The organism is Bradyrhizobium sp. 164 (assembly GCF_023073715.1).
Taxonomy (GTDB): Bacteria; Pseudomonadota; Alphaproteobacteria; order Rhizobiales; family Xanthobacteraceae; genus Bradyrhizobium.
In genome coordinates this window covers 278,346-336,016 of record NZ_JADPKA010000066.1, presented here as the reverse complement: position 1 = coordinate 336,016, position 57,671 = coordinate 278,346, and the positions used below count along the sequence as shown (strand labels likewise).

General features: G+C 57.7%; 39 protein-coding genes and 2 pseudogenes (2 of these 41 cut by a window edge). 25 read left to right on the top strand and 16 right to left on the bottom strand.

What is annotated here, in order from left to right; genetic code table 11:
• The 3 genes from IVB01_RS21700 to IVB01_RS21690 all read left to right on the top strand — a co-directional run.
• A protein-coding gene (locus IVB01_RS21700; protein ID WP_247494867.1) for an NAD-dependent epimerase/dehydratase family protein crosses the window boundary here: on the top strand, window positions 1–342 show its 3' end. Its footprint begins 657 nt before the window's first position; 342 of the gene's 999 nt are visible here — the last part of the coding sequence; the start codon falls outside the window, past its left edge; its stop codon occupies window positions 340–342.
• Window positions 343–511: 169 nt separating this feature from the next.
• A complete protein-coding gene (locus IVB01_RS21695) occupies window positions 512–1,564 on the top strand; it encodes an SDR family oxidoreductase (protein WP_247494866.1) in 1,053 nt (350 codons plus the stop codon).
• 333 nt (window positions 1,565–1,897) lie between these two features.
• Window positions 1,898–3,016, top strand: a complete 1,119-nt coding sequence (locus IVB01_RS21690; RefSeq protein ID WP_247494865.1) for an acyltransferase — start codon at window positions 1,898–1,900, stop codon at window positions 3,014–3,016.
• A 120-nt stretch (window positions 3,017–3,136) separates the two neighbouring features.
• Here the strand turns inward: IVB01_RS21690 and IVB01_RS21685 are convergent, their stop codons facing one another.
• Window positions 3,137–4,480: an NAD(P)-dependent oxidoreductase gene (locus IVB01_RS21685; RefSeq protein WP_247494864.1), complete on the bottom strand. Its 1,344-nt coding sequence runs from the start codon at window positions 4,478–4,480 to the stop codon at window positions 3,137–3,139.
• A gap of 57 nt (window positions 4,481–4,537) precedes the next feature.
• Window positions 4,538–5,158: a dTDP-4-dehydrorhamnose 3,5-epimerase gene (gene rfbC / locus IVB01_RS21680; protein ID WP_247494863.1), complete on the bottom strand. Its 621-nt coding sequence runs from the start codon at window positions 5,156–5,158 to the stop codon at window positions 4,538–4,540.
• Window positions 5,159–5,355: 197 nt separating this feature from the next.
• On the opposite strand from rfbC, the gene IVB01_RS21675 reads away from it, so the two are divergent.
• The 5 genes from IVB01_RS21675 (at window position 5,356) to IVB01_RS21655 (ending at window position 10,697) form a co-directional block, all read left to right on the top strand.
• Window positions 5,356–6,153: a sugar phosphate nucleotidyltransferase gene (locus tag IVB01_RS21675; protein WP_247298796.1), complete on the top strand. Its 798-nt coding sequence runs from the start codon at window positions 5,356–5,358 to the stop codon at window positions 6,151–6,153.
• Window positions 6,150–6,803, top strand: a complete 654-nt coding sequence (locus IVB01_RS21670) for a PIG-L deacetylase family protein (RefSeq protein WP_247494862.1) — start codon at window positions 6,150–6,152, stop codon at window positions 6,801–6,803. Before IVB01_RS21675 ends, IVB01_RS21670 begins: the two co-directional genes overlap by 4 nt.
• Window positions 6,804–6,867: 64 nt before the next feature.
• Window positions 6,868–8,346 (top strand): lipopolysaccharide biosynthesis protein, encoded by a 1,479-nt coding sequence (locus tag IVB01_RS21665; RefSeq protein ID WP_247494861.1) that lies wholly within the window; start codon window positions 6,868–6,870, stop codon window positions 8,344–8,346.
• A gap of 39 nt (window positions 8,347–8,385) precedes the next feature.
• The gene (locus tag IVB01_RS21660) at window positions 8,386–9,546 is read left to right on the top strand and encodes a hypothetical protein (protein ID WP_247494860.1); all 1,161 of its coding nucleotides are present in this window, start codon (window positions 8,386–8,388) and stop codon (window positions 9,544–9,546) included.
• A gap of 53 nt (window positions 9,547–9,599) precedes the next feature.
• Window positions 9,600–10,697: a glycosyltransferase family A protein gene (locus tag IVB01_RS21655; protein ID WP_247494859.1), complete on the top strand. Its 1,098-nt coding sequence runs from the start codon at window positions 9,600–9,602 to the stop codon at window positions 10,695–10,697.
• A gap of 239 nt (window positions 10,698–10,936) precedes the next feature.
• On the opposite strand, the gene IVB01_RS21650 is transcribed toward IVB01_RS21655, so the two are convergent.
• Together IVB01_RS21650 and IVB01_RS21645 are read right to left on the bottom strand one after the other, a co-directional pair.
• Window positions 10,937–11,809, bottom strand: coding sequence for an FkbM family methyltransferase (locus IVB01_RS21650; protein ID WP_247494858.1), 873 nt, complete (start codon window positions 11,807–11,809; stop codon window positions 10,937–10,939).
• 138 nt (window positions 11,810–11,947) lie between these two features.
• Window positions 11,948–12,805: a 2OG-Fe(II) oxygenase gene (locus IVB01_RS21645; RefSeq protein ID WP_247494857.1), complete on the bottom strand. Its 858-nt coding sequence runs from the start codon at window positions 12,803–12,805 to the stop codon at window positions 11,948–11,950.
• A gap of 503 nt (window positions 12,806–13,308) precedes the next feature.
• Here IVB01_RS21645 and IVB01_RS21640 point away from each other — a divergent pair.
• Window positions 13,309–13,992, top strand: a complete 684-nt coding sequence (locus IVB01_RS21640; protein WP_247494856.1) for a hypothetical protein — start codon at window positions 13,309–13,311, stop codon at window positions 13,990–13,992.
• A gap of 382 nt (window positions 13,993–14,374) precedes the next feature.
• On the opposite strand, the gene IVB01_RS21635 is transcribed toward IVB01_RS21640, so the two are convergent.
• Window positions 14,375–15,211, bottom strand: coding sequence for a hypothetical protein (locus IVB01_RS21635; protein WP_247494855.1), 837 nt, complete (start codon window positions 15,209–15,211; stop codon window positions 14,375–14,377).
• A 284-nt stretch (window positions 15,212–15,495) separates the two neighbouring features.
• Window positions 15,496–16,851: a hypothetical protein gene (locus IVB01_RS21630; RefSeq protein ID WP_247494854.1), complete on the bottom strand. Its 1,356-nt coding sequence runs from the start codon at window positions 16,849–16,851 to the stop codon at window positions 15,496–15,498.
• Window positions 16,852–17,022: 171 nt separating this feature from the next.
• Here IVB01_RS21630 and IVB01_RS21625 point away from each other — a divergent pair, with 171 nt between their 5' ends.
• From IVB01_RS21625 to IVB01_RS21590, 8 genes are all read left to right on the top strand, one after another.
• Entirely contained in the window at window positions 17,023–17,817 is a 795-nt protein-coding gene (locus tag IVB01_RS21625; protein ID WP_247494853.1) for a hypothetical protein, read from the top strand.
• Entirely contained in the window at window positions 17,814–18,872 is a 1,059-nt protein-coding gene (locus tag IVB01_RS21620) for a hypothetical protein (protein WP_247494852.1), read from the top strand. Before IVB01_RS21625 ends, IVB01_RS21620 begins: the two co-directional genes overlap by 4 nt.
• Before the next feature lie 111 nt (window positions 18,873–18,983).
• Window positions 18,984–19,952, top strand: a complete 969-nt coding sequence (locus IVB01_RS21615) for a class I SAM-dependent methyltransferase (protein ID WP_247494851.1) — start codon at window positions 18,984–18,986, stop codon at window positions 19,950–19,952.
• A gap of 105 nt (window positions 19,953–20,057) precedes the next feature.
• On the top strand, window positions 20,058–20,813 hold the full coding sequence (locus tag IVB01_RS21610) for a class I SAM-dependent methyltransferase (RefSeq protein ID WP_247494850.1): 756 nt from the start codon (window positions 20,058–20,060) through the stop codon (window positions 20,811–20,813).
• 114 nt (window positions 20,814–20,927) lie between these two features.
• Complete coding sequence (locus IVB01_RS21605; RefSeq protein ID WP_247494849.1) at window positions 20,928–21,863, top strand: class I SAM-dependent methyltransferase; 936 nt, start codon at window positions 20,928–20,930, stop codon at window positions 21,861–21,863.
• 64 nt (window positions 21,864–21,927) lie between these two features.
• Complete coding sequence (locus IVB01_RS21600) at window positions 21,928–22,743, top strand: FkbM family methyltransferase (RefSeq protein WP_247494848.1); 816 nt, start codon at window positions 21,928–21,930, stop codon at window positions 22,741–22,743.
• Window positions 22,707–23,915: a glycosyltransferase family 4 protein gene (locus tag IVB01_RS21595; RefSeq protein ID WP_247494847.1), complete on the top strand. Its 1,209-nt coding sequence runs from the start codon at window positions 22,707–22,709 to the stop codon at window positions 23,913–23,915. Before IVB01_RS21600 ends, IVB01_RS21595 begins: the two co-directional genes overlap by 37 nt.
• Entirely contained in the window at window positions 23,905–24,942 is a 1,038-nt protein-coding gene (locus tag IVB01_RS21590) for a glycosyltransferase family 2 protein (protein WP_247494846.1), read from the top strand. The genes IVB01_RS21595 and IVB01_RS21590 overlap by 11 nt, the downstream gene beginning before the upstream one ends.
• A 254-nt stretch (window positions 24,943–25,196) precedes the next feature.
• On the opposite strand, the gene IVB01_RS21585 is transcribed toward IVB01_RS21590, so the two are convergent.
• Window positions 25,197–26,066 (bottom strand): phosphatase PAP2 family protein, encoded by an 870-nt coding sequence (locus tag IVB01_RS21585; protein WP_247494845.1) that lies wholly within the window; start codon window positions 26,064–26,066, stop codon window positions 25,197–25,199.
• 1,483 nt (window positions 26,067–27,549) lie between these two features.
• Window positions 27,550–28,503 (bottom strand): annotated as a pseudogene (locus IVB01_RS21580) (IS481 family transposase).
• A gap of 268 nt (window positions 28,504–28,771) precedes the next feature.
• On the opposite strand from IVB01_RS21580, the gene IVB01_RS21575 reads away from it, so the two are divergent.
• The 5 genes and pseudogenes from IVB01_RS21575 to IVB01_RS21555 all read left to right on the top strand — a co-directional run bounded on the left by IVB01_RS21575 (window position 28,772) and on the right by IVB01_RS21555 (window position 37,485).
• Window positions 28,772–29,290, top strand: coding sequence for a tyrosine-type recombinase/integrase (locus IVB01_RS21575; protein ID WP_247494844.1), 519 nt, complete (start codon window positions 28,772–28,774; stop codon window positions 29,288–29,290).
• Between the two features lie 268 nt (window positions 29,291–29,558).
• Window positions 29,559–29,816 (top strand): annotated as a pseudogene (locus IVB01_RS21570) (tyrosine-type recombinase/integrase); the annotation flags it as partial.
• Window positions 29,817–30,551: 735 nt separating this feature from the next.
• Window positions 30,552–33,356 (top strand): Ig-like domain-containing protein, encoded by a 2,805-nt coding sequence (locus IVB01_RS21565; RefSeq protein WP_247494843.1) that lies wholly within the window; start codon window positions 30,552–30,554, stop codon window positions 33,354–33,356.
• Between the two features lie 1,115 nt (window positions 33,357–34,471).
• Window positions 34,472–36,175, top strand: a complete 1,704-nt coding sequence (locus tag IVB01_RS21560; protein WP_247494881.1) for a type I secretion system permease/ATPase — start codon at window positions 34,472–34,474, stop codon at window positions 36,173–36,175.
• Window positions 36,172–37,485, top strand: a complete 1,314-nt coding sequence (locus IVB01_RS21555) for an HlyD family type I secretion periplasmic adaptor subunit (protein WP_247335781.1) — start codon at window positions 36,172–36,174, stop codon at window positions 37,483–37,485. The genes IVB01_RS21560 and IVB01_RS21555 overlap by 4 nt, the downstream gene beginning before the upstream one ends.
• 670 nt (window positions 37,486–38,155) lie before the next feature.
• Here IVB01_RS21555 and IVB01_RS21550 read toward each other — a convergent pair.
• From IVB01_RS21550 to IVB01_RS21525, 6 genes are all read right to left on the bottom strand, one after another.
• Window positions 38,156–38,386 carry a hypothetical protein gene (locus tag IVB01_RS21550; protein WP_247335783.1) on the bottom strand — a complete coding sequence of 77 codons (231 nt, stop codon included), beginning with the start codon at window positions 38,384–38,386 and terminating at the stop codon, window positions 38,156–38,158.
• Between the two features lie 643 nt (window positions 38,387–39,029).
• On the bottom strand, window positions 39,030–39,884 hold the full coding sequence (locus IVB01_RS21545; RefSeq protein WP_247335785.1) for a hypothetical protein: 855 nt from the start codon (window positions 39,882–39,884) through the stop codon (window positions 39,030–39,032).
• Window positions 39,885–40,143: 259 nt separating this feature from the next.
• Entirely contained in the window at window positions 40,144–45,840 is a 5,697-nt protein-coding gene (locus IVB01_RS21540; protein WP_247494842.1) for a LamG-like jellyroll fold domain-containing protein, read from the bottom strand.
• 163 nt (window positions 45,841–46,003) lie between these two features.
• Complete coding sequence (locus IVB01_RS21535) at window positions 46,004–48,022, bottom strand: DEAD/DEAH box helicase (RefSeq protein ID WP_247494841.1); 2,019 nt, start codon at window positions 48,020–48,022, stop codon at window positions 46,004–46,006.
• A 10-nt stretch (window positions 48,023–48,032) separates the two neighbouring features.
• Window positions 48,033–50,186 carry a peptidase M50 gene (locus IVB01_RS21530; RefSeq protein WP_247459862.1) on the bottom strand — a complete coding sequence of 718 codons (2,154 nt, stop codon included), beginning with the start codon at window positions 50,184–50,186 and terminating at the stop codon, window positions 48,033–48,035.
• Window positions 50,187–50,196: 10 nt separating this feature from the next.
• Complete coding sequence (locus IVB01_RS21525) at window positions 50,197–52,113, bottom strand: HlyD family efflux transporter periplasmic adaptor subunit (protein WP_247494840.1); 1,917 nt, start codon at window positions 52,111–52,113, stop codon at window positions 50,197–50,199.
• A 171-nt stretch (window positions 52,114–52,284) separates the two neighbouring features.
• Here IVB01_RS21525 and IVB01_RS21520 point away from each other — a divergent pair, with 171 nt between their 5' ends.
• Window positions 52,285–53,214: an efflux RND transporter periplasmic adaptor subunit gene (locus IVB01_RS21520; protein WP_247459866.1), complete on the top strand. Its 930-nt coding sequence runs from the start codon at window positions 52,285–52,287 to the stop codon at window positions 53,212–53,214.
• Window positions 53,215–54,254: 1,040 nt separating this feature from the next.
• A complete protein-coding gene (locus IVB01_RS21515) occupies window positions 54,255–54,869 on the top strand; it encodes a transglutaminase-like cysteine peptidase (RefSeq protein ID WP_346659342.1) in 615 nt (204 codons plus the stop codon).
• A 771-nt stretch (window positions 54,870–55,640) separates the two neighbouring features.
• On the opposite strand, the gene IVB01_RS21510 is transcribed toward IVB01_RS21515, so the two are convergent.
• A complete protein-coding gene (locus IVB01_RS21510; protein WP_247494839.1) occupies window positions 55,641–56,072 on the bottom strand; it encodes a hypothetical protein in 432 nt (143 codons plus the stop codon).
• 218 nt (window positions 56,073–56,290) lie between these two features.
• The gene (locus tag IVB01_RS21505) at window positions 56,291–56,635 is read right to left on the bottom strand and encodes an H-NS histone family protein (protein ID WP_247280405.1); all 345 of its coding nucleotides are present in this window, start codon (window positions 56,633–56,635) and stop codon (window positions 56,291–56,293) included.
• Window positions 56,636–57,586: 951 nt separating this feature from the next.
• On the opposite strand from IVB01_RS21505, the gene IVB01_RS21500 reads away from it, so the two are divergent.
• Window positions 57,587–57,671, top strand: partial view of a response regulator transcription factor gene (locus IVB01_RS21500; RefSeq protein ID WP_247494838.1) — the 5' end (the start) only. It continues 608 nt past the right edge of the window; 85 of the gene's 693 nt are visible here — the first part of the coding sequence; the start codon lies at window positions 57,587–57,589; its stop codon lies off the right edge, out of view.

The window sequence follows — 57,671 nt, the reverse complement described above, 5'->3', positions numbered from 1 at the left end:
TTAGTGCATGTCCGTGACGCAGCACGAGCAACAATCCTTGCTGCGAGGGCAAAGGTCAGCGACGAGGTATTCAACGTGGGGAGCGGTGTCGAGACAAGCTTGGTGCAGCTCGCTTCGGCCTTGGCTTCCGTTACGGGCAATGACGGCGTGCTCCCGCAGATCGCGCCCGAGCACTCGATCAATCCTGTACCGCGGCGGGTGGCGTCGACTGGCAAAGCGGAACGGCTGCTGGGCTTCCAAGCCACAGTGCCGCTCGAACTCGGACTGACGGAGTTTGTGAAGTGGTGGCGCTCCGAACGAGGACTTGCAACAGCGCACCAACGGCAGGCTCTGGCTTCATGAGTCCCTTGCTGTGCCAAAACATCCTGCGAAGGAGCCGAAGCCCTGCGTGCAGCCGTCCTGCATTGCACTTTGCGTGCTCCAGGCGGGGCCGCAATTTGCCAGAACGCTGGCCGAAACACGGAAACAGGGCAAGCTTCGTTCATGAAATTGAGTGCGATGGAGAATGGCAATGCGAGTTCTTGTAACGGGTCATCTTGGCTACATCGGCACGGTCTTGACGCCAATGCTGATCGGTGCCGGTCACGAGGTGACTGGAATGGACAGCGATATCTACTCCCGGTGTACATACGCTGCTGGCGGTAGCATTCTCGAGGTCCCGACGATTTGGAAGGACGTCAGAGACGCGGAGGTCGCGGATCTCGTTGGCTTCGACGCTGTGCTGCATCTAGCAGCGCTCTCCAACGATCCGCTCGGCAATCTGAGGCCTCAGCTGACCGACGAGATCAATCATCGCGCAAGCGTTCGCATCGCCGAGATAGCCAAACATGCCGGCGTACGTCGTTTCTTGTTCGCCTCGTCCTGCAGCAACTATGGAAAAGCCGGCGAAGAAATGATCGATGAGACCGCCGCGCTCAATCCGGTGACCGCCTACGGGGAATCCAAGGTTGCCTCCGAACGTGATATTTCGACGTTGGCCAGCGACGGGTTTTGCCCGGTGTATCTGAGGCCAGCGACAGCGTACGGAGTCTCACCGCGGCTGCGCTTCGATATTGTCCTGAATAACCTTGTTGCATGGGCGTTTACAACAGGAAGAATTCATCTGAAATCGGATGGCTCGCCCTGGCGGCCGATCGTCCACATCGAGGATATTTCTAGAGCTTTCATCGCCGCATTGGAGGCGCCTGCCGAATCCGTCTTCAATGAGGCATTCAATGTCGGTCAGACTGCTCACAATTATCGAATTCGGGATCTAGCCGAGATCGTCGCGAGTGTGGTGCCGAATTCTACGGTGGAGTTCGCCGAGGATGCGAGTCCAGATGAGCGATCCTACCGAGTGAGCTTCGAGAAGATCCGCTGTAAGCTGCCAGGGTTCCAGCCGCACTGGGACGCTCGGATGGGCGCGGAACAGCTCTATAGGGTCTACCGTTCGTCAAATTTGACGTTGGAAGAATTCGAAGGGCCGCGATATCAGCGGATCAGCCACATTCGGAAGTCGCTTGCGGAGGGAGTGCTTAATAGCGATTTGCGCCACTCGAAACTGCAGCTTCAAGCCGCGTCATGAATGCCAGCTGATCGGTGCGGCAAAACTCGACGAGCTGGAGATCGCCGAGGAACCGTCAAGCTCAATCGTCAGAGTCGGCCTGACACGATCACAGATAGTGCACTGCCAGGTCGCGCTCCCTCGAAGAGTCGCCGACGGTAGGAATGGCCTGAGGGGACGCCGGCCGAATGTCGCGAGAACGATGGGACGAAGAGCGACCTGACATTTGGGGAGGTGTCGCGATGTCAGTCACGTTATTCAGATCATAGCCTGGGAAAACATACATCCGACAAACGAGAATAACATCTTCCGAACCGCTGCTAGAGACAGCCGCGATAGAGAAGGCGAGCACCGGTGAAGAGATTTCAGGCAATCGAGGGATTGCGAGGCTGGTTGGCGTGGACCGTGGTCTTGGCGCACCTCGCATACTGTTCGGGCTTCAATGCGGGAACGTTGGCGGCACAGTTCAGATCACTAGGCCTACCCGCTGTCCTCGTTTTCCTTATAGTCAGCGGCTTCGTGATCACGCACGTCGTTGTTGAAAAATCGGAGGCATATCCTGTCTATCTCGTCCAGCGTTTCGCACGATTGTTTCCGTTGTTCGCCGCCACCTGCATTGTTGGCTTCTTTACCAACGATCTGCTTGCCATTTCGTTAGCCTCTCCTGGCTTTAACGATTCCGAATTCGCAAAGGTTGTGAATGGTATCGCCGCAAGCAATCACAAGTACTTCTGGTCACACCTTCTCGCGCATGTCGCGATGCTGCACGGTGCCGTTTCCAATGCAGCGTTGCCGTACTCGGAGTACGCATTCAACATGCCAGCCTGGAGCATTTCGCTGGAATTCCAATTCTATCTTGTTGCACCGCTGATCATCTGCATCATCCGAAATGAAATATTCATCCCGGTACTCGCGATTACAGTTGCAGTTTGTGAATTTTGGTTCAAGAGCTTCGTCGGCACTGTCCAGCCCGGAGCGCTGCCGCTCGCAGCTAGCTACTTCGTGGTGGGAATTGTGAGCCGATTGACCTACCCGTATGTGGAAGGTCATAATTGGCTGGTCCCGGCAGTGGCTTTGGCAATCGTCCTTTTTCCGTTGCGCAGTGAACTGCGACCGTTCCTGATCTGGTTTATTGTATTTTTTGGTCTTCCGCAGAAGTGCCATGAACGGCCGGGACTTGCTGCCAATATATACTCCTGGGCGCTCACGAATCCCGCGGCGCAGTATTTTGGTTCGCGCTCCTACTCGATATTTCTGTGTCACTACCCTGTCATTTCAGCGATCGTTTGGTTCGTCTTCAGCTACTCTGGGGTTGCTCCTGGGATATTGCTGCTTTCGTGTCTGAGCATACCCGCGACGATAATGGTTTCAGAATTCACGTATCGATACATTGAACTGCCAGGGATCAAGATGGGAAGACGCGCCGCGGCTTGGATGCAGCCGCCGATCGCGTCAGGTGTGGCTTCCCAATGAATATTCATGCGAAGATTCGCTCGCTCAGGATCAACGAGTAAGGCGGGCGAGCGGATTTCTTGCGACGCGTACGCAAGCCTGCGTCACATGGCTCGGCAACGTTGTCATCATCCAGCCCTTTCAAGCCGTGAGAGCGAATGAAGCATCCGGGGTAATCCGTTGCTCAAGCCAAGTGTGTCCATTGAAGTGTTTGTATTGTTCTGCACGCAGCTTGTCGCCCAGGCGACCGGGCGGCAGATCAACATCCGCATAGGTCAGGACTGCATCCCTTTTTACTGCGTGCCGCAACTTGCAACCCTCTACAAGACCTTCGGGAAGGTATTGCATTTGGCTCATTTCCTCGGAGTTCACGGCTTCGCCATAGGTCATGTACATCCCATAGCCGTCGAGGACCTCGCCCGCCGCCAAATCACGCTTGGCGACGGCACAGACCTCGACAACAGGCCCCGCGATGGGAGGGGCGACCAAATCGTTGAAAAGAAACGCACGGGCAATCGAGTTCGGTACTTCGAAATGAACGAGGTGATATGGTGTGAAGAATGCGTACAAGGGACCTTCACCCATTTTGTACAAGCTCAAATACTTCTGCTGCTTTGGATCGGTGTGCTCGGCTAGCACGTAGACCTTGGTCAGAGGTGTGCCGACGAGATAATCGATGATTCCGCCGAGGGCGCGGACCTCGTCTATGTCATAGAGTGTGCCGATCTTCATGACGTCGCCGCGATATTCCAGCCCGCGCGACATGCCACGTGATCTTACCCTGAAGCCAGTAGCATTGGCCACGATCGTTTGCTCGAAGCTGATCTTGGACCCGTCGGCGAAGCTGGTGACCATGGCTGGGTTCTGGCCCCATTGCTCGGCAAATCCCTTCTGTGTGGTGGGGTTGCGATACGGGTCCTGAAGTCCCTTGATGTTGCCGACAACGCGTGGGATCAAGCCGAGCCCCTTTACCCATCGAACCAGGTTCATCTGCACCCCCGGTTCGTCGCCATCGCACGCAGACAGGGAGCCGCCGTACCTCTTTGCATAGACCTGCAAGATCGGTCCGATAGTCGCGTCAATCTCCGCGTTCATGAGCACGACGGTTTTCTGGTGTTTGAAGGCCTCCAGTGCGACGTGGGCGCCGAATTCAACCGATCCGGTTACGTCGACGATCACGTCGACCAGGTCCGATCTGGCGAGGAGGAACGCGTCCTCGGTGACCGCCGGAACGCCAGCGGCAATGGCTCTGTCCAGCTGCCCTTGGCTGTCCGCGTAAACCACGTCGGCTAGGCCGGAATAGTTGAATACGTCACGGCCACGCTGTGGCTTTCGGCTGTGTACGGCAACCACCCGCATTCCAGGAACACTGTTGTTTATCTGATTGGTAATCCCCTGAACCATGAAGCCTGCGCCGAGAAGGCCGACGCGGATTGGCTTTCCCGCCGCATGACGGGCTTTTAGGGCGTGGTCGATGAGTATCATCGTAGATTCTTTCAATTGGAGGGATCGGTAAGCGCCGCGAGCAACGTGCTTTCGGCGTCAACCCGCGACGCCGGCGAGTTCCATCCGCTCTTTCAGTTCGGATTCGACCTCGTTAAGCAACCGAAAGTTCTGATCCTTCTCCGAGATCACGGAAACCGGAAGCGGCCACGTCAGTCCGAGCCGAGAATCGTTATACATCAGCCCGCTCTCCGCCTCGGGGGTATAGAACTGTCCCACCTGGTAACTGGTATCGGTGTTGTCGACGAGAGTCTGATAACCGTGAGCAAAACGTTCCGGCACATAGAGCGACCGATGGCTGCTCTCGTTCAGTTCGACGGCGACATGTTGCAGGTAGGTCGGGCTTTCAGGGCGCAGGTCGACTATAATGTCGAGGATGGCGCCACGTGTGCAACGAACCAGTTTCGTTTCCGATGCCGGCGGAAACTGAAAGTGCATACCGCGCAAGGTTCCCCGCCGGGTATTTGACGCGATATTGGTCTGCGCGATGACCGGATTGAGGCCGAGGGTCCTAAATTCCCTCTGGCAAAAGGCTCGCCCAAAAAAGCCGCGGGAATCTTCGCGGCGTTCAATATCGATAATGTAGGCTCCTTTAAGTGCGGTCTCGGTTATAATCACCCCAATTCCTCCATAACTGCCCGCGCCGGCATTCAAATGCATCGAAATGTCAACGATGATAATGCTTAAGAACGGAATCTCAAAATAGTTTTCAAAAAAATATTGATTAATTCAGTCTGCTATATAAAATGCGACATTCAATAGTGGATTTTATTTTATTTAAATCGAGGCCTGTAGGACCCGCTCTTGGCGATCTGTGGCGACCGAAACGGCCGGCAAAAACATGGGAAGCGCTAGCCATGAAAGTTGTGCTGTTCTGTGGGGGGCTCGGGACCCGTATCCGAGAATATTCTGAAAGCATTCCGAAGCCCATGGTGCCCGTCGGCCAACACCCGATGCTGTGGCATGTTATGCAATACTACAGCCAATATGGTCACCGCGATTTCATATTGTGCCTGGGTTATAAAGCCAATGTGATCAAGGAGTACTTCCTGAACTCGGATCGCTGGGCCCACAGCGATTGCGTTGTTTCCAACTTCGGCAGGAAGGTTGAGGTTATCGGCGAGCAGCCACCGGATTGGCAGGTTTCGTTAGTTGACACCGGCATTTGGCGAAATATCGGTCAGCGCTTGATGGCGGTGCGCTCCCTCGTAGAGAACGAGGAGGTCTTTCTCGCAAACTACAGCGATGGTCTGACCGACGCGCCGTTGCCGGAAATAGTCGAGCGGTTCAAGAAGAGTGAAATGGTTGGATGCTTTGTTGCCGTGCATCCCCCGTTCAATTTTCACCTTGCTGAATTCAACGGCGGAGACACCGTCAAGCGTTTCCGCTCCAGTCAGCAGGCCGAGATCTGGATCAATGGGGGCTACTTCATCTTCCGGAGAGAGATCTTCGACTACATACGCGAGGGCGAAGAGCTTGTGCTCGAGCCATTCAATCGCCTGATCGAGGCCGGAAAACTCATGGCCTACAAGTACGAAGGTTTCTGGCGCGCGATGGATACGCTGCGAGACCGGCAGGTTCTCGAGGAGATGATTGAGCGCGGCGAAATGCCCTGGAAGGTTGTTCCGGAAGTGCGCACGCAGGCTGCTTCATGAAGGGGTTTCAGCTTGCCGCGCCCGGAGAACGTCTCTCGATCCTTTGTCTCGGTGCGCACTCGGATGACATCGAAATAGGTGCCGGTGCGACGATTCTGAATTTGACGGCGCGTGGCGTTCGGCTTGACGTGCATTGGTGTGTACTTAGCGCGCCAGGTGAACGTGAGAGTGAGGCGAGGGCGTCTGCGGCTGAATTCGTGTTCGACGCAGCCCGTTCTCAAATTGAAGCAATGTCCTTTCGAGACGGCTTCTTTCCAGAGCAGGGTGACGAGATCAAGAAGTGGTTCGAAGCGTTGAAACGACGCGTTGAGCCGGATCTGATCCTTACGCACCGCGGAGACGACGCCCATCAGGATCACCGTCAGGTGTCGCGTTTAACGTGGAATACATTCAGAGATCATTCCATTCTCGAGTATGAGATTCCCAAATGGGATGGAGACATCGGTCGACCGAATGTGTATGCGCCCGTTTCAGCGGGAGCGTTGCAACGAAAGATCGACCTGCTGATGTCGCACTTTGGCAGCCAGCGTTCCAAACAATGGTTCGATCCGGAGGTGTTCCGGGGCTTAGCGCGGCTGCGGGGCATGGAATGCCGCGCGCCGGATAGGTACGCTGAAGCATTTGTAGCGAACAAACTCGCACTGTCGTGACAGGGCGTTGGTGAAGCGTGCCCAAAAGCGAGCCGTTGCCGAACTCTCTTCTACAGGAATTGGAATGGACAATCTCAAGGGGATGATAATTCGCGGCAGCGTGGTCCGGCTTGGCGGTCAGGCGGCGAATTTCGCTCTTCGACTTAGTGTCATGGCCGCCCTCGCGCGCTTGCTTGATCCGCAGGATTTCGGATTGGTGGCGATGACGACCGTCGTTACTGGAGTCTTTCAGCTTTTCACTACGGCGGGATTGTCTTCCGCCACAGTTCAGAAGGACACCATCACCGACGAACAGATATCGACATTGTTCTGGGTCAATTTGCTGGTCGGAATGGTGCTCGGGCTGCTTTGTGCGGCCACTGCGCCCGCTCTCGTAGAATTCTACCATGAACCTCGTCTGTTCTGGCTGACGATCGTGGCGGGCATGGGGTTTTTCCTGAGCGCGGTAGCGGTTCAGCACTCAGCGCTGCTTCAGCGTCAGCTACGGTACACGACTTTGACTATCATTGAACTGCTGTCGCAGGTGGTGAGCTTTGCTGCCGGAGTCGGCATGGCGTTTGCCGGCATGGGATATTGGGCCATCCTGGGAATGACACTGGTTTCCACTGTGGTCTATACCGTCTGTGTATGGGCAACCACGGGTTGGGTTCCGGGGCCGCCGCGTCGGGCTGCTGGTGTCCGCGGCATGCTAGGCTTTGGCGGAACAGTTACGCTGAACAGTCTTGTCGTTTACGTTGCCTATAACTTCGAAAAGCTGCTCCTGGGTCGATACTGGGGCGCCGATGCCCTTGGAATCTATGAACGGGGATACCGGCTCGTGAACCTTCCGACATCAGAACTAAATGCAGCAATTGGGGGCGTTGCGTTTTCCGGACTGTCACGGCTCCAGAACGATCCGTCTCGACTGAAGAGCTACTTCCTGAAGGGTTACTCTCTCGTCCTGTCAATGACACTGCCCATTACGGTGTTCTGTGCGGTGTTCGTTGATGACATCGTCGGGGTTGTACTCGGGCCGAAGTGGGAAGATGTGGCAGTCATCTTCCGCTTGTTGACACCGACAATTCTAATATTCGGTATAATCAACCCCCTTGCATGGCTGCTGTATTCTGCTGGACTGCAAGCACGAAGCCTGAAGGTTGCCCTGGTGATCGCTCCTCTGGTTATCACGGCCTACCTCATCGGATTGCCTTACGGTCCGACGGGTGTCGCGTTCGCCTATTCCGCGGCGATGATACTGTGGCTTATCCCACACGTTCTGTGGTGTTTGCATGGGACGTTAATTTCTCCGCGAGATCTGCTTTTGGCAGCAGGCCGGCCATTGGTCGCAGGTGCGGCGGCGGCAGCAGTGGCTCTCGGAGTCCAAGTCTGTGTCGGAAAGTCGGATTCGCATTTCTGGAGGCTGCTGATTGGAGGCGGTGTTATCGCCGCGATCTATCCCTGCGTGCTGCTGTTTCTCATGGGACAGAAGACGTTCTATTTCGGTCTATTCAAGGAATTGCAAATCTCTCTTTCCATGAAGGCACATGAAAAACGAGCGGGCTAGCCTGGCATTGGACCGCGGCCACCGCGTTTGGAGGACAAGATGACAAAGCTGCGAGCAGGCGACTGGGTGGAAGTCCGAACGAAGGAGGAGATTCTGAGCACACTCGACAAGAACGGTCGCCTGGATGAGCTCCCTTTCATGCCGCAAATGTTCAAGTATTGTGGCAAGCGATTCAAGGTCTACAAGCGTTCGCACAAGACCTGTGACACCGTCACAAATACGGGCGGTAGATGGCTCCCGAATGGTATCCATCTTGATCTCCGTTGCGATGGGGAGGCGTATGGTGGCTGTCAAGCCGCGTGCCTCATCTTCTGGAAGGAGGCGTGGCTCAGGCCCGTCACCGGAAGCGCGAATCCGGCGGAGAGTTCATCAGGACGTCAGTACGGACGGAGCAAACATTGCGCTGATGCACGCCGGTGTACAGAGGAAGACATCGATCGGGGGACACGCGTCCTTGATGGCGACGCGGGTGGAGAAATCCGCTACTCGTGCCAAGCAACCGAATTGCCCCGCTTTACGACGTTGCTTCGGTGGTGGGACGCTAGACAGTATGTAGAGGACTACACCTCGGGTAATGCCAGTTTGGGGCGCCTCGCGCGTGGATTCATATACCTGGCATATTGGCATCTCGCGCTGGCAAAGAGAGCACGGTTGGGTCACGTTTCCCGCCTGGTTTACGATTTCTTTCAGGAGTTGCGGGGCGGCGTTCCCTTTCCGAGATGGAAGGGAACAATACCGCATAGGCATGAGACGCCCACAGTCAGCTTGAATCTCCAGCCGGGCGAATTGGTGAGAGTGAAGACCTACAAGGAAATTCTCGCGACCGTGGACTCGGAGAACATAAACCGAGGTATGGCGTTCGACGCAGAATTGGTCCCGTATTGCGGCGGCGTCTACAAGGTCAAGACGCAGGTGACGAAATTCATCGACGAGAAAACCGGCAAGATGAGATCACTCAAGACGCCGGCGGTGATCTTGGAAGACGTGTGGTGCAGATCTCGGTACAGCAATTGTAAAATGTTCTGTCCGAGAAGCATCTATTCCTGGTGGCGTGAAGTGTGGCTTGAAAGGATCTCTGACGGCGCGGACGCGCCGAGACTCGCGACTGATCCTTGCTCAAGGGAGAGATTGCGATTGAAGCGTGGGGAGTCGCCCCATGCGAGCTCTGATATCGGAAAAGTCAAGGCGATGGAACATTGACCCATCGTCGCTTACCGCGGACCAGTGGGACGGCGCAGGCTCTCGAGTTCTGCATGCGAGCTTCAAGTGAGATCGAGAAGTCGGCCGAGCCTGCAAATCTGCGACGGTCGGGAGTTAAAGACATCATGCCGGGGCCCGATCGTATCGCGCCCACGCCCGGGACCGACCCTCTGGTGACCATTGCCATTCCGACATTCAATCGCGCTGCGTGGTTGCAGGACTGTGTTCGCCTGGCGCTAGCGCAATCCTATCCACGGTTCGAAGTGCTGGTATCGGACAATGCGTCGACCGATGAAACGGCTTTGGTCCTGAGTCAATTCAAGGACGAAAGATTACGTGTCGTGCATCAACCGAATAACATAGGTGCGACAGAAAACTGGAACGTTTGCGTGGCACAGGCAAGGGGCGAATACATCGTATTTGTTCCGGACGACGACAGAATAGCGCCATGGCTGCTGGAACGCTGCATCGCTGTGATCAGAGGAGAGCCCCAGGTGCCGATCGTGATGGCATTGGGTGAAGCCCGGGTCGTCGCTTCAGGCCGCACATTGCCGCCACAGGCGAGTCGAAACCTCAAGACCGGAATTTGGGACGGTGTGGACATCCTCGACGAGTATCTAGAGCGGCGAATAACCGTGCAGGGATGCACCACAATGCTTCGTACCGAGACACTGCGCGTCTGGGGAGGATTCCCGGGAGGATGGCCGTTCGCAAGTGATCTTGCGAGACATCTCCCATTGCTCTTGGAAGGCAAAGCAGGCTTCATCAACGAATGCTGCGGCTGCTATTCTCTTCACAACGCCACGCAGACATCTCGTCTTGCGCTCGAGAACCACCTAGACGACGTTCACAAGCTCGTTGATCTCATCACTCACACTGCCGAGGAGAGGATCAAGGATGAGCAAAGGCGCCGCGGGCTGCAACTGCGGGCCAACCGCTTTCTGGCGCGCGAGGCCGTTGGCATTATTATTTCGTATCGCAAGCGTGGCGCCGAGCTAAGCGAGCTGCGTCCGATATTATGGAACTGGCGGCGGCACTTTATCAGCCTGCGGGGGCGAGACATATTCAGCGCGACAACACTGATTGGCTGGCTGCTTCTTCCTGCACCGCTGATCGGCTGGCTCCGCAATATCAAGCGCAAGCTCATGTGAAGACGTACTAACCGCATTGAGCTTCTGGCTTCCTAGGGTAACATTCCGGAGAGTCGTGGGCGTGAGCGGGGCGGCATCGACATTGCCACAGCCCTTCCTGGACCAGCTTCATAAGTCCGGAGTCTTCACCTTGATCCACCGCGGCTTGGCAGGCAGCGATTTTTCCGCTTCGACACGATGCCCCTCAAGTTCAATCTTGCAGGCCTGCTCGCACGGTCGGGGCCGATCTAGCCGGCTAGCTATTTGCCGTACACAAATATCAACTCCGCCCCGGGAGGTCGGCAATTGGTTATGTCAAGTTTGACCGGAAGCTCGACAGTAGATCTTCGCAAGGCGCGCAAATAGCCTGCGAGGGTGTAGTCATTTGATAAGTAGTAGCATTCAAAACCAGCAGCGCGGAAATGCTCAACGACGTCCAAATGTTCATCCTCAATTTCAGTGACGACGGTAAGCGGCTTAGCAAATCGGTCCCTGTTCTCGATGATCTCGTTCAGGATGGGTCTTTCCGCGCCTTCGATATCGATCTTGATGAACGAAATCCTTTTGGCGGCCGCTCCAAGCACATCCAAAAGCGTGTTGCTGTTAACCACTGTATAGTCGGGCCCACCCCAGCTTTTGAGCAACGTTGACGTGCCGCTGTTCTTGTAACCGAACCTGGGCTCGTAAAGTTTGATCTGCCCCTGCTGCTCCGCAAGTGCCAGATTAAAGGTGCAGATATTGGTGCAGCTGTTTAGAGCAATGTTCTGCTGCAGCCGCTGGAAGACCGAAGGTGCCGCCTCAATTGAGACAACCCTGCCGCTGTTTCCTACAAGGTGGGACATGAGCAGCGTGTAATATCCAATGTTCGATCCGGCATCAACTACCCAATCGTCCTTCTGAATTGTTCGAAGCATAAAGCCGGTTAGATTAGGCTCCCAAAATCCGAAGAAGAATATTCGCTTCGGCACAAAGTCGCCTATCCTATCTCGGATCTTGCTGCCAAAAAATGTCTCGAAGGTCCGCTCGTTCTTGATAAGCGTACAAAGCCTGATGTAGATCCTCTGAGCCAACGTTAACCAATGCGCAAGTGGCTCCCGAAACATATGGCCGTTGCATCGCGTGAATAAATCCATTTTTGAACATCACCCCTGTGAAACTGAATCAACTGGCTGCGCCGCCAGTTCACCGCTCCACTTGTGCGACCACCAGATCGGATGTCCGCTCGTGGTCTCGACGCAAGCGCATTATCAGAAGTTTTCAGGCGATAACCCTTACTTCCTGAATAATCGAGGAAGTTGCCAGACAATTGGAGGAACGAACGGCTTCACCGCATCCAGTGCGTTTCGCCGGCGGACTTCATTCGGGCGCATCTTAAATATCGTGGAATGATCGGCCGACTTCTCTTCCTCCGGACGACCATTTGTATAGTAATATAAGGCAATCGACCGTCGATACTTTCCCTTTGGACTTCTCAGGGGATCAGGATGGCCGTGATATGCTGTGTCGGTCGTTGAAAAGACGACGATGCGGTTCGCGATCGGCAAATATGCCCTCTCTTTTGTCCGGACATCCCTATCCCAGAGTTCGAGTGCTCCGCCCCACTCCTCCTGCCAGCCATAGTTCAGATACAGCAACAGATTAAGCCGACGATCGAGTCTCAGCTTCTTGTGAGTATTGAAATCCGCGTGGATGGCAAGACGCCCCCCTCGGGGGATCATGTGTAGACCGCCGCCTAGGAGATACGGATCTGGTATTAGGGCCTCCACACCCGTCAGTTGCTCAAGAAATCCGAGAAACAGGCGTGAATTCAGTGCGTTGATGAATTGTTGAATGTAAGGTGGAAAATCCTCAAACCGATCCAAACCGAGCTTTTGCTCTTCATAAGCCCCGGCATCGAGAAATGTCCGGTTCCAGGATGCATCAAACTCGCCTGGATAGCTCGCTATTAGCCTCGAGATGATGCCTTGATCAAAAAAATCATCGATGCCGATGTGTGGAAAAGGCCGATTTGTGCGATATTGATCGGCCCATGTTTCGGCGTGCCGATTCATTTTCTCGAGTGGAAGAAACGACCTGACGCCGAAATGCTCTTCAGTATCGGACGCCAACTGTCGGGCGGGGTCAACCATAGGCTTTCCTCCATCAATGATGCCCAAGCGTACAGGATGCAGAAAATTTCACCGTTAATACATTAAATTATCATCGGTAAACTTAAATGTAAATTGGAGCTGTTACCTCGGCGCGGATTCTGCTTAAGATTGGCTGATCCGAAAAATATAGGCCTCTCGAGCCACATCCAAATGAATAAGTCGCATCATGGATGCTTTCGCAATATTTTTAATATATATTATTTGAAAGCATTGGAGCGACTGCCATTGTCCAAGTATGGACCACCACGCTTTCGAAAGAGGATCTCCTGGCGATCCAGCCAGCGGGCGCTCCAATAAATCATCACTGATATTTAATCAAGGGACTCGTGGCAATGCGCGCCGTTATTACGAAGCTGGCGTTTCATAAGGGATCCATTCGGGCAAAGCTGTCGAGGGAGTTATCAAGAAGATTCAACCTTTTCTCGTATGAAAGTCGCATAGAGTATAGTGCGATTGATCGACCGCACTACGGGTACTGCGTCATGCACGCTGCCAAACTGGCTAAGAAGCTCGGTCATAACAGTGTGAGCGTGCTCGAATTCGGTGTTGCTGGGGGCAATGGACTGGTCAATCTGGAGATGCATGCCGCAGAGGTGAGTAAGCTCACGGGTATGGAAATACAGATCTTCGGATTCGACACTGGGCAAGGACTTCCTCCGCCCCATGATTATCGAGACTTGCCACATCAGTGGAAGCAAGGCTTTTATGCGATGGACGTCGATAAGCTCAGTGCGAAGCTAACGTGCTCGCAACTGGTAATCGGCAACATCGCTGAAAGCCTCCCTCATTTTGTGCGGAGCTACCATCCAGCGCCCATTGGCGCGATCATTTTGGATCTGGACTATTATTCGTCTACTAGGGACGCAATTAGATTGTTCGAATTGCACCGCCCAAATCTGCTTCCTCGGGCATTTATATACTTCGATGATATCATAGGAGACGATGTGGCTCTCTTCAGCGAGTATACCGGTCCACTGCTCGCCATCAACGAGTTCAACTCCGGGCATGACAGCCAGAAGATATGCAAGACGACGCACCTCACGAACATGCCGTACCCAGAGACTTGGCACCATCAGATATACATCTATCACGATTTTGAGAGTCCGGATTATTGCAGATTCGTTTCAGAGGAAACTCAGGAGCTGCCGCTCGCCACCGCGAGGTGAGAGAGAGAGACGTGACAAGCGTTCTTGCACGCGGCAAGTTAACGCAATCGAGCGGTGGATCAGAAGACAGCATTTCGTCTGCCATCCCATGGTTGCACTCTGACGCTACCAGGGCTGGCGCGCCCGATGCAAGCTTGCTGTTCTCCGCCGTCAACGTCTTAAGCGCCACCAGATTCAGTTGAATCGGGAAGTCCTGCGGCCGATGGGAAGTATGCCGCTACCTAAATTCTGCATCGGTCGTGCTGGTATCAACCCAATTGCGGCTCAGGGGGTTTTTTTATCTGGTCGCGACCAGGATCTTATAGGAGGGGCGGGCGTTTGAGTGGCTACTGTCGGTGCTGGCGCGGTTGCACAAGAGGCTCAAAGAACGTATCTCAAATGGTCACGGGCGCGAGCGCGACGGCGTCACCTTCAGGCGAGGAGAATCTTGCTCTATCCTGCCGGTCACCATGTTCACATTGTGCGTAAACACGGTCTTGGGGTAACGGTCGTTCGGCCCAACCGCAGGATAGTTGAAGCCAAATGCTTTGGTCACATCAAAATAATTGTCGTGCGTGTTGAACATACCGGTCAGGTTGGCAGGATCAGTGCCTGGACCGGATACGGACATCCAACAGCTGACAGTGCCGATTAGGGTGTTGCCGGCCAACTCGCCGTAGTTCGTATTGTCGGCGATGAACCCCTGGGTAATGCCGCCCTGCTGAACCGCTGTGTTGTGAAGGATGTTGGTCGCGTTAACGGTTGGCCCATAAACTTGGAGATAGTCGCCGTGGGTTTTCGGGCCGCCCATGCCGGCCTGTTGCAGCAGGTTGAATTGAATCGTGATGTCGCCGCCATCCCGACCGTGGCGGCCGACGATGTCGGAGTTGGAATTCTTCAGCCAGGAATATTCGATCGTGAGGCCGGGCCCCTCCATTTCGATCAAGAACTCGGCGTGCCCACCTCCGCTTAGGCCATCAATGGTAGAGTAGCCTACGTACAGGTTCGAGGATGATGGAGTGCCGGAAATGACGCTGCTTTGCGCACCCCCTGGATTCGTACCATTGAAGTTCGAGTTGATCAGTCTGGTGTTCGCTGCCGTTGTCACAAAGGACCAGCCGCTGAAATCGTAACCATCCAGCGTGACATTCGGACCATTCACCGTGATGCTCTTGTGCGCCACATCCACGGATACCTCTGCCGTCGAGATCGCCGCTGGATCCTTAAGGAGCGTATTCATTGGATAACCGACACAATAATCCACACCCGCCACCCTCCATTGGGGGCGAAGCTTGTATCCATTCAGTAGATATGGCTGCTGAACCGTACAAAGGGGGGCCTTCGTGGAGCCGTCATTTGAGGCATATTTGTCAGCCGCTTGACCTACATTGTCAGCCTTATGAACAACGCCAGGGCCTCCCGCATCGCGCTTATCCTCGACGGGACTGTGTTGAATCTGTGCGTGACTAGGCACTATCCACGAAGCTAGCACTGCTCCGAAGAGTGAACCGAAATATTGGGTGGTCACGATAGGAACCCTTCGGTTCCTTGCGAAGGATGACTTGCCATTTGAGGAAATCTCGGAGCTGTCTGGGCGAGAAGGCCACCGCTCTTTCGTCCGAGGCTCTCATTTGCCTTAAAATATTCCTCTTGAAGTGATGCCCGAATTCCGATGCACAATCCCCAAAAGATCCAAATGTTATTCCAATAGTGAACCGTGAAGCCCACGAACATGAGCATCGCAAGCGCCAGAGTAAATCCGGTTCGGACATTGTTCATGTAAGCTTCGTAGGAACGTCGGATACCGGCGGTAGGGCCAGAGCGGTAAAATGAAGCTATATTCGCCAGAGATATAAGCATGACCAATGGAACACCAAAGCGAAGCGACAGCGTCAGCCAAACGGCGTCGACTGAGGCATTGGCGAAGAAATCCTCGCTTGGGGCGTAACTGGTGAAGCCGTATCCAAGATAGGGAGAGAGATTGATATAGTAGAAGGCACTTTCCCATGTAGCCACACGAAAGTATCCGGTAGCAGGGTCGAGCGTCATATTTGCAACCAGCCACGAAACTGGTTTGTTAGCTACGGCAAATACAATGACGAGGAAGGCGGCCATGCCTGCCAGCATGAGCTGCCACCGCCAGTGGTATGCGGACATGACTCGGTCGTAATAATAAACAGCTATCACGATCGCGAACGCCATCAGCGGCGCGGTCGACATCGCAAGTAGACATCCAAACAGACATAGCCCGCCATACAGAATGCGGCCAGGCGAGCTGCTTTCCGAATATACAAAGATGGCACCTGCAACGGTGCAGAACGTGCCATATAGGATGGGATGAGGAAATGTTGAGGACGCTCGCAGCAAGCCGTACCGATATTCGTGGCCTGTGCTAGGCATGCCCAAAAGTGCTGCGGCGATGTTGTGCTTAGTGAGGTGTTCGAGGATCGCCAGCGCTATGATTGCGAAGGTGACGGGCTTGAGAACCTGAACGAATGTCTCCAGTTGCGGGCGCTCAAAGAAATATGCGCGCGCTAATATGTAGCCGCCGGCGAACTCGAGTACTACGGCGCCTGCGGAAGACCATGACTCATCCGTCTGAGCTATCGCCCCGAGCATCCAAGCCGATGCTGCGAAAACAAACAGATCAGGTGCGCCCATCCGCCGTTTTCGAAACAGCACAACCAAACCAGGAATGAGGAGCAAACATATTACGATTCGGGCCGGAATGAACTTTGCGCCCCCGATGAACACTGTCATGTTAGAAGGCAGGGTGATCCCGATTAATACGAGCCACGCCACTAAACGATTCGACTCCGCTGGCAGGTGAGCCGCTGGGCGGCGTGCAATTCCGCCCCTACCAAGGCCCTGTATCGACAATCCGAACTCCCAACCGACTGCGAGATCTTTGGCAAAATCAATTGATTTGGAATTAAATATACTATTTAATAGTGCTTGTAAATTAAAATATTTTTAGCCAGTTTAACGTCAGAGGCGACCGTGGTACGCCGCATCCAAAGCGGTCTCGGAGCTTTTAATTAAAGGAACGGAATGATGTGCTCAGTACAGGTATTCTGTGTCGCCAATGAGCGAAGGGTTCTTGCCCGTAATCTGCAACGATCCCCAGAGATCGCGGATGGCCGCATTCAGGTTTCGATAGTCTGGGGCGCAACGGCCGCATCTGCGGCCTATCACGATGCGATCACCACCGCTACGGCAGACATCGTCGTGTTCAGCCACCAGGACGTCTACTTTCCGGAGGGCTGGTTTTCGCGCCTGGAGGTCATTTGCGAGAAATTGCGCTTGACCGACCCCTCTTGGGCCGTCGCTGGTCTCTCCGGCATGACACCCGAAGGGGAATGGTTTGGACACATGTGGGATTCCGGACTTGGCATCGTCTGCGGCGGCCCATTTGACCCACCCCGCAACGTGGCGAGTCTCGATGAAGCCGTCTTGATCGTGCGCCGAGCTTCGGGCGCCCTGTTCGACCCCGCGTTGCCGTCATTCCACCTCTATGGAACAGATATTGTACTTGAAGCACAAAAAGCGGGCAAGAAATCCTATGTGATCAATCTGCCAGTCATTCACAACAGCAAGGCGACGGTTTGTCTCGACCGCACTTACGTCGCCGCCTACCGCTTCATGGTCCGGAAGTGGAAGGCAGTACTACCATGGCCAACGGTGATCGTTCGGCTGACCCGCAATCCTTTTCCGTTACTGCTTCGTCGCATGCGATTGAGATACAAGCGCATCCTGCGGTCGTCTACGTTGCATCCGAGGTTTGAACACCCTGAATTGAAAGCCAGAGAACTCGGATTTGTGAAAGCAAGTGAGGATGCCATTTGAGCGATCTTTTGGATAGTGCCGTTCAGGCGCAGGACAACAAGGCTGCCCGTACACCGCCTTCAATAACGGTTGTCGTCTGCATCGAGTCGGGGATGCTGGAGCCGCTTACCCTGCGGATGGTGGACAGCCTCCGACGTTTCGGCGGCCGCTTTGCAAACCTGGAAGTTATTGCCGTCACGCCTCGATTTACTCCGGCTCTCACGCGAGAGACGCATCGCCGAATGGAGGAGCTTGGGATTAAGCATCTGCGCGTCTTTCCCGATAATCCGTATGTCTGGCACCACTATATGAATAAGGCGGAGGCGATTGCCGCCGTCGAGAGCAGGGTCACGACAGAGGCGATTGCGTGGATCGACAGTGATATCCTGTTCTTGCGCGAGCCCAACGGCCTTGAACTTCCCCCTGGGGTCGATTTTCTTGCGAGCGCTCCGGATGCCGGGGTGATCGGGTCAAGGGGGGTAACCGATCCAAATGATCCATTCTGGGAACGCTCCGCTGCACTCATCGGAAGAGTTGCTGACGATCTTCCATGGCTCCGGACGGGCGATGGACACCGGATTAGGTTCTACTGGAATGCGGGCCTCTATGTATATCGGCGCAGCACGCGGTTCGGCAGAGAATTTCTCGCCGACTTCAAGACGTTTCTTGATCGGCAAGTGGCTAGAACACACTCGCAAGTGCACTTCATGGATCAAGTCGTGCTGGGTTTGACGGTGATCCGGCTTGGGCTGGCTTGGCAGCCACTCCCGGATTCAAGCAACTTCCCCCTATGTAGCTATCTGCCGAGAAACTATGACGGGGCAAAGATAACGGGAGTAAGTGTACTTCACTTTCACGATTCCATGGAGCCGAAGCTCTGGAACAAGCTTCTCGAGACGCTCGTACCCGGACATCCACAAATCCGTGAATGGCTCGAGCCTCAGGGTCCGGTCGCCGTGCCATCTTCGATTTCATCCTCGCTTGCGCGTGAAGGTCTCCGAATGGTTCGAGGCGCACGTAGACGCGTCTACTATGCTCGGTCCGGCTTTATCAAAGCTTGGAGTCCGGCACGATGATGTCGGCCGAATGCACCGATTTGGAAATTGAGAATTGGCAGTGGGCCGCGATAACGACGTGACCTCGCAAGAGGGGCCACGTCATGGTCCGGCGTCCAGAGGGAGAGAGTTGTGGGCATCGATCTGACGGGCCTCCGTGCGCTCAGCTTCGCAAACCGAGTCTATGGATTCGATTTTCGGAATACGGTCACTCTCGGAAGACATGAGATTCATTTCTGGAAGCAGGAATTTCATGCGGTTCAGAAGAGTTCAAACCTCGCGTACGACCAGTCGATTGCAGTTGGGCTCTACTGCGAGCCCCTCCTTCGCAAGCTTGGTGCCCAAAACATCGTCTCGATCGACGCCTCAGCTTTTGAAGGTGCATCGGTTATACATGATTTCAATCTTCCGATACCGAGCGATATGCACGAAAAGTTCGATACGTTCCTCGACTTCGGCTCGATCGAACACATCTTTGATGTCGCGCAGGCGGTCGACAATATAGTGAACCTGGTCAGGCCGGGCGGACACGTCCTTATAGCGACGAATGCAAACGGCTTTCCTGCGCACGGCCTTTACCAGTACTCGCCCGAATTCTTCTACAGTCTTTTCAGTAAACGAAATGGCTTCGAAGATACCGCTGTCTTCCTGATCAAGCCATCCCGCCCGATGAAGTGGCATCTGATTAAGCCGCCAGTGGCGCTCAACCGCAGGAATCAGATCCCCTTTGAGGAGCAGACGGTGATGATGGTATTCTCGAGAAAGGTCCGCAGCGTTTCCGACTTGCGCGTGCAACAGTCAGACTACGATGCGACGTGGACGAGCTTCGCTACCGGAAGCTGGGCCGCCTGGGATAGACGGAGTATTCCGAGGTGGAAGAGCATGCTTCATGAGTTCATAAGTCCATTCCTTTTTCGAAGCCTCTCGTATCACTTCAAATCGTCTCAGGCCCGGCGCAAATACCGGGCCGATCATGTTGTCATTGATCCGGATTCCGTGGACCTGGCCGACTTTGCGAGAATGATAGCGGATGCGGCATTGCCGAAACCGCCCTCAAGGAGCGAGATGAATCAGGCTGAACGGGCAACGCAACTGCATTGATTGGCCGGGCAGGCAGAGGCGTTACGCACTGGGCCACCAGCCGGAGTTCTCCGGGCGAAGGTTGGGCCGCTTTGGATGAACACGGCAACTGGAAGGGTTTGGAAGATGCGGAGTCTCGAACATGCGGTTGAAGGCCCCCGTGCTCCTCTGCTGAGCGATCTGAAGAAGCAACACGCCGTGGCTCCAGAAGCAAACATGAACTGCTACTTTCATCATGTACGTCACGAGATACGGCCGTTGCTGCCGAAGACCGCAACCAACGTCCTCGAGATTGGGGCTGCCTCCGGGCAGACGTTGCGCTGGATCAGGACGATCTACCCCGCCGCAGTGACGACAGGCGTCGAGATAAATGACGCGGTCGCAGAGGAACTGGCCCGCAATGCGGATGTGGCGATCTTGGGCAGCATTGATGAATGCCTACCTCGCCTCAAGAAATATGATCTTATACTGTTGCTCGACATCCTCGAGCATCTTGTCGACTCGAGAACTGTTCTGCAGAAGGTTCGAGGACTGCTCGAGCCTGGTGGTCATGTCGTGGTGTCCGTACCAAATGTCGCGCATCTCAGTGTTGCGATTCCGCTTCTGTTCAAGCGCCAGTTTGACTATCAGGATGCGGGCATTCTGGACCGCACACATCTCAGGTTCTTTGTGGAGGATACGGCGATCGGGCTCATGAACGCCGCGGGCCTGAACGTCTCCAAGGGTCTGATTTCCGGAATGCAGGGCTATAAGTCAAAGACACTCAATCGTCTTTCGTTGGGCCTCTTGCGACACCATTTGGCGAAGCAGTACATCATGCTTGGAGAACCGACTGAGGGTGAAGTTCGTCAACGGCCGGTTAAGTGGACGACTGCCAAGTGAGACGAACCGATGAACTTGCTCGCTGCCAAACACTGCTGGAGAACTCAGCACTTGGCCTGACGGGCCGCGCCAGGTGAGTGTTTTGTACATAACCATCAATACGGAGACTGCATCATGTCTGAGGCTAGCGGCTCCTTTTACGTCAGGCGCTCTCCTACCATCGAATTCGTCAAGAGCCTCTTGAAGCGCAGTGAGCTCGTCGTTGGCCTTACGACGTCTGCGAGGCAGGCGCACGAGAGATTACTGGGAGGCTTCATCACTAACCACGAACTCGTGAACCAGCTGGCGTTATTTGCTCCGAACTCTAGCGGCTCTCCGAAGGCCAAGGCCGATCTCACGATGCTTTCGGCCCAGACAGCATTTCCCTTGATTTGCGAATTGCTGGCACAGCAGGGTAGCCGCCCCGTACAAGCGAGGCCCCTGGAATCGTTTTGCTCCGCAGACGTTCCGAACAGCCAAGCAATTGAACTGGCCGGACTGTTCAATGCATATGGCAGTGATAAAGCGTCCAGTCACAACTACTATCTCGTCTATTGCGAAATTCTCGGCGCCTTGCGTCGGAATCATCTGAGGATTCTCGAGATCGGCCTCGGCTCCAATAACCCTGACGTCGTCTCGTCAATGGGGAAGTTTGGCCGGCCTGGTGCGTCGCTGCGTGCCTTTCGCGATTTCCTTCCGAATTCCGAGATCTTCGGCGCGGACGTCGACCGCAGGGTCCTTTTCGAGGAAGATCGTATAAGAACGTATTTCGTTGATCAGACGAGCTTGAGATCGCTCGACGAGCTTGCGGCTGTCCTGCCAGAGGCGCTGGATCTAATTATCGATGATGGCCTCCATTCACCCAGCGCGAACATTGCCACGCTGATCTTTGCGTTAAAGAAGCTCAAGTGCAACGGCTGGTTTGTCGTCGAGGATGTAGCTGAAAAGAGCGTACCGGTCTGGCAACTCGTCTCGGCAATTCTTCCCCAACAGTACACGTGCAGGATCCTGCAGGGCAGGTCCGGCTTTATGGTCATCGTGAAGAAAACATCGGGCGCGCGTCAACTCTGATTCGGAGCACAGAGGCATTGCTCCGGTTCTTGTTTCCATTCTCGAAGCATAGTGATCTAGCAATATGAACTTGAAGGCGGTGGCTCGCTATTTTTATGCCAACGTCCCCGGCGTTGCGGCGATGAGGTTTGCTGTCAAGGACGTTGTCGCGCCGTATTTTTTCAAGCGGGAGTTTCTTGGGGTCAAACTGCTCAAGATCGGAAGCGGCTTGATTGTGGACGTGGGCGCGAACCGAGGCCAAAGCACGGCGGCGTTCAAGAAGCTCGCACCGAATTCCCACATCGTGGCCTTTGAGCCCGAGCCGAGGTCGGCGAAGCGGCTCGCGTTTCGTCATCGTCGAGATGACGCTGTGACCGTTTTCGATTGCGCGCTTGGCTGCAGTCCCGGAGCAATTGATTTCTTTCTTCCAAGATACGGTCGATGGGAGTGCGACGGAATGGCTGCGACTTCCTACGGGGCGGCGACCGAGTGGTTGAAGAATCCAGGCAGGATGTACCGTTTTGACGCAAAGAAGCTAACGGTCCGGGAGCACCGGGTCACGTGCAAAGCTCTCGATTCTCTCGGCCTGGCTCCGGCTCTCATCAAGCTTCATGCCCAGGGGGCGGAACTGGATATCCTAAAGGGCGCGCAAGGAACGTTACAACAGCAGAGACCTGCATTGATGTGTGCGTTTGCCTCGCCGGCGGTGACTAAATTCCTGTCTGATCTCGGCTATCGCCCTTATGTCTACGATAGGGGATGCTTTAGGTCGGGAACCGCACCGCTATCCGTAACCTTCACTTGGTACCTGACAGAGGCACACGTGAAAGCATCCAATCGAGCTAGGCGCGGGATGTCTGCATTTTGGAAAACTATGCGCCGGGGATGGTACCCGATCTAGACGGTCAGACTACAGAGGTTGCATTGAGTTTCTCGATGGGCGTTTTGATGCCATTGCCGCTTACAGGCAAAGGAGTGGGGTACACCTGCGGCTCCCTCGCAGAGGCGATGGTCGATCAGAATTTTGGCGTGACGATCGTCACTCCGCGCAGCCGATGTCCTCTGCCCCTGGTGGAGGTGATCGAGGCCTTGCCCGTGTGGAAGCGGTACTTCCCATATGGCTGGGTGAAGAACAGCGCGAGCCGAAGCATGGAGGCTGCGTTCCTCTCATATCTGGATCGCTGTCGATCGCGCAAGTTGGCTGCCTATCTCTGGCCCAGCGCAAGCATGGAGTTGCTCCAGGAATTGAAACGACGTGACGTCACGGTGTTTCGAGAGCAGTTCAATTGCCATACCAAGACCGCCAAGACAATTCTCGACCGAGCGTACGGCAGGATTGGTCTGGCGCCGATGCATGGGATTACCGACGCGGCAGTTGATCGCGAGACCAAAGATCTTGAGGCCGTGGATTACATATTCTGCCCGAATGAACCGGTCGAAAGTTCGTTGCTCGAGAATGGTGTGTCGAAAACCAAATGTTTAGAAGCAGCATACGGCTGGGACCCAGTTCGCCTTTCGGGAAAGAATCGGCTTCTTCCCTCGAACCATGGTTTGACTGCGGTCTTCGTCGGGATCATTGGCATACGAAAAGGAGCCCATTTGATCCTCGATTATTGGGCGAAAAGCGGGGTGACGGGGAGGTTGGTGCTGGCTGGACGAATGGAGCCGGTCATCAAGGAAAGATACAGCGACTTGCTCGCACGGGACGACGTGACGGTGCTTGACTATGTCGAGGATATCGGGTCGCTTTATCGATCGGCGGACATCTTCGTTTTCCCTTCCTTGGAGGAGGGCGGACCTCAAGTCACCTACGAGGCGTGCGCTTGCGGTCTACCGGTCATAACGACCAGCATGGGCGCGGGACGCATTGTCCGAAATGAACGTGAGGGCCTTGTGCTGGGTCCGTATGATGCAGTTGGTTGGATTGCGGCTATTCGTCGGCTGGCTGAGGATACTGAACTTCGACAACGGATGTCGATTGCTGCGCTTGAACATGCGCAGCGTTTTACGTGGACCGCGGTCGCTAGTAGGCGCCGCGAGCAAATGATAAGGCGCCTAGGCTATGGCAACTGATCGCGCCAAACTTGCGGTGCTCATCGTCTCCTATCGCAATCCCGATGATGTTGATCGCTGTCTGAAGTCGTTGGTGCATTCTGATTGGAAGGATTTCGAGGTCTTCGTCTGTGAGAACGGTGGGAAGGAAGCGTTCCAGCGGTTGATGGCGGTAGTTGCCGGTCCGGAGCGAACGCTCCGGCAACTGCACGGCGGCTCGGATCTTCTAGATCAAGCGAGAGGAAGACTAGCCGTCGTCGAAAAATGTCAATTTCCGAGCAGGACAAATATCGTTCGGCTTGGACTTGCGGTGGATAATCTGGGCTATGGCGGTGGTGTTAACGCTTGGCTCGAGCAATTCCTTGAAAGCCCGGGTTGGGATGCGGTGCTCGTCCTCAATCCCGACACCGAAGTGGACAGTCATTGCTTGTCTGAACTAATGGCGAAGGGTGCCGCAGGATTTGGTATGGTTGGTGCGACCTTGGTGTTCGATCACGTGCCGGATAAGATTATCAACTACGGTCTTCATTGGTCTTCCACGACGGGTCGTGTCGTAGCAGTTGGTCGGAACGCTCCGGCGGGGAGTGCTCCGTCGCACGAACAGATGTCTGAGATTGACGCGATCAGCGGTGCTTGCGTTCTGGTCACGCGCGACTTCGTTGAAGAGGTCGGTCTGATGACGGAAGACTACTTCCTCTACATGGAGGATCTGGACTGGGGGCGTCGCCGTGGCAAGCATCGGATCGGCTTTGCAGAAAGAGCGATCGTACGGCACATCGGGGGCACGGCTATCGGCTCTGCCGTAGATCCGAGGAAACGCTCCTACTTGTCGGTGTATCTGTCTGCTCGCAATAGCATTGTCTACGCTCGCCGGGAGGCAGGATGGCGATGGGGCCTCCATTTTGCTTTCGGCTTGTTGTACGCGACCAGATACGTCGCCATGGGGTCTCCAACCGCCGCGAAGATCACGGTCAGGGGACTGATAGACGGAGTGCTGGGCAAGACTGGAAAGCCGGACGCTTCCCTGCGATTGCACGTGTTTGGCTAGGCGCTCTTGTGTACCACTGTTTTCTGAAGCGTCGGCCATCGTACCTCTGGGAATCCCGACCGAACAGGGATCGCGCGCGGCATCAGCTGTGAGGGGTCGTTCATGCTTAACGTCTCGCAGATCGCTCCAGCCGGGCTATGCAAGATGAGAGAAAGGCCAGCGCCGCTGGTTTCCTTGAGGCCGCAGTCGTATTGGCCCGAGGGTACCGATCAGCAGACTCGATATGACTGCGAACAAACTGTCGAATCTCCACACTAGTGCGGCCAGCCCAACAGCCGCACAAGATCTTTTCCGAGTTTCTGTAAACTAACGAACAACATGGACGCGTCACTCAGGAAGATGAACAGAAGTGCATGGACAATATACATGTGATCCCGAAGTCGGATCAGCATGCGCTCGAATAGCGCTCGCGGATATGGAGTTGCGTAGAAGAGTAAGACGCATGCCGGTCCTAACACCAGGGAGCCGGCTACGTCACTCGGATAGTGCCATCCGAAGATGACCCGCGGCACTGCGATAATGACAGCGACCCAGAGAAAGCAAAGTAGTCCGACCAATCGATTTTCTATGAGGATCAGTGTGGCTAGTGCAAAGAATAGTGTCGATGTGTCGCTGGGGAACGAGTCTCTGCGGTCCCAATCCAAGCTCCATCGTGGATCAGCTACATTCAAAGGAAGCGCTGGGTCCAGAAGCGGACGAATGTGAGTGGCAAAATGAAATTGCGTCCAGACGGAAAGAACGGTCGCAAGGCAAACCGCAACAAATCCTGTGAGCATCCGGCTCCGCCGTTCCCGGTCATCGCCAGCGAACCACAACGCGAGTATTGAGAAGAATATCGGAAATCCCCTGAACAAGGAATTGTTGGCAAGTTCCCACACGTATAGCGAGTCAGTTGCAGCGAACGAGTTGAGCCTGAGAAGGAGGTCCCGATCCCATGCGCCGCCTACCGTCTCGCTGAACCTTGCCGCAAAAAGCTGCAATCCGAGGATTGCAGCGACGAGCGCAATCACTGGTGCGGACAATGTGCTTCTCGACAGTTTATCCCAGCAGGAGCGCGCGCCCTCCGTGGGCACGATCGAGATCACAGATGAGCTCGTCTCGTTCTTCGCGAGCTGCCGTTTCATGCGTATAAGCTCCATCTATTCCAAGATTATATTAATCCGTTAGATAAATAAATTGGAAGATATTATTATAATTAAATCTAACGACGGGCCCGCGGCTACGATGGCTTCAGATGGCTTGGAGCGGCACCACCGAACCTGCTATCCACCCGGCTATCCCAGCGGGCTCCGTTAACCAGTCGTCGCCCGCCCATAAGGCAGTCCCCAAATTGCTAGATGTCGGCGGAGAAGTGGTTAACTGCCCACCCCAACGAGGGAGACGCGGCACTCGCTCTTTTAGGAGGTATCGTTCGGAGCGTGATCGCCAAGACAGCCCCAATGCAGGCACCGGCGCCGGCTAGGCCGATCGAAAGGGGGCCGACCGAGTCGACCGTCGCCTAGATCCTGGTCTCCGCGTCCGCCTGCCGCTCTACCGGCAGGCGCGAATTGTGCCCACTGAGCTCGGCCCAGCGTAGGCAGACCGAGGCAGGCAGCTTCAACCCCGTCCGTTGTATGAGCGCCTCCTTTTCAAGCATTGGCGGCGGCCCAAGCTATCCGCCGACGAGGCGATGATGCCGGTGTTCGAGCCGCCGTGGGGCACCTCAAGACTGGTCAGCTCTGGACCTAGGCGGCGGACGACCGGCCATGGAGCTAGGCCGATCCGCCGGGCCTCGCCTGTGTCTTTCAACTAGCGCTCCGTTAGTGGCGCACGCGGGGGTAACTTCTACGAACTTGCCACAGCGGTCCTGCTCCCGTTGTCGGCGAAGCGCTCAAACCCGTCGAAAAGGGCATCGGCGGCCGCAGCGCCGAAGAGCACTGTTCGCTCGGCAACAGAAGAGCCGGCCGCTTGAGAAAACCTGGAGGGCTGGCTCCGTGCAGAGCACGCGTTGATCAGCCAAAACAGCAAGCTGGCCGACGCCGCCGGAACGGTCTGACGCGCTTCACCGAAGATGCGGCATCGAGTTCGACAACAGCGCGGCCGAGCGCCGTTTATGCCGCCGGCCGAACTATGCCGGGTCGTGTCGTTTTCCCCAGATTTCTCGCTGACTGGCGTTTGGTCGGTTCGGCATAGTTCGTTCTGTGCCTCCGCTTTCAACAGCGGAGAACAGGAAGATGGAAGTTGAAGAGTACTTGGGCAGAAGCCGGCTGTACCGGCGTCTCAGAGGCGGGCTGCACGGACAGCTCGTCGAGCGCTATGCCGCTCGTCTCGTCGAAGAGAGGCTCGTTCGGCACGGCGCGTGGCGTTGGCTCGTGGTTGGCGGGCTCCTGAGTTGGATCGCAGGCCGTCGCTATGAGCTGGTCGATCTCGATGAGCAGGTCGTTGAGCGGTACCTCCGGACATCGAGGCGGGGGCAGTCTATCCAACACGGTGAGCGGGCCGCGCTCAAGCGATGGCTCTCGGTGCGGCGCGAGGAAGGGCGCGATCGCGCCGTTGGTCCTGCCGCCTCTCACCCCGCATGAACGGATCTTCAAGGAGTTCGATGCCTACCTGGGATCAGAGCGCGGCCTAGCTGTGGAGCCTCAAGAGGTTGTCCTCGGTCAACCCGAGCCTGCTGATTGGCGTTTGAGAGTTTATACCACCGTGGGGTCGGTGCCAGTTTGTATTGGTGCAGTCAGATCGGCAGCTTTGGGCACGCCGATCTGACGTGGGATAGGCCTGAGCGTAAGCCCATTCCCGAAGCGCGGTCTGAATGAAGCGCTCGGCCTTCCCGTTTGTTCGCGGCGTGTAGGGCTTGGTACGGATGTGCTTGATGCCGAGGTCCCGGCAAGCGTCGCGGAAGGCAAAGGACTGGTAGCAACTGCCATTGTCGGTCATGACGCGAGTGACGGTGACGCCGAGGCTTTTGTAATAAGCCACAGCTGCCTTGAGAAACGGAACGGCGCTGTCGGCCGTCTCGTCGGACTTGATCTCAGAGAAGGCAACGCGGGAATGGTCGTCAATGCAGACGTGGACGATCCCAGCTGGGCCCCGGCTCTTGTTTGGACCACTCCGATCGCCGGTGATGCGGTGGCCGACGCGCTCGAAACGCCTGAGCTTTTTGATGTGGATGTGAATGATCTCGCCCGGGTTCTCGCGCTCATAGCGGCGGTCCGGCTCGGCCGGCTCCAGATCCCCTATCCGGTTCAAGCTCAAACGGCGAAGAACACGGCTGACGGTGGCCGGTGACACCTCGACTTCGGCTGCGATCTGCCTGCCGGTGTGGCGCTGCCGGCGCAAGGTCTCGATGGCCGTGCATGTGGCTGGCGGAGTTTGGCTCGGCGATGAAACGGGCCTTGAGGAGCGATCACGCAACCCCGCCACACCATCTGCGCGGAACCGCTTGACCCACTTGGCGACCGTCTTCGGCGTCGTGTTGAACAGGTCAGCCGCGGCGGCCTAGCTCAACCCGCCTTCCACCACGCTTCGAACCATCGCCTCTCGACCTTTGGGCGTCAAAGGCGCATTCTTGTGCACGTTCATCTGGTCTCTCCTTGGAACACTGAAGCTTCGGAACCTCAGCTTCCTCGGTTCAGACCAGATGGACAACCTCCTGACAGACCACACCTAGCGCGATGTGCCGGTCGTTGCGCGCCTTTCTCCGTTACCTCCACCATCGGGGGCTGAACGCGCGCCCGTTGGCGGATTGAGTTCGATCGATGCGACGGTGGAAGCTTGCAAATCTGTCTACTTATCTGCCTGCCGCTCAGGCGCGGAAGGCTCTCTCGACGGTTGCGACCGAAAGACGGTGATGGGACGGCGCGACTACGCCATTCTGTTGTTGCTGGCCAAGCTCGGCCTGCGGGCCGACGAGGTCGCGACGCTCGCCCTCGATGATATCGACTGGCGCGCCAGCGAGATGCTCGTTCGCGCCAAGGGCCGACAGCGTGCACGGATGCCGATACCGCCAGACGTTGGCGCGGCCATCGTGCATATCTGCGCAATGGCCGCCCAAAGTCGTCCTGCCGGACAGGCGCGCGGCCTGCGACCCGCTCACACGAGCACCCTGCCAGCGACCGCGACGACGTTCGCGAAGACGCTCGGCAAGACGGTGACGGTCGGCGAGCCGCGTGCCACGCACCGGCGAACTCGTCGGCCCTATAAAACCAGAGTTCGCATGCCATCCAAGCTCGACCCGCATATTGCTGCGATCGAAGCCTGGCTCGCAGAGCAGCCGCAGCTGACGGCGCTCGCAATTGTCGGCCGGCTGAGCGAGAAATACCCCGAGGAGTTCGGAGAGAGACAGCATTCGATGTGCAACGTCTGCTGAGGGCGCTCAGACGGAGGGCTGCCGAACCGTTGGTCGCCCAGGGCCCGCTCCGTGACGCCACGACCGCTGCCCCATTGCCCGGGGTTATGGACGGCTCGGGCTATGTAGGGCCCGACCCGCCCACAGCCCCTCTCGTCGAGCAAGCCGGGAAAGCCATCTGGCACGGCCGATCAATCGACATCGGATCGTCATCGGCAATGGCGCCATCAGGGTAACATTCGCAGATGCGGCAATACGGGGGGCAATATTGCAAGCCGAAAGACATCGCCCGTCTTTGAAGGCCAAAAGCGTGTCACCGCACGTGCTGAGGCACAGCGCTGCGATGGAACAGCTGCAAGCCGGCGTCGACTGCTTCGTGATCGCGCTGTGGCTCGGTCATGAATCGGTCGAGACCACGCAGACGTACCTGTACGCCCACCTCGCGCTCAAGGAAGCTGCCCTGGCGAAGCTCAAGCCATACGAGCGCGGCGAGCGAACCCGCTTCCAGCCGAACGACCGCCTACTCGCCTTCCTCGAGGCGCTCTGAACGACCAGACTATGCCGAATGGAATGGGGTTGCCCTGCGCGCGATCGACGGTGCCGGCGTGATAACAGCGCGCTATACCAAATCCGTTCGGCATAGTTCGGCGGGCGGCATAAATCTGTAAGCTGAACGAGGTCGATCCATTTCTGGGATCGTCAACGGCCCGGCAGCGACATCGATGAGCTGCTTCGGTGGGCCTATTGTCGCAAACGCATCCAGCTGTGGTCTGAAAAACGCATAAAGCGCATTGAGACTGCGCGGTGTCGTTACGAAAAAGTGCGAGCCGTGCACCGCGTGTGATGAAGGTTCAGATTGGCTTTGCCACAATATTTATTGTGGCTTTGAATAAACCAAAGTATGCGAATGGAAATATTAACTGGCGGATTCTGCGCATCGCCGCGAGTGTCGGACCGCAACCAACGGCAACTATTCCACAGAAATCAATCGCGCCGGGCGATAATATTCTTTGTTTTGAATCGAGGACGATTCACAATGCGGTCCTCTACGCATTTCCACAACTTAATTTGTATTCGAGTGAGTGTGGCAGGTGCAAGCCAGAATCACCCCGGCGTAGCCTAGTTGTGGTCCCAAAAAAGCCCACGGCACCCAGCCAATAGTCGCCTCGACGATCATCACGTCATGGTTGGTCCAATAACTAAAGTGAATAGCATGTTGCTTGGGGAAGGCCCCTTCCGGGTCGAGCACATGCGGATGGACATCAAATCAGGAGAACAGGTAATGGCAGTTAACGACGGTTCAGTGAACGCGCCCGTTGGGTCGGCGCAGCTTCCGAGCTTGCTGGAGACCTATGGTGCGAACCGGCCGGCATGGAATGTCGCGGGGGTGGACTATCACGTCGGCGTACCGACGGGGCTGACGCTCAAGGATCCGGCAACGATCTCGATGGCAGGCGTGTCTGTTGACGCGGCTCAGAAGAGCATCACGGTAACGGGCAGCAACGTCACGCTCAACGGTTATGATTTCGGCGGCTGGGCCGTCGAGACCACGGCAGCGAACACCACCCTGACCAACTCGAACTTCAATGGTCTAAATCCAGGCGGTCCGCAGAGCAGCGTCATCAGCGGTACGTCGTCGTCCTCAAATCTGCATATCGCCAACTGCACCATTGATGGTCTGAGCGGCGGCGGGCATGCCGAATTCCTCGTCGAAATGGAAGGGCCCGGCCTCACGATCGAATATTCGTGGCTGAAGAATTCCAACTCCGACCTGATCGGCCGCCATGGCCAAGACGGTGGCGACATCACGATTCAATATAACCTGCTGCAGCAGGCTGGCATGGGTGGCTCAGGCACCCACGGCGACTATCTCCAAGTCTATGGTCCGACCATCGATTCGACCCACATTCTTTACAACACGGCGGTCCAGGATGGCGGTACGACCCAGGGCTTCATTGCCGACAACACAAAGTCAGGCGAGTTTGCCGGCAACACACTGATCGGCAGCGTCAGCTCCTGGATGTCCGTGTCCGGTCCAGGTACCGATCCGGCCAACCTGACCAGTCAATTCTCCACGCACGACAACTATTTTGATATAAGCAAGGCGTATTTCTTCAACTATCCGGCCGTCGGGCCGGACGATGCCTACTCCAACACCAGCTTTATTCACAACGTGAACATGGTGACCGGCCAGGTCGAGCAGGATGCCAATGCGCCTGCTTACACTGGGCCCACCTACACAGCGCCAAGCTCGCCTGCTCCGAGCGCCCCTGCTCCGAGCGCCCCTGCTCCGAGCGCCCCTGCGGCGCCCGTTGTCGCCTCTTTTTCGACCGACAGCGGCGTCGCCGGTGACGGGGTGACGAACGACAACACCATCGAGCTCAAAGGCGCCGCTGCGGCCAACAGTACGGTGACGGTCTATGATGGTTCAACCAAGATCGGTACGACCACTGCGAGCTCAACGGGCAGCTGGGACTACATCACTCAGGTCCTGAGTGACGCCAAGCACACGCTGACGGCGACCGCGACCAACGCGTCGGGCCAGACCAGCGTGGCCTCGGCTGCGGTGGCTGTCACCGTCGACACGAAGGCACCAGCTGCACCGACGATCGCGAAGGATACCGTGAACAGCAGCAATCAGACTGTCGTGTCAGGGAGCGCCGAAGCGAACAGCACGATCAAGGTATATGACGGCACGACGCAGGTCGGTACTGCGACGACCAATTCGAGCGGCGCGTGGAGTGTCACGACTTCCGCTCTGTCGGCCGGTTCGCACGTGCTGACGGCGAAAGCCACGGACCTTGCGGGCAACGTGAGTGCTGCGTCAGCCGGCGTGGATCCGGTGATTGGTTCTGGAACATCGGGCTCAACCGGCTCGGGCACGTCCGGTTCAGGTACCTCGGGTACAGGTACCTCCGGCTCCGGCACGTCGGGCACAGGCACGTCGGGCACCGGCACCACTGCGCCTGCCGCACCGAAAATCGCGTCTTTCTCGACGGACAGCGGTGTCGCCGGTGATCACATTACCAACGACAAGGCGCTGACCCTGGCGGGAACTGCGGCTGGCAACAGCACGGTCAAAGTGTTCGACGGCACGACCCAGCTCGGCACCGTCACGGCGGATGCGAACGGGGCGTGGCACTACTCGACTGCTGCGTTGCCTGACGGCAAGCACAGCCTCACTGCGACGGACACGGTTTCTGGCGTCACCAGCAAGGCATCGACTGCGGTGGATGTCACGGTGGATACCGCAGCTCCCGATGCTCCGGTTCTGCTCAGCGATGTGACTAGTCATCATCGTGCGACGGTGATCGGAACGGCCGAGGCGGGCAGCACCGTCAAGGTCTACGAGGGGACGACTCTGCTTGGCACGGCGCCGACAGGCGCCGATGGACATTTCAGTGTGACGACCTCTGGCCTCAAAACCGGATCTCACACGTTCGTCGCCTCGGCCACCGATGCAGCCGGCAACACCAGCGTCTTGTCGCAGCCGATTGATCCGCCAATTGGCTCGCACGGTGGCAACGGCACCTCGACCGTGGAACTCACCAACGTGCGTCCGCACTGGGATCACACCGCGACAATCAAGGGCACTGCCGATCCCAACAGCCAAATCAAGCTGTTTGACGGCACGACGTCGGTCGGTTCGGTCACGGCGAGCGACAACGGCAAGTGGAGCTTCCACACCTCCGATCTGTCAGGCAAGAGCCACGCCTTTACGGCGCAGCAGGTCGACGCGACCGGCCACGTGGCTGGGACCAGCTCGGGCGAGGCGATCATCGGCACGGGCCGCAGCAATACGCTGACCGGCACCACAGGCAATGACATCATGGTCGGAAAAAGGGGGGCGGATACCTTCGAGTTTGCGTCGAACTTCGGCCACGACGTCATCAAGGACTTCGCTGCCCGCGGGCCTGCTCACGACACGATCGCGTTCAGCAAGGGCGTGTTCGACAGTTTTGCGAGCGTTCTCTCCCACGCGGCCCAGTCAGGCCACGACGTCGTCATCGCGACGGGGAGCGACACGCTCACGCTAAAGAACACGCAGCTCGACAAGCTGAACAGCCATGACTTCCATTTCGCGTAGTCACGTGTTCGGCGACACGGTGTAGCCACCAATCTGCGGTGCAGATCATGGAAGGCGGGGAATAGTCCCCGCCTTCCTTTGTTCTGGCTGCCTCTATTGTGATCTACGCGTGAGCGGCTTCGCGGCGTTCGCGGGATCGACGCCCGGACAGATCGATACGCGCGGCTTTAGCCGGTGACGCTTCGCGCGATGGTCATTCTCGGACCTGCCGCGATAAGCAACCGAGCGCCTCGGGTCGCTACACTTTCTTCGCTCCGATCAGACAGTCTTGTTCGTCTCCAATCGCGATAAGGCCACGAATACGCGAAAATAAATAAATTAAATAGGGGTACAGGAGTCGGCCTCGCACTCAGATGGGCTCGCTGGGCGTTTAAGCAAACGATTTCTGTGGGCTGAGGCGGTGCCGCAATAGAAGCCTGTTGAGACTCGCTGTCCGGCATGACATCAGAGCAACTCGCGACGATTTAATCGACTGAAAATCGCGCGATTATTGCAGTACTGTGCCTTGATGTGCTGGTTAAAAAAAACCTCAGCCCGGCCCCCATCTGGTCCCAAAAAAGCCCATGGCGACCGGCACCTGAGACCAAGCTGATTAACCTTGAGGTAGTAGATACAGGTCGCCACGACATCGCCCTTCGCGAACGACTCCGTAGTGGCGTACGTGTCGAAGAAGCTGAGAGAGCAGATTAAATGGCGGGATGGCCATCATGTCACGCTGATACCGGCAGGCGACACGCTTAAGTTGGCCAGGGCTCGGTGCGTAAAATCGACCTGACTTCTACTTCGCGTAACAGTAGCTCGACGACAGGGAAATCAAACTCGGGACTGCCTTGGTGATCTTCTTGGGGATCGTCACATAAGGCGCGTTTTCAAGGGCGGGAGTCATGACAAACTTTGAACGGTGGGGGGTAATCCCTCTGCCAGCAAGCCGTTATCGGATCCAACTTTCGCATTTGACGAGGTTGGGGGTAGTCGCAAGACAGTGGGCGGAAGAGGCCGAACTGCGGACGCAAGGGCCGATCGCCTGGGCAAAGCACCTCGTCGAAGTCTTGCGGCTACGACTGTTCTCCGGTCTCCCGCGGCCGACTGGTGACTATGATGAGTCGCAGTCGGAGATGACGGTTTTCCTGCGGTCTTGCCGTCGGATATTCTGGGCTCTCGCGGCCTTCAGCGGCATGAGCAATCTCCTCATGCTCACCGGCTCGTTTTTCATGTTGCAAGTCTACGATCGGGTGCTGCCCGGGCGCAGCATACCGACGTTGATCGCCTTGATGGTTCTGGCTGCGGTGCTTTACCTGTTTCAGGGCGGGCTCGACCTCGTCAGGAACAGGATCAGCGCCCGGGTCGGCCGGTATTTCGATGAAAAGCTCGGCGTTCGCATATTCGACGCGCTCGTTCGCCTGCCCTTGAAGACCAGGGCCGATGGCGATGGCTTGCAGCCGGTGCGGGATCTTGATCAGGTCCGCAGCTTCCTGTCGAGCGGAGGGCCGACGGCGCTGTTCGATCTGCCCTGGATGCCGATTTATCTCGGCGTTTGTTTTCTGTTTCACTTTTGGATCGGAGTCACTGCGCTGGCCGGCGCGCTGGTGCTCGTCGGCATTACGATGCTCACGGAAACCCGGACGCGGGGGCCGGCCAAGGCGTCCTCGCGCCTCGCAGTCTCCCGAACGGCACTGGCGCTCGAGGGCCGACGAAATGCCGAGGTTCTGCAGGCCATGGGCATGCGGCAGCAGGCGGCGCTGCGTTGGCGGGATGTCAATGCGAAGTATCTCGCGGCCCATGAGCGGGCCAGCGATGTCGCAAACGGGCTCGGGGGCGCCTCCAAGATCTTCCGAGCGATCCTGCAATCGCTGGTTCTTGCCGTCGGCGCAGTCCTCGTCATCAACCAGGAATCGACGGCCGGCGTCATCATCGCCGGATCGATCCTCACCGCGCGAGCCTTGGCTCCTGTCGAAATGGCCATTGCGAACTGGAAAGGGTTCGTCGCTGCACGGCAATCGGGACAACGGCTCGATGCTTTGCTGAAGCTTCTGCCCGGCGAGGAGGAGCGGCTGGCATTGCCTCCTCCTGTTGAAACTCTCACCGTCGAGCATCTCTATGTTGGCGCGCCAAGCTCGGAGAGGCCCACCGTCAATGAAGTCTCGTTCCAACTACGGAGCGGGCAGGCGGTTGGAATCATTGGGCCGAGCGGATCTGGCAAATCGACGCTGGCGCGTGCGCTGGTGGGGGTATGGCCCAGCATTCGAGGCCGGATACGGCTGGACAACGCCGCACTCGATCACTGGTCTTCTGACGCCCTCGGCAAGCATATCGGTTACCTGCCTCAGGACGTCGAATTGTTCGACGGCAGCATCGCGATGAACATTGCGCGTTTCGATCCGCAGGCGACAGCCGCCGCTGTTCTGGAGGCCGCGCATGCGGCGGGCGCGCACAATCTCATCCTTTCGCTTCCGGACGGCTACAGCACCAAGATTGGCGAGGGGGGATTGGCGCTGTCCGCCGGACAGCGGCAGCGTATCGGACTCGCGCGTGCCTTCTACGGCAAACCCTTCCTGGTCGTGCTCGATGAGCCTTCCTCCAATCTCGATGCCGAGGGCGAGGAGGCCCTGACCGAGGCGATCCTGAACGTGCGCCGTCGTGGCGGGATTGTCGTCGTTGTCGCGCATCGTCCGAAGGCGCTCGAGGGCGTTGATCATGTCTTGTGCCTCGGGGAAGGCAGGGTTCAGTCCTTCGGCAAGAGAGAGGAAGTCCTGAAGAAAGTGTTGCGAACTCCTGTACCGCTCAAGGTGGTCGCGGAAGCTCACGGAGGCAGCCGATGAACGGCGAAGTGGCACCGGCGATGCAGTCCATCCAGCGTTACATGATCGTCGGTATGATCATGTTTGGTCTGGTGACATTTGGGATCGGTGGTTGGGCGACCACGAGCCAATTGTCGGGCGCCGTAATCGCCCAAGGGGTGGTCGTGGTGGATTCGAGCGTCAAGAAGGTTCAGCACGCCACTGGCGGGATCGTGGGGGAACTGCGCGTGCGCCAGGGGGATCGGGTCAATGCAGGCGACGTTTTGATTCGTCTCGACGAGACTCAGACGCTGGCGAATGCGACGATCGTCACGAACAGCATCGATGAGCTGCTCGCGCGACAGGCTCGCCTCGAGGCCGAGCGCGATGGTGCCGAGCAGGTCGTGTTTCCTAAGGTGCTGCTCGACCGGGCCAAGGAGAACAACTCCGAGGCGAGCCGAGCAATTACCGCGGAGCGGAAGCTGTTTGACCTGCGTCGCCAGGCGAGGAGCGGCCAAAAGGCACAGCTGCAGGAGAAAAGCGCGCAGCTGGAAAATGAGATCAAGGGCTATACGGGTCAGACTGAAGCCAAGCAGAAGGAGGTCGATTTTATTCGCCAGGAGTTGGAAGGCGTGCGCAGCCTTTGGCAAAAGAATCTGGTGCCGATCACGCGGCTCAATTCCCTTGAGCGCGATGCCGCCCGCCTCGAAGGCGAACGCAGCCAGCTGGCTGGCATGATTGCTCAATCAAAGGGCAAGATCTCCGAAATCGGACTCCAGATCATTCAGATCGATCAGGACCTGCGGACGGAGGTCGGCAAGGACCTGATCGACACGCGCTCGAAACTCTCCGAGCTGGGCGAGCGCAAAACTGCGGCGGTTGACCAGTTGAACCGAATCGATATCAGGGCTCCACAATCCGGACGTGTCCACGAGCTCAGCGTCCACACGGTCGGGGGGGTGATCTCTCCCGGCGAGCAGATCATGCTGATCGTACCTGATGCGGACTCGCTTGCGGTCGAGGTCAAGATCGCACCGAAGGATATCGACCAGGTCTATGTGGGGCAAACCGCGACAATGCGTTTCGCAGCGTTCAACCAGAAGACCACGCCCGAAATCGACGGAGAGGTCAGCATGGTCTCGGCAGATATCACTCAGGATCAACGCGCCGGCACGAGTTACTACACGGGCCGCGTCCTGCTGAAGCCGGAAGAGCTGGCGAAGCTCGGCTCGGCCAAGCTCCTGCCAGGCATGCCAGTGGAGGTCTTCATCAAGACGTCAGGTCGGACCGCGCTGTCCTACCTGCTCAAGCCGCTGCAGGATCAGGCGGGGCGGGCATTCAAGGAGCGCTGAGGCATTGCGGAAGATAGCAGCGCTCGGTTGCACGCAATCGGGGCCGATGCCTCCTATCCGTGGAGTCGGCGCTGGAGCCAGCCTCCGAAGGCACGGCCTGTCCGGATGCGTCCGCATTAGGCGGGCCCGGCCCACGAAAGCTCATCACGAGCCGAGACCAAATCTGCGGCCTGGTTTGAAGACCCAACCGCGGCGTTCCGGTGATGTCAGGTCGCCGCACGAGACTGAGCGGCGCGAACATGGTGAGGTCGCGCCAGCTCCAATCAAACGCAGTAGATCGCGCGATTTTCGACGGATCGATCGTGGCGGATGCCTGCTGCCCTTGAGCGAGACGACCGATTGCTCGACCGATCGTCCCCTCAGGACGTCCATTCGCTTGGCGTACAGGGTCATCGCCGCTATGCTGGCAAGTATTATGGTTTCAGCCCCCAGAATGACGAACAGCTCACCTGGCATTTTAAGTCATTCCTACCTGAGAAATGCCAGTTTGAACGTTTGTTTCGATGGAAAACTAAATTCGTAACCACGATTATACTTTAGATCAAGTTGCCGCGGCTCCGGATAGGCTAAGCGCGTTCCGTGTTGAAATTTAGAGGCGGAAGCTGACCGCCGCTCCCTCGGGCACGCCATGCGCCCCGAGCAGGACTATTGCGCTCCCGATCATGTCGGTTTAGTCGGGTTTACGTCGACGCCTGATTATCCAATAGGCCGCATAGGCAACGGCGGCGATCGATAGCCCCGCGCCCGCGACCGGTCCAGGGGCGCCCTGTGCTGTTCCCTGACCGACGTAGGTGTAGCTTTGGTCAGGAGGAAAGAACAGAGTAGCCGTGAAATAGACGCCGGCCGGCACCGCTGCGGCCATCGTGAGGAAAATCGCAAGGACCCACCCCGGTAACGTCATATCTATTCTCCTTCACTTTCGCAGTTAAATATAAATATTTTCGCGGTATTTAATAATCAAATTTAAATGGCGTCAATATAAATCTTAGATGGATGCTTGTAGATAATACGCGCGCGACGATTTGACGCCGATGCATCAAAGCCCCGATGTCCGAGCCGGAGGGTTGAGTGCCCAGGAGTCCGCTGTCAATCACGCGGGACGATCTTGAAGTTCAGTCCATGGGAGCCGTTCTGCATTGCAGCCCAAGCTCTCCGCCACGTCGATGACGGGGGTGATGTGTCGAACGAATCCAAGTTCGCGAAGAAATCTCGACCACAGATAATGAAACACCGTCCAAGCTATCGGTTGTTGTGTGTACACTTCGCCTCGAAACACGACGAACGAGCGATCGGTTCCTGTTGCCAGATGTCGAACGAGATTTCGGTTCGATCCGTCGGGAGTAAGCTTAGCGACCTGCAATTGACAGGACGCTCTGTTGGCTCGGATAATCAGAGTGCCAGTCGTAATTTCATTGGTCGCCACGACGCTGAAGTGATTTCGTTCGAGGAATCTAACAAGATCCTCCCTTAGCTGGCCTGGATTTTCAAATGGTATTGCAATCTTCCATCCAGTGGCCAGCAACAGGACGGCGGCGATAAACCACTTAAACCGGGCGGAGGAGATCACGCCTTACCCCCAGCATGCAGAAGCCGACCGTCAGGCCCAGAATGGTCGTGTTCGCGACCGCCCCTCCCCACCAACTATGGAACAGGGCGTAGTGCCATTGGCTCAACCCCATAAAGCTTATACGAGTGACATTCACCGCTACGACGGAGAAGCAAGCCATCAAACACCAGAATAGATCGTAAGCAGATTTCTTGTGGCTGACTAACTGGCTCACAGTTACCCAGCAAAGAAACGCAAGCGATACGTTCGCGAGCGAGGAACAGCCTGGCAGAATGACCAGAACGCCGGAAGCGTCGGCAAATTCGACGACGTCGCCGTTGCGAGGGGTGCGCAATATCCAACCAACGAGTGCGGCGTCGATCCGCAAAATTAGCTCAGCAAAGAAATGAAAGAACAGCCGGCTCCAAAGCATGGGCACGGTAACGGCCAGAAGGATAAGAGCGCCGCGCCGCGACGAGGAGGCATCGGACGTTTTGATGACGTAGAGACTGAGCGCGGTTACAGCCAGCCAGCTGGCTGGACCTACCGGTAGAATGGCGAGCAGCACAAAGGCCGCTCCCAAGACGAGTTCTGAAGAGCGAATCCCAACCGTTCGGTCTTGAAGAACGAAGGAAACTCCAGCGGCACATGATATCCAAACGATTACACTGATCTCGAACGTGCCGAGAAGCGCATCTAGCCATCCAAGTCCATGGACCGATTGAATGACGCGGGATGCGAGGCCACTGGCGCAGCCTAGAGCAAATAGTCCCGCGAAGAATCCACCACGAGTCAGGTCCTTCACCAGCGGCGATGCGCAACTACCAAGTATCGGTTCATCCGAAGCAGTCATAATGCAGTGCCTTGTGTCGCTTCAATCTAGCCGTGAAGGGCTCCGACGCCAACCGGAGTGCCATTGAGAACCCATGAGGTCTCTCCAAGAGCTTTGCGCAAGCCGCCGTCCAGCTCGGTCCGGCACTTCGGTGCGTCAGTTCGACCAACCAGCCGCCAAGCGACTGTGGCGTGGGCGCGTTGGCTATTCAGGGCACTGCTGCACACGAGGCTGCACGCAACGGCATTGCCGCATAAGCCTTGCCGCCGCGACATCCGGACTACCCCACTGCCTTGAAGGTCGCGACCTGCATCACCCATGCCGCAGAGCCCTGGAGAGATGCTGTCGCACTGTAGCTACCCGTTGCGGTTACGAACCGGTCCTGGGCAATATCAAGGTCAGGCGTTGTAATGACACGCGTGGTAAAGCCGCTGCCTGCCGCAGTGAACCCACCCGTCGTCGTTCCGGCACCAAAAATGAGCTCATGCGCGGTCGAGGTCGTTACCGCCCCGGTGCTGGCTGAGCTGCTGGTGCCGGCCGCCGAGGCTCCGATATCGAACGGATTGATGAGAGCGAGACCGCTGTACTCCAGAGCGCGAATGTCCACGTATTGAGTCGCAGTGTTGAAGGTCACTGCCACGGTGTTGGTGCCGGCGGCGGCTTGCTTGATATTCGGGGCGTAGTAGATGGCCTGGCTGATACCGCTGCCTCGCGCTGTCGGGACGGCGAGCTGATAGACATTGCCGGCCGAGTCCGTGACGGACGTGATATTCGACGTCGTGTTATTCCATCCGATCACGAGGATGTTCGTATTCCCTGTCGTCTGCGCGTTCGTGTAGGCGACCGATACCTGGGTCTGGTTGGTTTGCGGGGTGGCGGAAGTCACCTGGACGAATGCTAACGGTGCCGAGGTCGTGACGGCATTATAAGTCGCAGTATAGGTCGCACCACCGACGGGGGCTGTGATGATGTGATCTTGAGTGCCGCTATCCGACCACGATACGAAGTTGTAGGTCGTGCTTCCGACGGTCGCGTTGCGCGCTTCGATCTCATGATTGAAGCCGATCAACGTGTCATAGGTGAACGGCGTCGTGCGCGCGATGCCGTCCAGATACAGTGTTAATCCGGCAGGCGACGTGTTGAAATTGAGATTGACCTTATCGGGGAAGATCGTGACGGATTGGCTCGACTGCAGCCCGCTGGAATCGGTCACGGTCAGCGTTATTCGATACCGCGTGAATCCGCTGAAATCGTGCCCGGAGGTCGGGATCGTGAACGTGCCGCTGGTCACGCCGGTGATAGGAATACCCGGATGAACATGACCTTCGTGGAGGAAGTCGATATTCCAGGTATAGGCACTTGCGGGGAGTGTACCATCTTCGGCATCCGTCGCGGTGCCGCTGAATGTGATCACGTTGCCGGCCCTGAAGGTCGCGCCATCGGTCGGCGCAAGGAGGCTGACAACGGGACTATTACCGACGCTGATTGCGATCGGAGTCGACAGCGTGGAATTGACCCCGTCGGAGACCGTCAGCCGGGCCTGATACGGGCCCGCGACCGTATATGTGTGTGACGGGTTGGCCGCGGTGGAAGTCACGCCGTCACCGAAGTTCCACGAATAGGTGAGAGGCTTTCCTTCCGGATCGGATGAACCGTTGCTGGAGAAGTTGACGGTGAGCGGGCTTGGCCCTTTCGTTGGTGATGCCGAAGCCGTCGCTACCGGGGGCAGATCCGATTGAATGAATTCGATGCGGCGGATTTTGCTTACGCCGAACGTGCCGCTGATATCGGAATAGCCGAGGTCGACATAGTAAAGCGCACCATCGGGGCCTTCGGTCAAGTAGACAATGTCGCCGTAGGGGCCATCTACCGAGCCGTCGGCTGGCTCGAAGTTGAAGACGCCGGTGACGTTTCCGTTGGCATCGAAGGTGAGGCGCTTGATCCAGTTCTGAGTGTAATCCGCGAAAAAGAAGCTGCCCTGATAGCTGCTTGGGAATTGTGTGCCGTGATAGACAAATCCAGCGACGACTGCGGCGTCGCGTCCATTGTGCGGGTAGTAGTAAGCTGGTGCAGTGTAGGCGGGATTCCCGTTCGGAGTTTCTACGTTCGGCCAGCCGTAATTGGCACCCTTCGCTCCGATGTCGAGTTCCTCGATTGCGGTTGAATAGGCGTTTCCGCCGACATCGCCAATGATCAGCCGCCCCGTGGGCGCGTCGTAGTAGGCGCGGAAGGGATTCCGCAGACCAAGCGCCCATACCGCATCGTAGTTCGGTCCGCTGCCATCATAGAACGGATTATCGGTGGGAACGGTGCCGTCCATGTTATATCGCAGGATCTTGCCGCGCGGCTTCGTGAGGTCCTGCGATTCGCCGGCCTGAAAATGCTCCCCGGTCGTGAGCAGGATCTTGCCGTCGTTGCTGAAGTTGATAGCTCCACCGTGGTGTTCGGCATTGGCAATTTCCGTATCCTGATAGATGACGAACTCACTGCCGGGAACGGTGCCCGTCAGCGCTGCGTTCGCTGTGAAGCGCGAGAAGCGATCCACGTTCGGTGTGCCCAGCGTGTAGAAAATGTAGTAGTAATGATTGGTGTTGAAGTTGGGATCGAGTGCAATGTCATAGATGCCTTGCTGTACGCCCGCCGAGCCGATGTTGGTGAGTTGCAGGAAGGGCGTTGGATCTGGCGTGGTATAGGGCGGCGGCAATATCTTCACTGTGCCCGCAAGTTCCACCACCAGCATGCGGCCGTCGGGCAGGAATTTGATCGCGGTAGGTAGATTGAATCCCGTCGCCAGGATTTCGTTCTGGAAAAAGCTGCTGTTAGCGACGTTGACGGTTATCGGTGCTGACAACGTCGCATGTCCGTCTATGTCGGTCGCCATCGCAGCAATAGTGTGCGCGCCGTTGCTTGCCGTCCGCGTGTCCCATACAAGAGCGTATGGATCGGTCGCATCGGGGGAGCCGGTGGCCACATTGTCGATATAGAACTGCACATTGGCGATGCCGGTGTCGTCGGTTGCATCTGCAGTCACATTGACGATGCCGCTAACTTGCGCCCCATTGATTGGGGAATCTATCAAGACCTGCGGTGATCCGGTCGTCGGGTTACCGACGGGCGTCGTCATGTCCGATTGCACTTGGGCCAATGTCAGCGCGCGGTTGTAGATCCGCAGATCGTCGAGCGCTCCCTTGTAGAATTGCGCGGTCGAGGCATCCGCTCCGATGCGCATGGGATTTCCGCGCGCCGTGATCGTTGCCGACAGCGCCTGCGTGTTGACGAGGGTTCCGTTGACGTAGGTCTTGACCTGCGCACCATCGAAGGTGATGGCGAGGTGGGACCACTGGTTGAATGGCAAAGTGGTTCCTCCGGCGGCGACGAGCGCGCCGCTGGACGTCCCAATATAGAAATCGGTCTGATTGCCGCCGCGCAGTTCGAGTCCATATTGGTAGTAAGGCGACGACATAGTCGTATTCCAGAACTTCCCGATCACAACGGAGTCGCCGCTCGCGAGTGCCTGGGGATTGATCCACATCGACAGTGTAAGGGCATTACCGGAGATGTTCGTCGAAGCAGAGTTTGGAATGGAAATGAAGTCGTTGACTCCGTCAAAGCTCGCGGCGCGGCCGTTCTTGCCGGCTATCCAAGCAACGCCGTTGTTGAGTGTCGCTAGGTTCGACTGCCCTGAGGAGTCGCCCGCAGTCGTTCCGGATCCTTCATCGAACGAATAGGCAGCAACCAAACCCGGTGTTTGAGTGTTCGATACCGTGATGCTGACGGGTAGCGAAACGCCGGTGTTTCCGGAGTTATCCCGTGCGCGCGCCGTGATCGTGTGGACGCCATTGGCAAGCGTCGACGAGTCCCAGCTGATGCTGTAGGGCGACGTCGTGTCTTCCCCTCCGCCGACCGCGACATTGTCCACCAGGAAGGTCACGCCAGCCACTCCGACATTATCGGATGCATTGGCACTGATTGTAATCGTACCAGAGACGGTCGCAGATCCCGTCGGCGCGGTGATCGTGGCGGTGGGCAATGTCGTGTCGGGCGTCAGCGTCGTGGCACTGGCCGGCGCGGATTGTCCGGAGAGGTTCGATGCCGCGTCCCTCGCCCGCACGGTATAAGTGTAGGATGTGCCTGGCGACAGGCCGGTATCGCTGAACGTGGTCGTTGTCGGGGTACCAACTTGCGCACCATTGCGGAAGACCTGATAGCCGGTGACCGCAACGTTGTCGGTCGAGGCGTTCCACGAAAGATTGATCTGCGTTGTCGAAGCCGCGGTCGCCACCAGGCCTGTAGGAGTAGATGGCGGCGTAGCGTCCTGGCTGGCAGACGTCGTGAATGTGGCGTTTGAGCCGATCCTTTCGTTTCCGGCAGCGTCGATCGAACGGACGCGGTAATTGTAAGTAGTGTTGGGAGCAAGGCCGGTTAGCGCAACGCTGTGTGCCGTCACCAGGGCCGTATCTAGCGTCGTCGACGATCCGTAACCGGTCGTCAGCCCATACTCGACCCGCGAAGTCGCAGCTTCATTGGTCGTCCATGTGACTCGTGCGGTGCTGCCGGTAATATTCGTTGCCGTCTGCCCGGAGATCGTTGGTGCGGTTGTGTCGAGCACGATGGTATCTGTTGCCGCCGCGGACCAGTTGCCAGCGGCGTCCATGAACTGGACATAGACCGTCTTGGTGCCTCCCGTTGCGTTCGACAACGTCCAAGCCTTAGTCGGGGCGAAAGCTTCCGCCGTCGAATACGAACTCCCGCTGTTCGAGAAGCGCATCTGCTTGACGGAAGTCACTGCATCGGTCGCAGTGAGCGTAAGCGTGACTGAGGTGCTGTTGGTTGCCGCGGCGCCGCCGTTGATTGTCACCGTACCGGTCGGCGCTTGATTATCGACCGTAACGTTGACCGGCGTCGAAGTGGTTATGTTGTTGGCAGCATCGCGTGCCTGCGCGGTCAGCGCATGCGAGCCGTTCGATGCCGTGGTCGTGGTCCATGAGACGCCGTACGGCGAGGTGGTATCCTCCGTACCGACCAGGGTGTTGCCATCGAGCAAAAACTTGACTCCGGCAACGCCGATGTTGTCCGACGCGCTCGCTGCGAGACTCACGGTGCCGGATACGATCGAGGCGGGAGGCGTGAAGGACACGGTCGGGGCAATCGTGTCTGCCGTTCCGGCGAGGGGAGTTGCCATATCGGTTTGGATCTGATCGGGGGTGAGCGCATGATTGGCGATGCGCACGTCATCGATAAGGCCAGGAAACTCGAATCCTGCACGGCCCGGCCGACTTCCGATATTCACGTTGGCCATTGAATTCTGCTGGGAACTCGTGACCGTGCCGATCAACTGTCCGTTGTCGAGGACGCCATTGAGATAGACGTTCAAAGTTTGGCCAGCGGCGTCATAGACGCCGGCGACGTGATACCAAGTGTTGGGCTGCAACGCCGTCGCGCCGTAGCGGAACATCTGTCCGCCCGAGCTGTTGGTGAGCTTGAATCCGATCGTGCGAGGTCCAGTGTCCGCGGTGATGTCAAGCTGGTATCCGGATTCGCCCCAGGTTCGCTTGGATACAACGGGCGCATCGTCAGCGGGGAACGAGCGGACGTAAACCCACGCACTGAGAGTCATGCTGCCAGTCAGTTGCAGCGCAGTCGGATTCCCGAGATCGACGAAGTCGTTCACGCCGTCGAGTGCGACCGCATTGCCGTATCTTCCGGCTGTGAAGGTCGCACCGTTCGTGAGCGTGCCGACGATGCCGTGACCGGATGCATCTGCCGTTGTGGTGCCCGAGACCTCGTTGAAGGCGTAGCCTGCGGTGATGCCAAGAGGATCCGCGGCGAGCAGCATGCGCGGCTCGAGCGTCTCGATGATCAGCGGCGAATGACTAGCATCGCGTTTGCCATCGACGATCGTCTTGCGATCGCTCCTCGCGCTGCCGTGAATGCTCCGTCGCGCCAGATGGCCGAAAAAGCCCCAGGAACCCGACATCGTTGTCTCCGAATACCACAACCCGAAATCGTGCTAGATCATTTAATGTCTATTTAATGTCCATTTAAATAGTACCATAATGCATCGCCTTCGCTACAGATTTATAAACTTTTTACATAAATAAAATAATATTTACGTGTGCTTCGGGTGGATGCGGGGACCATCATTCAGTCCCGGCGAAGCTGAGAATTCTGTTGAAACGAAGATCTTCGGCGAGGGCGGTCCGTCTGGCTCGCCCGTGAAGACGCTCGGCCGCGTGTTGGCCATAGCTGCGTAATACGCGTCCTAATGCTCCTTGAATTGGCTGCGTTCGTTTCGATTGTTTGCCTAATAACCGAAGAAGCTTCGGATTCATAAAGCGTCTGAAAAGCTCATCATCGAGCGCGACAATCGTTTCGTAGCTACCGGGGTCACCCTGGCGGCCAGCGCGCCCAAAGAGTTGGCGGTCGATGCGGCGGGACTCGTGATATTCGGTTAGGATGACATGCAAGCCGCCTCGGGTCCGGACCGCAGGATGTAGTTGTATGTCGGTGCCCCGGCCCGCCATGTTGGTAGCGACGGTAATGCGGCCCGGTTGACCCGCGCCCGCAATGATCTCGGCTTCGGCGTGGTCCTGTCGCGCGTTAAGAACCACGGATTCGAGTCCCGATCTGCTAAGCAACAGCGAAATTTGCTCAGAGGCTTCAACCGAGCGGGTCCCGACGAGCACGGCGCGACCTTTGCGAACGATATCGTGAACTGAATCGACCACGGCGTCCCATTTGAGGTTGGCCGTCGGAAACAAGCGTGTGCCGGCGTTCGCTCGTCGCAATGGCCGGTTTGTTGGAATCCTTACAACGCGGAGGCCATAGACGCCGTATAGTTCCCCTGCCGGCTCGGTCGCCGTCCCGGACATGCCGCAAAGATGCATGTAGCGCCGAAAGAAGCGTTGATAGGTTATTTGCGCAAGGGTGGTGCGTCGCTCCGTGATGGTGCAATGTTCCTTGGCTTCGATGAGCTGGTGAATGCCGCCTTCCCACGACCGGTCCGGCATGATGCGCCCGGTATACTCGTCGACGATCTGCACCTTGCCATCAGCGACGATATACTGGACGTCCCGTCGGTAGAGATGAAGAGCGGCAAGCGCATGCTGCGCGAGTTCTTCGCGCGCGCGCCGGACCGCCCATAGTCCTGGTAGTCCTGCAGCGAGCTGAGCGATCCGGCTCTCGCCGCGGGCGGTCAGCCGCACCAACTTCTCGTTTTCGCGCGCATGAAAATCCTCGCCGGGCACCAGGCGTCGAGCGAGATCTAGTGCGGCCTCGTACAGGCCGCCGGCGTTCTCGGGCCCTTCTTGCGCCCCGGAGAGGATCAATGGCACGCGCGCCTCATCGATCAGGACGCTGTCAGCCTCGTCTACGATCGCGAAATGCAGACCGCGCAAAAGTGGTGATTGATGGTGGCTAGCAAGTCTGCTGTTGAATATTGTGTCGAGAGCAAGCCGAGAAAGGGCACGGCGGGGGCCGAGCGCGAGCCGATCGCGGAGATAGTCGAACACAAGCTCCTTGTTGGTACAATAGGTGACGTCACTTGCGTAGGCTCTTTGCCGCTCCTGCTGCGACTGCCCGTGCTCGACGAGCCCGACCGTGAGATCGAGCGCATTGCAGATGGGTGCGAGCTGTTCGGCGTCGCGGCGCGCGAGATAGTCGTTGACCGTGATGATATGAACCGGACGGCCCATGAGTGCGGCGGTGATCGCCGGCAGCAGCGCCGTCAAGGTCTTGCCTTCACCGGTTTCCATTTCGGCGACCGCGCCTCCCATCATGGCAGCGCCGCCGAGCAATTGTACCGGAAAGAGACGCATCCCGACGTGACGACGCGCCGCCTCGCGCGCAAGCGCAAACGAACGCGCCATTTGATGCGAGTAGAGGGGAGTTGACAGCAATGATGCGCGCAGCTCCTCCGCAGTATCGCGCAAACGCTGGTTCGTCAGAACAGCGAACTGCGGTTCCAGATCGCCGACCAACCGGGCAAAACGGACGAGGCGGTCACGCGCGATGGCCGGCTGCAGGAGGGGCAAGACCCGGCCCCAAGCGTCGAGCAGGGCAGCATCGAGTCCAATCTCTCGGCGAGCGGCTTGCTCCGCATAGGGTGCGTCCACCGCCACCGAGGCCAAACCGACGAAGTGTCCCTTGCGCTTGAGCATACGGATGCCCTCAGACCTGCAGCTGAGACAGCAGTAATTGTCGCAGACGGCGCCAGATCTGCTGGCCCGGCGGCTCCCAGTTGAAGTTGAAGCGGACGTAGGCGCGGCCGCCGAATGCGGTGGCCGCCGGTGCATTCTCGGGCAGTACAAGATCAATTTGGAAGACACGTTGCAGCGTCTTTATGCCTTCGGGATCGCCAGGGTCGACGGTGAAAGCGCCGCCGCCGGCGCCCCCTAAGGCCCTGCTGGGAAGGACGTCACGGCCTGCCGGTATTTCGCGAATGGACTCAACGGGCAACGTCTCATCAGGGCGCTCTGCGAGTTTAACTTCGGCGCTCTGCAACCGATGGCGAACGAGGTCGATGTCGTCCTGACGGATTGTTGCACGCACGATGCGTGAACCGGGAGTAAGTACGTAGCCGATCTGTTGCCCCTCGCGCAGGAAGCGTCCCGGCAGATCCTCTGGTTTCATAACGGCAAAGGTGCCCTCGCTGCGGCTGCGCACGATGAGGCGCGCGGCGCGATCCGTCGTGCTCGCGAGCTCGGCGCGTACCTGCCCCAATTCCGTCGTGGTGATCTCCGCGCTCGCACGGTCGGTAAAGCGCTCGATCTCAAGCCTCGCCTCGAGTTCGGCGACGCGTGCGCGGAGAATTGAGAGTTCAGCCTGGAGTGTTGATTCCTCGCTTTCGACCAGCGCTTCTCCGGCTGTGACGTTCATGCCCGGACGGACCAGAAACGCGCGCGCGAAGCCGTCGGTTCTCGCGCGTACGATTGCATTCTCCGGCAACCAGACGACGCCTTCCGTCGTGGTATAAGAAGGGACCGGAATTAGGATAAGCATCAACCCGGTGGCCAGAATCATGCCGAAGGTCGCCGCCACGACGCGGCCGCGATTGCGATGAAGGCTCGGGCTCGCTAGCACGAACCACAGGGCCTTGCCGATCGGCAGCGCAACACCTGTTAGCAGGCTCCAGACCGCGATCGAGACGCCGAGGGCGAGATACTGCGAGGCGAGGAACATAGCGATCGCGAGCATCACGACCTGCCGGTAAAGGAAAGCAGTCGGTGCGTATAAAAGGAGCCAGACTCGTTCACCAGCCGTGGCTACGAAATCCTTAGATCCATCCGCTCGAAACGCGTAGCGATTGACAATGTAGCTCCAGTACCGGGTAGCACGCTGCGCCAGGTTCGGGATTTCCAGCAGATCCGCGAGAATGTAGTAGCCGTCATATCGCAGGAGTGGATTGCCGTTGTATACCACGGTCGAGACACCGGCCACGGCCAGTGCGTCGAATGCGAGCGCGCGGACAAGTCCAGCCTCAACGGTAAGCCATACGTAAAGCGCGAGCGCAGCGAAGAACATTTCGAAAATCATTCCGGCCGCGCCGACAAGAGCGCGCCTCCACTTGCTGCGGAATGCCGATGCGGCAGAGGCGTCGACATAGGGCAACGGGGCGAACACCAGGATCATGACTCCTAATTCGGGTACTGTTCCCCCGAACGCCGTGACCGCAAATCCGTGCCCAAATTCATGCAAGGTCTTGAGCAGGAGATACACCAGCGCGAGCGACAGAAGGTTGTCGGTGGCTAGGATTCGGTCGGAGGCGTCGGCTGTTAATTCCTGCCAGTGTTGTGCCGCGAACAGAGGCGCCGGCAACACCACCAATAGCCACAGCAAGGCACCCGGCAACCCAAATAACCATTCTGCAAGCGGCCGGGTATGCTCGAAAAACCTGACCGGATGCCAGAGCGGAATCCGCAGGGCCAGCGGGTAGATCACGTTGCCGAGCCACCTGGAGCGTTTAGCTTTCGCGGCACGTGCGACCAGCGCATTTGCATCCGGAGTCACTTCGGTTTGTAACAGGTCAAAAGCGCTGAGTTCGGCCAACAATTGGATGGCGTCGCTCTGGCTCGGCGCCTCCTCTGCAAGAGCGGATCCGACCTCGTGCCAGATTTGGTCAACCGTTCGCACGCCGTCCATCGCAGCCACGATCATGTAGCCGGCGGGCGACAAGCGGTGCATGCGGCCGGTCGCGTGATCCTGCACGACGTACCAAATGCAGCCCCGATACCGATGTCGGTGCACCGAGGTGTGGTCGCGAAGCTTCGGCCTGCGTTGCGCGACGCGATACCAGGACGAGCTTAGAAACGGGGCTGCGGTCATATTGCCCCTCTCACGGCAGGTACTTCCACGCGGCAAGTCGCAGCCAATCGATGATAGGATGCAGCCAGATCCACGCAATCGGGCGTCGTCCGGAATTGATCTTTGCAACGCCTTCCATCCCGGGGCGCAATGCAAGGCCCGCTTCCGAGAGGCGAGCCTCAATCCGAAAAGCGTTACGCCCTTCCTCGGCGAGCGTAACCGGCGTGATCTTGTTCAGGGTCATCGGCACCGGTTCGCCGGGCCTGCCTGCGAGTGCAACGGTGCCGCTCTGCCCGACTGCCACGAAGCGAACGTCACGTTCGTCGACCTGAACGATCAAACGATAGGAATTGAGCGGCGCCACCTCGAACAGCGTTTTTCCCTTCTCGACGGGAGAACCGAGCATCTGGCTGAGGTCGCCCGAGACGACGACACCGTCGAATGGAGCGAGGATCCGGGTGCGCGCGAGCTTCTCTTCCGCGAGTGCCAACTGCGCCTCCGCCTGCCGGATCTGCGGTTCCAGTAACACGAGGCCGTTGCGATTGTGCTTGGCGAGCGCCTCGCGATCGCGTTGAAGCAGCTTGTCGAGTTCGGCGCGCCACTTCAACCGATCGAGAACGAGATCCCGGTCGTCAAGCTGGGCGAGAAGGTCGCCCTGCCGCACCGTGTCGCCAGCTCGTGCCGGGGCCGCTCGAACAAATCCGTCGAACGGAGCCACAGCTGCGCGCTGCACTTCGGCCTCAAGCACCGATTTCGCGGTGACGCGGTGCTCGCCTTTCGCAAAGGCCAAGGTTAGCGCAAGCACTATGACACTGCCGACGCAGAGCTTGAGGGTCGGCCGCCGTGGGCCGAACAGTGCCGCGCATCCGTCGCCGATACCGTCAACCACACGTCCGCCCAAGAGCCGGTTCGCCCGCACTTGCAAAGCGATCTGAGGTCCCAACAGCGCCGCGATCCCCTCTACCAACTTCAGCGTGTCGTCCGTAAAGGGGTCGGCGCGGTGACGTTCGAAAGTGAGAGCGCCGGCCGGTTCTCCATGGGGGCCGGCTAGTATAGCTGACATCGTCGACGAGCCGGACGCCTTTGCTTCCTCCGCCAGTGCCCGATGGGCGATGGCCACGACGCGTCCCATCGTCGGCAATGGCGGATAAACGACGCATCCACGCTGCTCGATCGCCTCTTCCATTGCGCTCTCGATCGCATTGACGAGGCGGCTCTCGCGTTTGAAGCTAGCCGAGAACGAAATCGCGCGCAGGCAGATTGTGCCATTCCGACCAACAATACCTAGCGATACGCGCTCGCACCGCAGGCGGGTTGTCAGCTCATTGACCACCGCGATTGCCATACCGCTCAGCCGCGGCTGCGCGTTCACTGTGACCAGGAGGTCGAGGCACGATGCCGCTCGCGTTACGTCAGACGAGAGATCCTTAGTGTGCCTGGCCCAAGGCAATGCCTCGAGCCAGCCCGCACCCCAGCGCAATTGCTCCGCGACGATCGCCGGGGTGACGAGGGGCTTGGCGGCCGTCGTCGTCAATGCGATGGCTACAGCCGCAATCGGCTCGTTCGTAGTGCCGAGCGGCAGGGCGACTATCAGGGCCACAGGTTGCGCGGGCCTGGAATCAGGACCGACGCGACCCGGAGCAATGACCAAGCGGCGTTCCGCGTAGGCGGTTTCGGCCAGGCGCATGAGATCGCTGGCATCCACATCCCGAGGCGGCCACGTTACCGATAGTAACGGAGCAGTTGAATCCAGCCGCCGCAGCAGCAACAGACCCGCTGACACGCCGGCAATACGGCTGCATTGCAGCGCCAACCAAGCCGAAACAAATGTCGCTTCGTTTCCCGCGTTCAGCAATCCTTGCCAGTGCGGCGATGTCGTCGCATCTGCGGGCACCTGCCGCAATTGCGGGGCGGGGCCCCCGCTTGCTCTCAAGTCGGGTTCAGACATGTGTTGTCCACAAGAGCGCCGACCAATGACTTTGGTGGTGTTGTCGGAGGGTGGCAGTCATCTTGCGCCAATCCATCGGCTATATTAATTTTTGAATATGCCATTTTAAGTTAATTAAATCCAATTAATATTATAGACAAATAGGGCAGAAGGAATTCGATGGGAACTCGCATGATGCGCCCGATTGAGGGAATTGCCCGCAGAGCTCAGCGGATGAACTACGTCGTTTTGTGCTTGTACCTACCGGTGGGGATCTTGCTTGCCGGTTCCGGTGCAAGGGCAGAGACCCCAGAAATCTCGACGGGGGAGCGGGAATTCAATTGCGTGATCGAGCCGCAACAAACCGTCAAGCTGGCGAGCCCCACAGTCGGCATGATCGCGCGCCTCGATGTTGATCGCGGCGATATCGTTCGGGAGGGCCAGATCATTGGCAAGATCGAAGATGGAGTCGAGGCCGCAACGCTGGCGCTCGCGCGGGCCCGCGCAACCAATGATGCTCCCGTGAAGTCGGCCGAAGCCCGCGCGCAGTTCCTGCGTCAAAAACATGAGCGTTTAAAGGAGCTTCATACAAGGTCCGTCAGTCCACTCGCTTCACTTCAGGAAGCCGAAGCGGAGGTGCAGGTTGCCGAGCAGCAACTCAAGGAGGCGCAACTCAACCGGGAGCTTGCTCGCTTGGAAGTCGCGCACGCCGAAGAGGTTGTGAATCAACGCGCGCTGCGCAGTCCGATCGACGGCGTGGTGGTCGAGCGGCTTCTCGTTCCGGGTGAATATCGAAATGACCAGAGCCCAGTCCTCACCCTCGCACAGATTGATCCGCTGAGGGTCGAAGTGTTCGTGCCCACCGCATATTTTGGTCAGATCCGTGCCGGCAGCAGAGCCAAGGTGCGACCGGAGCTGCCCATCGGGGGCGTCCATATTGCCTCTGTCATCGTTGTCGACCGCGTCCTCGACGCCGCCAGCGGAACGTTCGGGGTGCGTCTGGCCTTGCCAAACCCGCGTTTGGCGCTGCCTGGGGGAATTCGCTGCAAAGTCGCATTCGTGTTGGAGGGCGGCAATCCGGCTCTGATGGCTGGTGACGCGCCATCATCCTTTCAAAAATAGAGTGCGTCGATCATCGCGAGAGCCTGAGCGGTTGATTCTGGTGAGGCCGAAGTGCGGTTTACTAAGTCTCTGCAGGAAAAGGTTCACTTGTATTAATTTAATCGCGCCATTTATTGAATTTGAAATTTAATATGACGCTGAGTTCTGGCGGAAACATCGAGTTCGTCGGCGAGATCGAATGCGATGGCAAGCCCATCGTGGTCGGGGCAGCGGCCCCATTTGGACACGTGTCTTGTAGAATCCTCGTGAGATAATCCACGCGCTCCCGATCTACTCGGACGCCGTCGAACGCGAGAACCGATTGGAGCGGCACCTGATTCTGGAACGGCTCGCCCCCGCCCTACGCGCAAAGATTTCCCGTCGCGAGCGCATTACCCACTGATCAAGGGACGCCGGTAGATTGCCGGAGGCGATCGAAAAGGCGCAGCCGTCATGATCGGTCAGTGGGGTCAAATCGGCTGCCTTGACAAACAACGCGACCAACACTCGGCATCGCCGGACTTGAACGTCCAATCCGAGCGTCCGGATCGAACCCCGATTCCAAGGCTTCCATCGCAGGCTGGCGATTTCGACTCGCGTCCCCGCCCTGCGCACAAAATTCGGCGCACAACCGCGGACCGAGTGCGCGGCGCTTCTCTGTTGTAAAAAATATGTTTGCTCATTGCAGCCATTCGCTTGGGGGGCGAAGTCACCGCTACGATTGTCGTCTGACCTATGAGGGGGACGAAGTTGGGGCGAGCGCTCCTTCGGCGCCGTCCGCCCGATAACAGCGCGACGCTCGCGACGTGAACACAACCGTCGGTGATAGGATGGCATAACCGCGTAAGAGCAGCAGCGCTCCCGGAGAGAAGCAACCGACGCGCATTTGAACCTGCTTCTCCGCCGGCGGGCCGAGCGTTTTAGTCGGAGGCGCGATAATCGCGTCGTTATTTTTATTGCCAATTATATAAATTAAATATATTTAAAATGGGCGAATTAATCGCGCAGTTCTGCCCATAGCCTGGCTGCGACTGGATCCGAACCTCAATAGGGCTCGGCAGATGTATCGAGTCTCCGGCTCCGTCTTGGTTATAGCGATCGCCATGATGGCCGGAGGTACTCCATGGGCGGGGGCAGGACGCTTGGCGATGCCTACGCCTCCTCAAGCGGCACTAGGGCGCATCGAACTTGGACGGCCCACACTTCCGCCTCTGACGTACACGATGTTCTGCCTGCGCTACGAGGCCGAGTGCCGCTCGCGGCGGGGCTTCCGCGGCGGTCCAGTTCGGCTGACGGAGGAACGGTGGGCGGATCTCTTAGAGGTCAATGGTCTGGTCAACTTGTCCATTGTGCCTGCGCCCAACAATCTCGGCTTAGACGGCGAGGCGTGGAGCATCAATCCCGATCGCGGGGACTGCAATGATTACGCTGTAAGCAAACGTCACGAACTCCTTCAGCGTGGCTGGCCGGCGCGGGCCTTGCTCCTGAGCGAGGTCATCGTCAGTTCTGGAGAGCATCATTTGGTGCTGCTCGTGCGCACCCGGAGCGGCGATCTCGTGCTCGACAATCTTGCTTCAGAGATCAAGCTGTGGTCGCGGGTCCCCTATCGTTGGGTTCGTGTACAAATGCCGAGCAGCAATCAGCTGTGGTCGACGATCGACCGCAAAAAGGTATAAATTTGGCCGAGCCAGCACAACGCAATCACCATTTCCTTTCCACGACTAGTAACCTGTCGCGAAAGGCGCGGAACCTTTCGTCGGGACCGACCAGGAGCCCGATCAGGCACACGGCCGGGTGACCACTACGAACCGACCGTTCGATCGGCCAGTCCCATCGAGCGCCGGGTTGAGTGTGAGCTCGGTCGAGGCCTTCGGGTAGGAGGAGCGGGGGCGGCAAGCACCTCGAAGTCTCCCGGTATGGCGTTTGCCGAGAGGACTTGGGTCATATTGAAGGGGAAATTCATCTCAACGTTGCTCTTGTTCCAAGCTCCGAACAGCGAGCTTGATCGCGTCTGTCGACCTGCCCGCTGGCGTCGTTCCGGCTTCCAGCCCATAGCTCGTTCGCGACCGGTCGCGGTGAGATCTGGAGGTCCGCCCACCAAGGCGTCTTGTTACCATTGCGGTGCAGGTCTTCATCTTGACGATGCGTACGGTGAATTCGTCGCTGACCTTGCGGGCGAACTTGACCCGGCTAGCGTCGGACGGAAGCTGTTTGCAGACCAGGAAGGCCTGAGCGCGAAGGAAGAGCGATCGGCCTTGCTGTGCTTGCGCGATTCTTGGCGAAGGCGAGTCCAGCCTCAGCGCTCAAACTGGGTGGACGCTTTTCGCACCGGCCTGCCAAGGTTCAAGAGGAGGACTATTCTCGGTTGGCCATGAGTCTGAGCGGCAGCTTTTTTGACTTTGATCTGGTTGGCGACTGCGGGGCGCCGCCTCCTGAAGCGAGTTCTTTCAGTCGCAGGCGGAGACCCGCGCCCGTACCGCCGAGCTGCGCGTCCTAAGCTGCGTAGGGGCGTACGTTCCGGGCTTCTTCAAACCGCCGCGCATGGCCGAGAAGTCTAAGGTGGTGGGATGAAGGGTCTCGCCGGCCCGCCGACGGTGAACCTTGCCGCGGCCGATCTCAATTTCCTCGTCTTCCTCGGCGATCGCCGCCAGATCCAACAACGTCCCAGCCTTGCCGGTCTTGAGCAGGTAGCCGCTGAGATCTTTGAGGTGAACGCGTTGCATGACGACGGTGATGACGCCCTGTCGTCTAACGCGACCTGAGCGTGTTGGAGAACCACAGGTTGATGGCGTCCGGCTTTTGCGGATCATGAAAATATCGCCGCCTGGGCGCTGGTCGCATCGTTTGGTCCAGGAAGGATGCAATTCGGCGATTGTCATCTCGCCGGGCCCTTGAACGAATTCGCGGTGTTTTGATGTTGCCGCGACCGACTGTCTATTTGATCGAGACGTTGTACGGAGGATCCGCAAAACACCATCGCTACTTGTTCTCCGACCCTCAGCGCGGGCTAGATCGGCTTCAACGCGAGCGTCGCCACACAAACCGCCGTGAAACCGCGCGGGGTCGTCGGCGCGCGACGATAGCGCGGCGGCGCGCCTCAGCCGGTCCGGCGGCGCCTTTGCGCGGACGAGCGATCGATCAGGAGATCGTTTAGCTTCTTGCCGGCTCGAAGCTGCGCTTTCAGCCATCGGGGCTGCTTACCGCGACCAGACCAAGTTTCGGACGGATTCTTCGGGTTCCGGTATTTCGGCAGCACCGGCGGGTAGGGGCGGCGCGAACGTTCCTGGGTCTGAGTCGGACCGGCGGTCCCCTCAATCTTACGAAGCCGCTGTTCGAGCTTGGCTTTTTCCGCAGTCATCCTGCGACTGAGGACGGTCGTGACCTCATCGTAAAGCCGCCACAGCTCGGCTGTGGTCATGTTTGCCCAGTCGTCCTTCTCCATGGAAGCCGTCCCCAACTACTTCCGAACCGAAACAGGAGGGGGATTATCAGGTCAAGCCGGGGTCGGGCAAGCGCGATCCGAGCGCGCGGCGGCGCCTGTGTGCAACGCGGTACCTGGTGCTACCGATTGGGCTCGTGCCTCCGACCGAGCGGTCGCTTCCCTGGCGCCCTCCGCCCGTGGGCTCGTCGCCTGGGCGCAAGCAATCGCTGCTCGGCCTTCAACACGCGACTACGTAGGTTCTGCAATTCGGTGAATTGAACGATTAGGGCCTGATGTGTTTGACGCAAAATAGCGGAAGAATACATGTGACCACCTACTCATGCCAACGATGACCCCGCGACCGCTCATTGAAGTTGCTGAATTGACGAAATCAGCTCCAATTTGGGGACCGGGTTTTCATCGGTGCTACACGGGCTGCGATCAAACGCAGCCATATTTTGTCTTTGATTGCCAATCCTCGCTTTGATGAATAGTAATACTTTTTTGCCCTCCCTCCGGAAAGCGAGGCTTTTCGAATGGCCTCGCTTCAGTGAAACTTCGTCGAATGTTAGATTTGAATCGTGAATGACCCTATATATCGTTCGTAATAACCGGCCCTAGCGAAGTTAGATGGATGTCGACCATAATGACAACGCAACCGATCGGGTGCGCCGATGACATTCTTCGAGAGAACTTGTAGATCGAATCTACCAATCGTTGTGGAAAGAACGGCGCTTTCGTCGAGGAATTCGCGGTTTTTAACTTTCCTTGGAGCACCGCATTCTTACGGTGCTGCACGCATTCTCTGAGCGAGTTACGCTAGCGCGGCCATCGAGCGTTGCTGCTTCGTGCTGTCTCAAACCTAAGCCGTGCGACTTTATGGCCGAGCTGATGGGTCATGCCTCGCGCGTCTCAAAGGAGATGCCGGATTAAACGGCTGCACGGGGGTTGTTAGCAACAGGCAAGGGAAGCATGCGCCGCATCAGAGTTGTCATCGCGGATCGACACCCGATCGTCTTAGAGGGAATCAGGAGCGTTCTTGCGACGCAACGTGATT

What these genes read in the sequence shown, in the direction of transcription:
- IVB01_RS21695 (WP_247494866.1), top strand. Translation starts at nt 512, where the DNA reads ATGCGAGTTCTTGTAACGGGTCATCTTGGCTACATCGGCACGGTCTTG.
- IVB01_RS21685 (WP_247494864.1), bottom strand. Translation starts at nt 4,480, where the DNA reads ATGATACTCATCGACCACGCCCTAAAAGCCCGTCATGCGGCGGGAAAG.
- rfbC (WP_247494863.1), bottom strand. Translation starts at nt 5,158, where the DNA reads ATGCATTTGAATGCCGGCGCGGGCAGTTATGGAGGAATTGGGGTGATT.
- IVB01_RS21675 (WP_247298796.1), top strand. Translation starts at nt 5,356, where the DNA reads ATGAAAGTTGTGCTGTTCTGTGGGGGGCTCGGGACCCGTATCCGAGAA.
- IVB01_RS21670 (WP_247494862.1), top strand. Translation starts at nt 6,150, where the DNA reads ATGAAGGGGTTTCAGCTTGCCGCGCCCGGAGAACGTCTCTCGATCCTT.
- IVB01_RS21665 (WP_247494861.1), top strand. Translation starts at nt 6,868, where the DNA reads ATGGACAATCTCAAGGGGATGATAATTCGCGGCAGCGTGGTCCGGCTT.
- IVB01_RS21660 (WP_247494860.1), top strand. Translation starts at nt 8,386, where the DNA reads ATGACAAAGCTGCGAGCAGGCGACTGGGTGGAAGTCCGAACGAAGGAG.
- IVB01_RS21655 (WP_247494859.1), top strand. Translation starts at nt 9,600, where the DNA reads ATGCGAGCTTCAAGTGAGATCGAGAAGTCGGCCGAGCCTGCAAATCTG.
- IVB01_RS21650 (WP_247494858.1), bottom strand. Translation starts at nt 11,809, where the DNA reads ATGGATTTATTCACGCGATGCAACGGCCATATGTTTCGGGAGCCACTT.
- IVB01_RS21645 (WP_247494857.1), bottom strand. Translation starts at nt 12,805, where the DNA reads ATGGTTGACCCCGCCCGACAGTTGGCGTCCGATACTGAAGAGCATTTC.
- IVB01_RS21640 (WP_247494856.1), top strand. Translation starts at nt 13,309, where the DNA reads ATGCACGCTGCCAAACTGGCTAAGAAGCTCGGTCATAACAGTGTGAGC.
- IVB01_RS21635 (WP_247494855.1), bottom strand. Translation starts at nt 15,211, where the DNA reads ATGAATACGCTCCTTAAGGATCCAGCGGCGATCTCGACGGCAGAGGTA.
- IVB01_RS21625 (WP_247494853.1), top strand. Translation starts at nt 17,023, where the DNA reads ATGATGTGCTCAGTACAGGTATTCTGTGTCGCCAATGAGCGAAGGGTT.
- IVB01_RS21610 (WP_247494850.1), top strand. Translation starts at nt 20,058, where the DNA reads ATGCGGAGTCTCGAACATGCGGTTGAAGGCCCCCGTGCTCCTCTGCTG.
- IVB01_RS21605 (WP_247494849.1), top strand. Translation starts at nt 20,928, where the DNA reads ATGTCTGAGGCTAGCGGCTCCTTTTACGTCAGGCGCTCTCCTACCATC.
- IVB01_RS21600 (WP_247494848.1), top strand. Translation starts at nt 21,928, where the DNA reads ATGAACTTGAAGGCGGTGGCTCGCTATTTTTATGCCAACGTCCCCGGC.
- IVB01_RS21590 (WP_247494846.1), top strand. Translation starts at nt 23,905, where the DNA reads ATGGCAACTGATCGCGCCAAACTTGCGGTGCTCATCGTCTCCTATCGC.
- IVB01_RS21585 (WP_247494845.1), bottom strand. Translation starts at nt 26,066, where the DNA reads ATGAAACGGCAGCTCGCGAAGAACGAGACGAGCTCATCTGTGATCTCG.
- IVB01_RS21575 (WP_247494844.1), top strand. Translation starts at nt 28,772, where the DNA reads ATGGGACGGCGCGACTACGCCATTCTGTTGTTGCTGGCCAAGCTCGGC.
- IVB01_RS21565 (WP_247494843.1), top strand. Translation starts at nt 30,552, where the DNA reads ATGGCAGTTAACGACGGTTCAGTGAACGCGCCCGTTGGGTCGGCGCAG.
- IVB01_RS21560 (WP_247494881.1), top strand. Translation starts at nt 34,472, where the DNA reads ATGACGGTTTTCCTGCGGTCTTGCCGTCGGATATTCTGGGCTCTCGCG.
- IVB01_RS21555 (WP_247335781.1), top strand. Translation starts at nt 36,172, where the DNA reads ATGAACGGCGAAGTGGCACCGGCGATGCAGTCCATCCAGCGTTACATG.
- IVB01_RS21550 (WP_247335783.1), bottom strand. Translation starts at nt 38,386, where the DNA reads ATGACGTTACCGGGGTGGGTCCTTGCGATTTTCCTCACGATGGCCGCA.
- IVB01_RS21545 (WP_247335785.1), bottom strand. Translation starts at nt 39,884, where the DNA reads ATGACTGCTTCGGATGAACCGATACTTGGTAGTTGCGCATCGCCGCTG.
- IVB01_RS21540 (WP_247494842.1), bottom strand. Translation starts at nt 45,840, where the DNA reads ATGTCGGGTTCCTGGGGCTTTTTCGGCCATCTGGCGCGACGGAGCATT.
- IVB01_RS21535 (WP_247494841.1), bottom strand. Translation starts at nt 48,022, where the DNA reads ATGCTCAAGCGCAAGGGACACTTCGTCGGTTTGGCCTCGGTGGCGGTG.
- IVB01_RS21530 (WP_247459862.1), bottom strand. Translation starts at nt 50,186, where the DNA reads ATGACCGCAGCCCCGTTTCTAAGCTCGTCCTGGTATCGCGTCGCGCAA.
- IVB01_RS21525 (WP_247494840.1), bottom strand. Translation starts at nt 52,113, where the DNA reads ATGTCTGAACCCGACTTGAGAGCAAGCGGGGGCCCCGCCCCGCAATTG.
- IVB01_RS21520 (WP_247459866.1), top strand. Translation starts at nt 52,285, where the DNA reads ATGATGCGCCCGATTGAGGGAATTGCCCGCAGAGCTCAGCGGATGAAC.
- IVB01_RS21515 (WP_346659342.1), top strand. Translation starts at nt 54,255, where the DNA reads ATGTATCGAGTCTCCGGCTCCGTCTTGGTTATAGCGATCGCCATGATG.
- IVB01_RS21510 (WP_247494839.1), bottom strand. Translation starts at nt 56,072, where the DNA reads ATGACAATCGCCGAATTGCATCCTTCCTGGACCAAACGATGCGACCAG.
- IVB01_RS21505 (WP_247280405.1), bottom strand. Translation starts at nt 56,635, where the DNA reads ATGGAGAAGGACGACTGGGCAAACATGACCACAGCCGAGCTGTGGCGG.